We start from the raw sequence: 54,068 nt of genomic DNA, 5'->3' as shown, positions 1-54,068 counted from the left end.
GGATTGCGGCCGCCTCGGTGACGATTACTGCCAGACGACGATGGGCGCCTTTGTCGGCACGCGGTCGTAGAGATCGATGATATCCTGGTTCATCAGCCGCACGCAGCCCGACGAGACGGCCTTGCCGATCGAGCGCCAGTCGGGATTGCCGTGCAGGCGGTAGAGCGTGTCCTCTCCATTCGAGAAGATATAAAGCGCGCGGGCGCCGAGCGGGTTCTTCAGACCCGGCTCCATGCCGCCGTTCTCGATCGAGTATTTGACGAGTTCGGGCTGGCGGGCAACCATCTCGTTCGGCGGCTTCCAGCGCGGCCATCTCTGACGCCACTGGATGACGCCCGAACCCTGCCAGGCGAAACCCTCGCGGCCGATGCCGACGCCGTAGCGCATCGCCATGCCGTCACCCTGGACGAGATAGAGGAAGCGCGACGGCGTATCGACGACGATGGTGCCGGGAGGCTGACCGGTGGGATCGACGACGCGCTGGCGATAATAGCGCGGATCGATCTGTTCGTAGGGAACGGCTGGAATGAGAAAGCCGCCGTCTTCGATGGGACCATACATGACGGCAAGCTCAGCCCCACTCGGCACGCTCGACGCACCCGGGGACTGGAACAGGCGCATGGGCGAACGGTAGGTGATCGTCGTATCGCCTGATGTCACGGTGTTGGCTGAGGAGGCGCAGCCGGCGAGCGCGGAGGCTGCGGTCAACGCCGAAAAGGAAAGAAAGCTGCGGCGGGAAAGATGTCTATCGAAGCTCATGACGCGGGACTGATTTCCTCTGATGCGGGAAGCCGGACGAGACGTCCGGATAAACCGGTGATTCGTCCAATGCCGATAACAACATCAAAAGATCTATCGGCTTGCGCCAAATAAACCATAGCTTCACGCAGACGTGTCCAGCCCGGAGCGGACGATATGGGTAGCGCTGTTGCAGCGCTACATCACAACGATCTCGGCCTTGGCCGAAACGCGGTCGTAAAGATCGATAACGTCCTGGTTCAGCATGCGCACGCAGCCCGACGAGGTTGCCTTGCCGACCGACTGCCAGTCAGGTGTGCCGTGGATGCGATAGAGTGTATCCTGCCCGTCCTTGAAGATATACATGGCGCGGGCGCCGAGCGGGTTCATCAGCCCCGGATTCATGCCGCCATTCTCCGCCCCGAACGGGCGAACTTCAGGCTGGCGCGAGACCATTTCGACCGACGGCGTCCAGCGCGGCCACTTCTGCTTCCACTGGATGACGCCGCGCCCCGACCAGGCGTAACCGTCGCGACCGAGGCCGACGCCGTAGCGCATCGCCTTGCCGTTGCCCTCGACGAAATAAAGGAAATGCGCCTTGGTATCGATGACCACGGTGCCGGGACGCTCAGCCGTCTGATAATCGACCTCCTGGCGCAAGAACTGCGGCTGCACGCGGCTGACCGGGATCGCCGGCAGGGTGAAATCCTCGTCACGCTGCTGACCGTACATTGCCATGTGCACGGGATTGGTAACCGGCAGGCCATAGGTCTGGTGGAACTGGGTCTTGTAGAGGTCGCGCGTCTGCGGCACCGGCTGATCGGGGATCGGCCGCACCCGGCGCGGATCGACGCCGGGCGGCTGATAGAAGACCGGCGAGGTTTCCTGGACGAAGCGGGCGGGCGAATCGGCGGCGACATCGGGAATGAGGATGTTGCAGCCGCTCAGCGACGCAACTGCAATCACGAGCCCGGCAAGTGGGAAGACCCGGCGCAGAAAATTCATGGAACCACCCTTATCAACGATCGGCAAGACAGCGATATCTGCCGGGACGATGGCATCTGCGGCTGGCGCGAGGCTGGCGTTGGGGTGGGAAAGCTGCGGGCTAAGACGACCAGAGTCGCCGGGCTTCGCCGCGAAGCGCAGCGATCGCCTGTGCGGCAACGTCACCGTCCATCTGCAGAACGCTTGCGGCATGTCTCAATTCAGTCTCGTCCTCAAGTCTGGCGAGGACCCAGCCGATCTTGCGCTCAATGTCTTGCCCATAAGCTTCCGTCGCCTTGAGAACAGCGACAGCGGGAATTTCCACGTAGCGGGTGAGAAGCATGCCGAGATCGATAGCATCACGGTAGGCGACAGCCCTGTCCTGGCAGCGGTCAGCATTAGCGAGCAGTTTTTCAGCGAACATATCCGGCAGCGACAGCATGGGAATGTTCAGCTGTGGATCGAGGGTGCCTTCAAGAGCAATCCGGGCCTCACGCACGATTTCAAAGCGAATCGGCTGCCCTTCAAGGGTAAGAGCCGTGCGTATTCCATACTGATCTGTCCTGATATCCCGGAGCGCGGCTACCGGCTTTGCGAAAAACGCCCCTACTCCGCTTTCGACCGCCGCCATGCGCAAGACGCGATATCCCTCGCCATCCGCACAGAGAAAATCGACATCGAGCGACAGTCGGTATTCGTCGAGATGCATGACTATGGCGGTTCCGCCGGCAAACCAACACTTGTTGGCCAGAAGAAAATCAGCCTCCATCAACTGAAGAGCCGCGGCGATGGTGCGATGTTCCGGACGTCTGAATTCCATGGTGGCCACTCGATTTCCGCCCAAGCCTAAACGCGAAGGATAAAGAAACGGAAAATCAGGAAACGAGCAGGACGCCGTTGCCATGGGTGGCGGCCAGCTCGCGGATCAGTTGCGCCTCCCGCTCGGTCAGCCTGCCGGTATCGACGAAACGCCAGTTGCGTTCATAAAGCGCGAAGGCCTCGCTGGCAGGCATGGCGCGCGCGGGATCGCGATTCCAGGCGAGCGATTTCAGCTCGGGGAAGTCGTTCGGCACAATCATGCTTTCTGGCATGCTCTCTGCGTTCGTCGTCATTCCCACAATATAGGGCCAATAGCCCTCAATTTGAAGCGGCTGGAATTCAGGCCGCCACCCCGTGGAAGAAGCGGATGCTCTGTTCGATCTCGGCCGGCAGCGCCGAGGTGTGATTGCCGGCGATGGTTTCGGTCTCGATATGGACGCCGGCGGCGCGGGCGCGGCGGGCCAGCAGATCGGCGCGGTCGTTGAAATGCGGCTCCTCCGTGCCGTGGACGACGCGGATCGGACATTTGAAGCTATGAGCGTAACACAGGGCCGAACGCACCTCGAATTCATGCTTATTGCTGTCGTCGAAGCGAATATCCTGCGGATAGCGGTTGAAGAAGCGGAAGGCATCGGGGTTGCCTGAAATCGGTGCGGCGGCGCGGAATTTGTGAGTGGTCATCGCCGTCAGCATGGTCAGCGTGCCGCCGATGCTGTGGCCGGCGATGAACAGCCGTTCGGGATCGACACCCGGCAGATGCGCCAGGCGCTCGGTGGCGGCGAGCACGTCGTCGACCTCGTCGTAGAAGCCGGAGAAATTGCCCATCTGGCCGTTTTCGCCGCGCAACGACGGCATCATCACGACATAACCGGCATCCATATAGGGTTTCATCAGCTGCCAGTGGCCGATGCCCATGGCATTGCCGCCGTGCAGGAAGAGCACGGCAGGCTTGGCAGCGCGCTCGCGCTTGTATTTCGAGACCCAGGCCGCCAGTTCCAGTTCGCCGTAACCGGAGCGGTAGAAGATCTTGTCGGCATCGGCAGGCGCATTCAGCAGTTCGTATTTGTCGGGCGCCGGGCCCTTCTGCAGCAGCTTGGTGCGGAAATGGTGGCGGACCTTGGCGTAGTCGTGCTTGGCAAGGCGCGGCTCGTCCGGGACATCGAAAGCTGCCGCCATGCGCGGCAGGACAAGTGCACCGGCAAGACCCGCCAGTACGGCACGGCGTTGATGGAAAAAAGAATTTTGTTCAAGCGAGCTCATAACGCACCCATCATTTTCCCGGCATGCAGAATCTGCACCGGAAGATCGTTGCCGCCAATACACATGCTGTTGAAAATATTGCCCTGCGTCATTTTGCGCAGGGCTTGCAACTTCATGCCGGCTTGGCCTCGATCATGGCGATCAGCGTGCGCAGCCGGTCGGCCTCGTAGGAGGGCTTGTCGGGGCGAAGGCGGGCGATGCGGGGGAAGCGCATGGCGACCCCCGATTTGTGCCGGGTCGAGCGGTTGATGCCTTCGAAGGCCACTTCGACGACGAAGCCGAAATCCTTGTCGGCGCGCACGGCGCGCACCGGGCCGAAACGCTCGGTGGTATTGTTGCGCACGAATTTGTCGAGCACCTCGAGCTCGGCATCGGTGAAGCCAAAATAGGCCTTGCCGACGGGCACCAGCTGTTCGCCGTCCTCGTCATCGGCCCAGACGCCGAAGGTGAAATCGGAATAGTAGCTGGAGCGCTTGCCGTGGCCGCGCTGGGCATACATCAGCACCGCATCGACGTTGTAGGGGTTGCGCTTCCACTTGAACCAGGGGCCCTTCATGCGGCCGGCCTGGTAGATACTGTCGCGGCGCTTGATCATCACGCCTTCGATGACCGGATCGGGCGGCGCGGCGCGCAGAGTATCGAGCTCTTCCCACGACGAGAACGGCACGAGCGGCGAGAGATCGAAACGGTCATGAGGGGCGCGGTCGATGATCTCGGTCAGCCGATCGCGGCGATCGACATAGGTGCGGCCGCGGACATCGTCGTCGCCATCGAAGAGCAGGTCATAGGTGCGGATGAAAGCGGGGTAATCGCCAAGCATCTTTGCCGTCACCGTCTTGCGGTTCAGGCGCTGCTGCAGGTCGGAGAAGGTGCGGGTCGGGCTGTTGGAGCGCGCGGTGCCGCCGACCAGCAGCTCGCCGTCGACGACGCCGGAAAAATTGATCGCGTCGAGAATATCGGGAAAGGCGCCTGATATGTCGTCGCCGGAGCGGGAATAGATCTTGCGCCTGTCGCCGGAGCGGGAGAGCTGGACGCGGATACCGTCCCACTTCCATTCGGCGGCGTAGTTCACCGGATCGAGACTGGTCAGATCCCCCTCCTCCACCGCATTGGCGAGCATGACGGAGTGAAAGATCGCCGGTGTGGCCAGCACCGGTTTTTCGCCGCCATCCGCCAGCCATTCGAACAGCGTCTCATAGGGCGGCTGCAGGCCATGCCAGAGGGTTTCGATCTCGGCGACGTCCTTATCGCCGAGATCGGCCAGCGCCTGCTTGGCAAGGCGGGCGGAAACGCCGATGCGCATGGCGCCGGTGGCAAGCTTGATGAAAGCGAAACGGCCGGACGAATCCAGCCGGTCGAGAAGATCGCGAACGTAGCTGCGCACTTCAGTGCGGCCGAGCGCATTCATGCCGGTGACGACCTCGCCGAGACGCGGCTGAGCAAGGGCCGAGCGGTCGATATCCCTCTCATTGTCCCAGACGAGCGAGATGGTTTCGGCAAGATCGCCGACATAGTCGTAGGAATAGCGAAACAGCACCTCGTCCATGCGCTCCAGCACCAGCTCGCGCAGCATGGCGGGCTTGACGTTGCGCACCTCCAGCGTGCCGGCGATGGCGGCAAGGCCGTAGCCGCGGTCCGGATCCGGCGTGTCGCGGAAATAGTCGGTCAGCAGCTTCAGCTTGCCGTTGCGGCTGGGGGTCAGCACCAGGCGGTCGAGGAGGTCGGCGAAGGCTTTCATGGGCGCCTCCCACTGGCGTGAAGAGGCCCAACGGGTACTCCCTCATTCCCGTGCTTGTCACAGGAATCCAGCGCGTCCAAGTCCTTGGACGCGGGAGATCCTTTTACGTCGCATGAGTCTTTCACCGCGCCGACGCGCGGTGGCTGGATTCCTGTGACAAGCACAGGAATGAGGGTGTGAGAAATGCGGCGGGCGCGGCACGAAAGCCCCTCCCCCTTGTGGGGAGGGGTTGGGGCGGGGTTTTCAGCGACAAGCTCCACGCTCAATCCCCCTCATCCTCATAACCGACCAGATGCAGCGGCTTCGCCTTGATGCCCTGCAATTGGCACCAGCGCACCAGGGCTTCCTCGCGGCCATGCGTCACCCAGACCTCGGCCGGGTGCAGTTCCCGGATCGTTTCGGTCAGTTCCGGCCAGTCGCAATGATCGGAGATGACGAGCGGCAGTTCGACGCCGTGCTGTTTGGCGCGCTGGCGCACCATCATCCAGCCGGAGGCGAAGGCCGGCAGCGGCTCGTTGAAGCGCCTGGCCCAGCGGTCGGCGAAGGCCGAGGACGGGCCGATGACGACCGCCCCCTTGAAGGCGGACTTGTCGCGGCTTTCGATCGTCGCCGGCAGCAGCTCGCCGAGATCGATGCCCTGCTCGATGTAATAGTCGCAGAGTTTTTCCATGGCGCCATGGATATAGATCGGTTCGGCATAGCCGGCATCGCGCAGCAGCCGGATGACGCGCTGAGCCTTGCCGAGCGCATAGGCGCCGACCAGATGGGTGCGCTCGGGAAATTGCCGCAGCGATGCCAAGAGCTTGCCGATCTCCTCCATCGGATCGGGATGATGGAAGACCGGCAGGCCGAAGGTCGCCTCGGTGATGAAGACATCGCAGGGAACCGGCACATAGGCGGCGCAGGTCGGGTCGGGGCGGCGCTTGTAGTCGCCGGAAACGACGATCCGGGTGCCGTTCTTCTCGATGGCGATCTGGGCGGAGCCGAGCACATGGCCGGCCGGATGAAAGCTCACCTTGACGCCGTTGACCAGCAGCTCCTCGCCGAAGGCGGCAGCCTGTTCGCTGGCGCAGAAACCGTCGCCGTAACGCAAGCGCATGATGTCGAGCGTCTGGCGGGTGGCAAGCACGTTCACATGGCCCGGGCGGGCATGATCCGAATGGCCATGAGTGACGAGCGCCTGCTCGACGGGCCGCACCGGATCGACATAAAAGCCGCCTTCCGGGCAATAGAGCCCCTCCGGGGCGGGATAAAGCAGCGCATCAGGTCTCATGAAACGAGAGATAGCGGGAAATGGGCGCGAGGCCAGAGGGCGGGACGAAGGGACTGGCGAATGCACTGGAATCGACCACTGCGCAAGCTCGTCTTCGTCGTGACGTTGGTCGAAAACACTCGGACAGTAACGAGCATGGCCGCCTTTCCTCAAGACGGCCATGCTGACCTTCCGTGTCTGCGACAGAAGGCCGTTGCTCAGGCGATAGGCGTCATCAGCAGGCTCGTTCCGTCGTGGCCAACCAGCATGTCCAGTGAGGTACCTGCATGGACGTCGACCGGCTGTGGGAAAGTGTGAAGAACCTGGAGCCAACCTCCATCATGATAGCCGTCGGGGTGGTTATCGAAAACCACACCCTCGATCAGATCGACCTTCATCCACTGGACGACCCCGACGGCGGAGCCGTTTGCCTGCACCGGCACCGATATCTTACGCAGCGCTGCAGAATGTTTGCGGGCGGTGAGATCCACGGCAGCGATCTCGAAATCGTCCGAAAGCCTGGTCCACTCGGTCATCGTGCCGTGAACGGGTAGGCGCAAAGGGGCGAGCGCATTGAACTGCGACATGTCGAAGCCGGAGACCTCGCCCACATGGGCATAGTTGGAGAGCGTTTCGCTGGCAACCAGGCAGCCGATGGCGGAGGCGGCGCGTGGAATGACGATCGCGTCCTCGCGGACCAGGCGGGCGTGGGCGTCCTCGAAGGTTTTCAGCACGCCTTCGGCAAGGAGATCGCTCGAAAGAATCTCGGAAATCAGGATGTCCGCGCGGGCTTTCATCTCTCTGCCGACAGAAAGTTCGGTCGAGGACTTTTCGAAGATGTCGATCTGTTCGCGATAACCATTGGCGGCGATGATCCTCTCCGCCGTCTGCGCTATGGCCGGCACACTCTCACAGGTCGCGATATTGGTGGCGCCAGCGCGCGCCGCCATCATCGACAGCAGACCGCTGCCCGCGCCGATATCGAGGATCTGCGCATCCGCTCCGCGCAGCTCTATGGCACGGCGGATTGCCGCTTCAAAAGCATCGTTGCGTCGAGTGTCGTTCATCATGGCGATGTGCCAGAAGGGCACGATCAACGAGGAGATCCGTCTTATCTGATGCCAGGCATTGATATTGTCCGGCTGCAACCGCAGAACATGACGGAATTCGGCCAGCGCCTCCGGCTGCCGGCCGGAATCGGCCAATGCGACAGCGAGGTTGTTCCGCACGAGAGGATTTTCGGGTGACAGGCCACGTGCCATCTCATAGCAGCCGACCGCTTCCGCCGACCGGCCGAGCTGACGCAGCAGCGCACCTTTTTCCATCAGGGCGACGAGATGGCCGGGATTGAGACCGAGCAGCTTGTTCCAGTAGTAGAGAGCGGTTTCTGCATCACCTCTCTTTGCGACGACACTCGCCAGCAGCGGTAGGATATCTATCGTGCGATAGTCCTTGTGGAGGACTCGGACATAGGCTTTCTCGGCGCTTTCGAAATCGCCCGAGGCCTGAAAACTCATAGCGTCGCTCAGCGATTTTTGCGCGATCGAAACTCGCTCTTCAATATCGATACTGATCATTCCTGCTCCCTGGGCCTTCTCAAGACATGCGGGGGAGCCGCGGATCGAGCACACGCCATCGGCCGCGCAACCTACCCATGCATAGGAAATCACATGAGCGGGCGGCGGCTCGAAGGTTTCCGTGAGCGAACGACAAAACGAATCCTTCCCACAGGACCCTACGTTTGCCGTTCCGAAAAAGTTACCGAATTCTTAGGAAATTGCCCTGCCGCGGCTCAACGCCGCAAGTCTTCATTTTTTCGTGTGCCGATGTCATCCAGGAAGTTGACCACAGCGACATTAAACTCACCCGGTCGCTGCAGCGGCGCGAAATGGCTGACGCCTGTCAGATAGATCATCTCAGCGTTCGGAATGCTGCGGGCAAGATATTCGGCATGGTCGAGCTTGATGAATTCGTCGTGCTCGCCAAGCACGATTGCGACAGGCACGCGGATCAGGCCCAAGTCGGAAGCCTGATAATTCGGCTCCGTTCGCATCATCAGGCTGACCGCCTCGACGAATGGGTTGAAATCATCCGGCGTGGTGGACAATGCGCCATAGTCCTTGGCGTGCCGGCCGAAGCATCGGTCGATGACCGGGGTCGGGACGAATTCCCGCGTGCCGCTCGGATCCATGTTGCAGGCGAAGAAGAAGACGCCCTCGACCCGCGACGGCGCCGTCATGGCGAGGATCAAAGCGATGCAGGCGCCGTCGCTCCAGCCGATAATGGCCGCCTTGTCGAGATGCAGTTCGTCCATGACGGCAAGCACATCGGCAGCCATCAACTCATAGCTATAGGGACGGGAATCTCGGGTGCTTCTTCCATGGCCGCGGCTGTCGACAAGCACGACGCGGCGGCCACGGCGTAACAGTGCCGGGACCTGATAGCCCCAGTTGCCGCTGTGGCCGAGGCCGCCATGCAGCAGAATGACGGGCGGGCCGGCGCCATAGCTCGCATACCAGATACGGGCGCCGTCATGCGCGACATGACCGTCGACTGCCGCCGGCGGCAACGGCGCGGCGCCATGCGCTTCGAAATGGATGAGTTCGTCGTCGTCAACTTCCATAGTGATCAGACTCATTGTTGCCGCAGCATAGAAAAGCCGGAAAACAGCCCAAGAACAACCAGAATCGTTTTCTAGCCCTTGCGATGCAACCAGGGGGATCGGCATTGGGCAGGAAGTTTTTCTTTTGTGCGGCGGCAATCGCGATCGCCGCGGCGGGCGTCTACCTCAACAATACCAGCCTGCTCGCCGAACATCGGCCGGGAAAGCCGGTGCTGCTCGCCCATCGCGGCATCGCCCAACGGTTCGACGAAACCGATCTCAAGAACGACACCTGTACGGCGAGCCGCATGCTGCCGCCGAATCACGATTATCTGGAAAACACCATTCCGTCGATGCAGGCAGGCTTTGCGGCGGGCGCCGATATCGTCGAGATCGACATACATCCGACGACGGACGGGCAGTTTGCGGTTTTTCACGACTGGACGCTCGACTGCCGCACCGACGGGCATGGCGTCACCCGCGAGCATTCGATGGCTGACATGAAGAGGCTCGACATCGGCTATGGCTATACCGCCGATGGCGGCAAGACCTTTCCCTTTCGCGGCCGGGGCATCGGGATGATGCCGACGCTTGCCGAGGTGCTGTCGACCTTTCCGGATCGGCGCTTCCTCATCAACGTCAAGAGCCGCGATCCTTCCGAGGGCGAAAAGCTCGCCGCCGTGCTCAACGGGCTTTCCCCCGCACGACGGGCGGAGATCATCGTCTATGGCGGCGACGAGCCGATCGACGTCGTGCGCCGGATGGCACCCGATATCAAGACTGCCTCGCGCAAGAGCCTGAAGAGCTGCCTCACCGGCTATATCGGCTATGGCTGGACCGGCCTGCTGCCGGACGAATGCAAACATGCGATGATGCTGGTGCCGATCAATATCGCGCCGTGGCTCTGGGGCTGGCCGGATCGTTTTCTCAACCGGATGCAGGATGCCGGGACCGACGTCTTCGTGCTCGGCCCCTATCGCGGCAATGATTTTTCCACCGGCATCGACGACCCCGCGCAACTGGCGCGGCTGCCGCCGAACTATGCGGCGGGCATATGGACGAACGAGATCGAAGCGATTGGCAAACTTATGAAATAAGGTTTGAAAGACCTCACATCGCCCTGATCGATGCGACGTCTTTCAATGTTTCCTTTTGTGCATGTCGTTCTCCCAAAACCGCTGCACACTTTTGGCCGACATGCACTAAAGACTACGCGCCCGCAGCAATGCCGGGATCTCCTCCGGTGAGACCGGTTTGGAGAAGCGGAAGCCTTGCGCCTCCTCGCAGTGGGCCTGGCGCAGGAAATCCATCTGGGCGTCGGTTTCGACGCCTTCGGCGAGAACCGAGAGCTTCAGCGTCTGCGCCAGCGAAATGACCGCCGAGGCGATGGCGACTGCGGTCTTGTCGCCCGGCAGGGCCTCGACCAGCGAGCGGTCCATCTTCAGGCGGTCGAAAGGGAAGGTCTTCAGCGCCGCCAGGCTGGAATAGCCGGAGCCGAAATCGTCGATCGACAGGCGCACGCCCAGCCCCCGCAGCGTTTCCATCATGGCAAGCGCGCGTTCGGCATTCTGCATCACCACGCTTTCGGTGACTTCAAGCTCCAGCCAGCGGGACTGCAGGCGGTGGCGCTCGAGCGCCTCGGCGACATGGGTTGCGAAGTCCGGATCGGCGAACTGTTTGGCCGAGACATTGACGGCGATTGTCAGCGGCGCCAGGCCCATGTCCTGCCATTGGCGCGCCTGGCGGCAGGCCTCGTTCAGTACCCAGAGACCGAGGGGAACGATCAGGCCGGTCTCTTCGGCGAGCGGAATGAAATTGACCGGCGGCACCCTGCCCTTTGCCGGATGGTTCCAGCGCACCAGCGCCTCGAGGCCGGTGATGCGGCCGGTGGCGACATCAACCTGCGGCTGGTATTGGAGGAACAGCTGGTCGCCGGTGATCGCCTGATGCAATTCTTCGTGCTCGCCGAGCGGCATTCCGACCGGCGTGCTGCCGCCTTCGTGATGTTGCAATGTGTTGCGGCCGAGTTCCTTGGCGCGGTACATGGCGCGGTCGGCATTGGCGAGGAGCTCTTCCGAGGTTGCGCCATCGAAGGGGAAGGCGGCAACGCCGATGCTCGAGGTGATGGTGATTTCGCCGTCCGCCCCGCGAATCGGCCGGTTGATCGCCTTCTGCAGCTCGCGAAGGCGGCGCGTGATGCCGGCATCGTGACTTGACTGGTGGACGAGCACGACGAGGAATTCGTCGCCGCCGAGTCGTACCACCATATCAGACGCCCTGACGCTATTGGCCATGCGGGTGGCGATCTCCTTCAGCACCTCGTCGCCGGCAGCGTGGCCGCGGCCGTCATTGATGTCCTTGAAATTGTCGAGATCGATATAGGCGACGGTCACCTTGCGGTTGTTGCGCCGGGCCTGGTCGAGGATGCTCGCCAGCCGTTCCTTGAGGAAGGCGCGGTTCGGCAGGCCCGTCAGATCGTCATGATGGGCCATGAAATGAATGCGGTCGTCGACACGCTTGCGCTCGATGGCGATGCCGGCGATATGGGTGGCGAGCGCCACCAGCGTCATCTCGTGGTCGGTGGGACGGCGGACTTCCCTGGAATAGAGCGCGAAAGTGCCGAGCACGTTGTTCTGTGAGGTGGCGATCGGCGTCGACCAGCAGGAGCGGAAGCCGAACGGGGCGATCAGGGCGCGAAAATCCTCCCAGAGCGGATCACTCATCACGTCGTCGACGATCACGGTCTGACCGCGCCAGGCGGCGGTGCCGCAGGAGCCGACCTTGGGACCGATCGTGACACCATCGATGAGGCGGCTGTAGCCGCCGGGCAGATTGGGAGAGGCGCCGTGATAGAGCCTGGTGCCCTCGCTGTCGAGCAGCAGCACCGATCCGTCGATCCCGGTCAGTTGCGCCTCGATCATCAGCACGAGCGCCTCGAGGATCATCGGCAGCGGCTCGTTGCGGGCGATCATTTCGAGCAGGCTCGCCTGGCCGCGATGCAGATCCTCCTGGCGCTTGCGTTCGGTGATATCACGGGAAACACCGATCAGACCGACGATTTCGCCGCGATCGTTGCGCAGGGGTATCTTCGAGGTCAGCCGGCATATCGGTCTTCTGCTGCCGGGAAAGACGTAGGATTCCTCCATGTCGATGCGGGCTTCGCCGGTCGTCATGATCTGCTGCTCAATATCGAAATGGTGGAGCGCCGTCTCGAAATCGAACAGGTCGAAATCGCGCTTGCCGGTGATCAGCGCAGCGCTCTCCAGGCCAAGGCTGCTGGCGGTGACTGTATTGGCGAAGACGAAGCGGCTGTCACGATCCTTGACGTAGAGAAAATCCGGAAGTTCGTGGACGATTTCCTTGAGGCGCAGGTTCTCGATGCCCTCGGAAAGGTGGTGGGCGGTCGATGCCATCATTGCCTCCGTCGCGGCGACGATACGCCGCGTTTCGGCCGTCAGGGCATCGGTTGATTCCCATCGCCTGGCACCCAATTCGCGCATGACGCCATTCCCCCTGCGGCCGAAGGCCGTATCCCGTACCGTCATCATAGAAATTCCCTTAAAAGTAGTCCTCATTTCCTTCGGCTTGCTTAAATGAAAGGGTGAACAAGACGACAATATAAGCGGCGATATCCTGCCGTCGCGCTCGGTCACAACTGCAATTTCGCCGGCCTTTGCCAAGCTTGTGCCAAAAGAATACATGCGCGCCTGGCACGTTTCCTGCTACGGGCGCGCTATGACAAGTGATCCCCGGATGCCTTCACGCCGCGACATGCTTTTATTCCTCGCTGCCTCGGCCGTTGCGGGAGGGGCATCGCGCGCCCTCGCCTCGCCGCGGACGGCAGCCGGTCAGCCCGATCTGCGCGGGGCGATCGACGCGGTGGAATATCGCGCCATTCCCCAAAGCGGCGACCGCAAGACCGGCAACCTTGAGCAGATGATCGAACGGGCGGCGCGCGAGAACGTGCCGGTGTTCCTGCCGCCCGGCACCTACCGGGTCTCCAACCTCACTTTGCCGGACAATACGCGTATCACTGGCGTGCCCGGCGCCTCGCGGATCGTCTATACCGGCGACGGCCATCTCTTTTCGGCCGAGAACGTGCGGCGCATCGAGCTTTCCAATCTCGTCATCGACGGCGGCAACCGCTGGCTTGGCGATTATGCCGGCGGGCTTTTGCAATTCACCGGCGTCGACGAGGTGCTGATCGACAATTGCGAGATCGGCGGCAGCCGCAAACACGGCCTGCAACTGGAGCGCTGCGGCGGGCGGATCGAGCGCAGCCGGATCTCGGGGGCTGCCCAATCCGGGCTTTACGCAGTGGATTCCAGCGCCCTGTCGGTCACCGGCAACACGGTCTCGGATTGCGGCAATGGCGGCATCCTGGTGCACCGCTGGAAAAAGGCGGAGGACGGCACTATCGTCTCCGGCAACCGCATCTTCAACATCCGCGCCAATGACGGCGGCACCGGGCAAAACGGCAACGGCATCAACATCTTCCGTGCCGACGGGGTGATGGTTGTGAATAACCAGATCTCCGATTGCGCGTTTACGGCGATCCGCGCCAATTCGGCCTCGGACATCCAGATCAGCAGCAACCAGTGCCGGCGATCCGGCGAGACGGCGATCTATGTCGAATTCGCCTTCGAGGGCGCCGTCGTCTCCGCCAACATGATCGACGGGGCGGCAAACGGCATTTCGATCGCCAATTTCGACGAGGGCGGCCGGCTGGCAAGCGTCACCGGCAATGTCGTGCGCAACCTGACGCTGCGCGGCCCATACCAACACGAGGTCGGCTTCGGCATCGGCATTGCGGCCGAGGCCGACACGCTGATTTCAGGCAATGTGATCGAGGGCGCGCCGCGCTGGGGGCTGCAGATCGGCTGGGGTCCGTATCTGCGCAACGTCGTTGTGACAGGCAATGTGGTGCGCAGGGCCCCGGTCGGTTGCGCCGTCTCGGTCGCCGATGGCGCCGGGACCGCCGTCATCACCGACAACATCTTCCAGGAGATCACCGAAGGCGCGGTGTTAGGCTTCCAATGGGAGAAGAAAGTCTCCGGCGAGATGGCGGGCGGCGGCTCGCCCTATGCGCAGCTGACCGTCGAGCGGAACCGTATCTCCTGAAGGCCATCAAAAGCTTTCATCATCCCATCAGCCACAAGGACTTTTCCCACGCCGATCCGGCATTTACGGTCTCCCGGACACATCGAGGGGATATGGACATGCTGACAATCTACGGAGTCTATCGGTCGCGCGCCTCGCGCGTCTATTGGATGGCGGAGGAGCTTGGGGTCGAATTCCGCTCGGTGCCGGTGCTGCAGGCAAGGCGGCTGGCAGATCCGCTATCTGAGGATGCGCCGCTCAACACGCATTCGCCGGAATTCATTGCCGTCAACCCGATGGCGCAGATCCCCAGCATTCGGGATGGCGACCTCGTGATGCACGAGTCGCTGGCGATCAATCTTTACCTCGCGCGTAGACATGGCGGACCGCTTTCCGGCCAAACCGTCGAGGAAGACGGATTGCTGACGATGTGGACGGTCTGGGCGGCTGCGGAGGTCGAGCCACATACGGTGAAGATCGTACTCACCTATGATAACGAGCTCGAAAACAGCGAAGGCGGCCAACAGACGATCGCGGTTGCCTGCCGCTCGCTACGCAGGCCACTGGCGGTTCTCGAAGGCCACCTCGCCGACCGGCAATGGATCGTCGGAGACCGCTTTACCGTCGCCGATCTCAACCTTGCCGAGGTGTTGCGCTACGCCCAGACCGAGGAGGCGCTGTTCGATGCGCATCCGAATATCAAAGCCTGGATCGAGCGCTGCCAGACCCGCCCGGCCTACAAGGCGATGCAGGCGACCCGCGGCAAGGAGCCGATCGAAGTTTGAGGACTACGGGAAAAGGGCGAGCGTGCCGGCCATTTCCTCACGGATCCAGGCCTTGAAATCCTTCACCTTCTTCGGCTCGCGCGTGCCTTCAGCGGTGACGAAGTAATGGCCGAAACCGGTCGGCGCGCGAATGCCGAAAGGGGCGGCGAGCCGGCCTTCGGCGAGCGCAAAGGCGGCAAGGGTCTGCCAGGCGAGCATAACGCCCTGGCCTGCAATCGCCGCATCGAGGCAGAGCGAGGCATCGTTGAAGACGTGGCGAGTCGAAAGCGTGGCACCTGATAGTCCGACCTCGCGCATCCAGACCTCCCAGGTGAACATGGCATGGCCATCGATGATGGCAGGCAGTTGGAGGATATCGGCGGGCTCTTTCAATGTCGCGGCCATATCAGGGGAACAGACGGGAAAGACCTCCTGTGCCAGCAGCAGTTCAGCCTTCACATCCGGCCATTTGCCGTTGCCGACGCGGATGCCGATATCGACATCACAAAGCGCCGGATTGACGAGATTGGTCGTCGCATCCAGCCGCAGCTTGATGTCGGGATGGCGCTCGGCGAATCGATCCAGCCGGTAGACGAGCCAGCGGGCGGCGAAAACCGGCGCCACCGAGATCGTCAGGATCGTATCGTCCTTGCGGCTCGCGATCGACACCGCTGCCGAAAGACGAGCAAAACCCTCGTCGAGCGCCAGGAGCACCGGCCGGCCGGCTTCGGTGGCGATCATGCCCCTGGCGGTGCGCTCGAAGATCACCTGACCAAGCTGGGCTTCGGCCTTGATGACCTGCTGGCTGACGGCGCCAACCGAGACGCCGAGTTCGTCGGCGGCGGCCTGGAGCGAGCCGAGACGACCGACGGCCTCCAGCGCGCGCAGGCCGTTGAGATGGACCATATTCAAGTTCTTCATATAGTTTTTCTATACCGGCTCAGCGTTATTCTCAATTGAAAATCTGCCTGCTGGGGCCGACATTGCAAGCATAGGCAATCCATTCCAACGCAGAGCGTCGGCCAGTTAGGATTACTCGGAGGCGTGAGCCGCTGGGGTGATCACATCCACGCCACGGAAGAAAGCGAGGCATGCCATGTCGTTGCTGAAGTTTTTCTTGAGGCCCGTCCTTCATCTGGGCAGTGCGGAAATTGCAGATTCTCCTGCCTGGAAGGACGATCCGTTGCGGCATCCTGAGGTCGAGCGCATGTCGATGCGCGAAATCGCCGATCTGCCGCTCGGGATGCCGGCCGGCTTTCCCAAAGAGGCCAAGCCGCCGCTGGCGAAATGCGCCTGAAGATATGGTAGGTTCGCCCTGGCAGAAAGGGCGGAACCATGGCCGGCAATGTCGATGCAATCTTCGAACGCCTGAAGCGGCTGGCGGCGGAAGCCGGGCTGCCTGATGTCGAGGAGAGCACCTCCTACGGCAATCCGGCGCTGAAGGTCGGCGGCAAGAGTTTCGTTGCGGTGAAGAATGCCGAGACGATCGTGATCTCGATTTCGCTCGACGACAAGGATCACCTGCTGGAGATGGCGCCTGACGTCTATTTTCAAACCGATCATTATGTCGGCTGGCCGCATCTGCCGGTGCGCGCCGCCGTGATCAGCGACGAGGAATTGCGGTTGCGGCTGATCGGCGCCTGGCTGTTCCGGGCGCCGAAGAAGCTTGCCGACGGTTTTAACGATCAGGCCCGATCGTAGGCCAGCGCCCGCTGGACGGCGGGGCGCTGCAGCATGCGGGCGTGGTGGTCGCTCGCCTTTTCGAAGCGGGCGGGATCGACGCCGTCCGACGGCAGCCAGTCGGTCATGACGAAGAGATAGGGATCGGCGAGCGAATAGGCTTCGCCCATCACCCATGGGCCTTCGAACATCGTCTGCTCGATCAACGTGAAACAATCGACCATATTCTGCGGCACCTTGGCCTTCATCGCCTCGATGGCCGCCGGCTCGTCCGCCCAGCGCGAGCCGCGCGGGCGATGCGCATGGTTCACATGCACGGTCGAGCAGATATAGCTGTTGAAGGACTGCAGCCTGGCAAACTCGAAAGGATCGTCAAGCGGCGCCAGCTTGGCGGCCGGCGCGCTCTGGGCGATATAGGCCAAGATCGCCGGCGTTTCCGTCAGCACGCCATAATCGGTGACCAGTGCCGGCACCCGGCCCTTCGGGTTGATCTTCAGATAATCCGGCGAGCGCTGCTCGCCATCGCGGAGGCTGATCTTCTTGACTTCGAAGGCCAGGCCGGATTCTTCCAGGGCAATAAGGCTTGCGAGCGCGCAGGTTCCCGGAGCGTAGTATAGTGTCAGCATGGTTCTCGACTCCCTTTCGGCAAGGGTTATAGCGTAGGGGTGCGCGGGTCGGAACTGGTGGGATTGGGTTTTGCTTCTCCATCGGGACAAGGGTGGGTGCGTGCGAGTGTGAGAGCATGATCGGTGTGCCGCGCCGCGCCCCTCATCCGGCTGCCGCCACCTTCTCCCCGCTTGCGGGGAGAAGGGACATGCCGCACCGGCTTTCCCCGACCTCGACGCTGCGTTTGCCACGTCCCCTCGCCCCGTTTTTACGGGGAGAGGGTTAGGGTGAGGGGCAGATCTTGCACTAACTCGCCTTGTCAGCCAACGCAGCCGGATACGATAGGTGCCCCTTCTCCCTCCGGAGAGAAAACACGCACCCTCAGCCGCAGCCCGGCACATCCTCCAGCCGGTGCCAGACCGGGATGCCGCGTTCCCGGGCGATGCGGACGTCGTTATCAGCTCCCTTGGAATCGCCCGGCAGGCGCAGCACGCCCTCGCAGAGCTGCAGCAGCCGGCCGGCGACCGGGTGGAAGATCTCTTCGTAGAGTGCATCGCCGACCGACCGGCCGCCGGCGGCGTGCCAGATCGGCAGGGCCACCCATTCGCCGATCATCGGCACATGGCCGGCCTGAAACAGCGCGTGCGAGGGCGCTTCCAGCCGCTTCAGGTTGGCGGCCATCTTTTCCGGGTCGTCGCCCGTTCCGGACCGATAGGGCCCGGCAATCAAAATCAACATGATCCACTCCTTCGCTCCGCTTTATGCGTGAGCATTTTCCCGGCCTCATGCACGGGATTTCGTGAAAATGCACGATATTTCTTGAATGTCGAGTCAATTCGTGCAATATCGGGCTATTATGTTTAATTTCGTGCAGAGAGACGATGCTGACAACCCAACGCAAGGCCCTCATTCTCGACATCCTGCGCCGTGACGGCCAGGTGATCGCTAAACGCGTCGCCGAGGATTTCGCGCTTTCGGAGGACACTATCCGGCGTGACCTCCGGGAAATGGCGGCGGAGGGGCTGTTGAAACGAGTGCATGGCGGGGCGATGCCGCTGGCGCCTGATCTGCCGGATTTTACCGCCCGGCGCAGCGTCTCGTCGCAGATCAAGGCACGGCTGGGGGCGGCGGCGGCGGCGATGGTGAAGCCCGGTCAGATGATCTTCCTCGACGGCGGCACGACGACGGCGGAGATCGCCAGGCACTTGCCGCGCGACATGCCGCTGACGGTTGCGACCCACAGCCCGACGATTGCCGCCGAACTGGAACACCACCCGACAGCCGAGGTGATCCTCGCCGGCGGACGGCTCTACAAACATTCGATGGTGGCGACGGGGGCAGCGGCGATGGCGGCGATCTCGCAGCTTCGCCCCGACCTCTTCTTCCTCGGGGTGACGGCCGCCCATCCGGTGCACGGGCTTTCCACCGGCGATTTCGAGGAAGCGGCGATCAAGCGGCACATCGCCCGCTGCGCGGCTGAAACGCATGTGCTGCTGACCGAGGAGAAGTTCGACCTCGTCTCGCCCTGCCCCGTGCTTGGCATTTCCGAGGTGGCGGGGCTGATCGTGCCGGCGGAGATGACGGCTGAACAGCTGAAACCCTATCGCGATCTCAACGGCGCAATCGCCGCAGCATGATGGCGCTGCGGGAGGGCTGCGGTGCTTCAGCATGCGGCAAGAGGCTTGCGGCAAGGGCCGCGATGAAGGCCGCCAACACGGCATAGGCCGGCGCCATGCTGCCGGTTCCAAAGGTCAGCACCATCTGCAGATATGGCTGCGCCAGCGCGATGACGACGGAAAGTGCCGGCATGTCGAGCAGTGTCCCGGCGATCCGCGACAGTTCCGGCATGAAGGCTGCGCCAGCAAGCGCGCCGTAGAGCGCCGTCAGGCGGAGTGTGAGGCGCAACGGCACCGAGGCTGCAAGCGGCGGCATGTCACCGTCCTCGAGGGCAAACATGAGATAGGCGATGAAGGCCGCCAGAAACAGCAAGGCGACGGGCAGCGCCGCCAGGGTGGCGGGCTGCGTCAGCGCCGCTGCGTCCGCCGCCAGGAAGAGCAGGATCGGCGTGGAGGCGACGAACCAGACAGCGACGATCGGTCCCCAGAACCAGATGAGCGAGAGAGTGTGAAGACGGAGCAGCGTCGCCATGAAGAGCACGCCGATCGCGGTCCAGATGCAGGCGGGTTTGAGCATGCCCGATATCAGCCGGAGGACCGGCTCGCAGGCGCCGGCCATATCGCCGCAGCCGGACAGCTGGATCGTGAGCCAGGTGATATAATCGAGGCTCAGCGCGGCGAACATGAAGATGCCGATCCCCATCAGCATCCACCAGAGATAGCGGCCTGCAAACATGCCCTGCCCTCACGGCTTCCAGGACTGTGCTCACGTCGCCGCGAAAGGGTGCATCCGCGATCGCAGGACGTATCCCTCTTTATATTAGTCAATTCTTATTTTTCTAATAACTTATATATGTAAGCTCGCAGTCATCCGGCCAAGGCGGAGGTGACCCTGATATCGCCGACATGGATGCCGTTCCAATTGCGCATCGGCGTTGCGGCATGAGCCATCAATGCCGCATGCACCTCGCTCTCCGCCTCGAAGAAGCGGGCGAGGGTCGCCGCCACCATGGCTTCGGCAGCGCGGGTCATGCCATCCTCGCATTTGAGCGCGATGGCGATGCCCTTTTCCGGGATCGCCGCGCAGAAGACGCCTTCGGCACCTGTCTTGCAGAAGATGCGGCCGGGGGCGATCTGCATCAGCGCCGTGCAGGCGCGGCCGGAGCCGGCGACATAGAAGGGCTCGGCCATGCAGGCCTCGATCAGCCGGCGGGATGCCTTGGCGCGCAGGGGTTCGAGGCCGGTGCCGGTCGCCATTTTGGCAAAACCGTGGGCAAGGCTGCGCAGCGGCACGGCATAGGTCGGGATCGAGCAGCCGTCGGTGCCGCAGCTGTCCGCGCCAAGCACAGCGCCGGTCAGGCTTTCTATCGCCGCGCGGATCTCGACCTGCAGCGGGTGCTGATAGCCGACATAACCCTTCGGATCGAGGTCCTGATGGCAGCAAGCGCAGATGAAGCCGGCATGTTTTCCCGAGCAATTGTTGTGCAGCGCGTTCGGTGCCTCGAGCGTGCGGGCCTGATGGATCAGGGTTTTCTGATGGAACGACCAATGGGCGCCGCATTCCAGCGTCTCGGCATCGCGACAGGCGCGCGACAGCATGGAAGCGGCCAGCGCCACATGCTCGTCCTCGCCATTATGCGAGGCGCAGGCCAGCGCCAATTCCTTATCGCCGAAGCCATAGGCATCGGCAGCACCACTCTCGATCAGCGGCAGCGCCTGCATCGCCTTGCAGGACGAGCGCGGGAAGACCGCGGCCTCGATATCGCCCAACGAGAAGACAAGCGTGCCATCGCCATCGACCACAGCCACCGCGCCACGATGGCGACTTTCGACGAGCAGGCCGCGGGTGACTTCGACGGTGACGGGATTTGTCATGAGCTCTCATCCGGATGCTGGCGGGGTTGCGCAGTCCATAACGCGTCACGCGGCGAAAGCCAACGGGGTTTAGGCTGCCCCTCACCCTAACCCTCTCCCCGTTCTGACGGGGAGAGGGGACGTGCCATGCGCGAGGTGATCGAGGGACGGAGAGGGTGCGGCATATCCCCTTCGCCCCGCAAGAGGGGGTCCGAAGGACCGGGGCGAGACACGTGGCTCGACCCAGGCAGAGGTGGCGGCAGCCGGATGAGGGGCTTTTGTGGTCTCAGCCCCATCGATATCGCGAACGCCTACCCTCCGGTCTGCGCTTTTCTATTCTCTTTCAACAACGATTTTCCGGAGGACACCGCCACTGTCAGGAACCTGGACTTCGATGGCTTTGCTCTTATTTCCGGGTTTCGCCTTGCCGCAAATTGCAATCGCAGCCCTCATGAGGCCTCTGTCAGTCATGCGCTCTCTGTCAGTCGGTATAACTGGCTTAAAAGTATCTGTGGCTTCTCTCGCCGATTCCCATGTCATCTGGAAACCACATCCCCTCATCACAAGATCCCGAAAGAAGTGTTGAACGAGCGGCCGACCATCAGGGGCAATGCTACTGCAACCTGCAACGGCGAAAGAAAGCACAACAGCGCCAATAAAGCGAAATTTCATTGTCCCCATCCAATTGATCAACCCCGGCGAGCACTAAGGGCAGAAGATTGATAGAGTCAATCGGCTGCGCGCACGGCGAGCATTTACCGGGCGAGCTAGGCGCTCGGCCTCGTTGCGGGCTCGGAGCGCGATCACATCGTCCAAATATTCATCACATAAATTGACCGAGGCGATCGAAAACTATCGTTTCTCTGGTCCGATGCGACTAAGAGTGGTGCATCAGGAACCGTTCCCATGTCATCCACCTTTTCCTTGATCCTTCGCGACAACAGGATCCGCATCCCAACCGTGACCCTCGTCGCGCTCGCCTTCACCTATGCGTCGACCGCGCCCTATCAGTCGATCATCGGGATCAACGAACTCGGCATGAGCAACGGCGCCTATTCGGCACTGGTGTTCTTGTCTTCGATCGTCAACGTCACGACGAGCCTGACGCTCGGCATCTGGTCGGACAGGCTGAAGGAGCGCCGGCCGCTGGTGCTGGGGCTTTGCGTCGCCGGCATGCTCGGCTTCGGGTCGATCGCGCTCATTCATAGCCCCGCGGTCTTCATCTTCTCCACGCTGTTGCTGGTGCCGATGAGCAATTCCACCTATTCGCTGCTGTTTGCCAGCCTGCGCGCCAGGACCAACCAGATGGACCGTGGCCAGGGGGCGGCGATCACCGCAACGGTGCGGGCGCTCTTTTCCGGCTCATGGGCGCTGGCGCCGGGGTTGATCGGCCTCTATCTCGTCAGTTCGCCGTCGATGACGCCGGCCTATGGGATCGCGGCACTGGCAAGCTGCACCTGCTTCTGCCTGTATTTTTTCTTCGCACCCGGAAATGGCTCAGGCGGCACTGCCCCCGATCCAGTCGGCTTTTTTGCTTCGCTGCAACGGATTTTCGTGCCGCATGTGCTGTCGCGCGTCATCGTCATGGCGATGCTGTTCGGGCTGCAGCGGCTGAACGCCATGCTCCTGCCGCTGATCATCACCCGTGCGGCCGGCGGCACCGTGGTCGATGTCGGCTTCATTGCAGGCTTGACGGCGTTGCTCGAGATGCCGTTCATGATGATGTGGGGCTTTGCGCAGCGCCGCTTCCGAAGCGCGCATGTGCTTGCCTTCGGCGCGCTGATCTATTGCGTCTATCTGCTGCTGCTCGGCTTTGCTTCCGCACCCTGGCACGTCTACGCACTCCTCCTCTTCAATGCCTGTGGGGCGGCAGCGATCCTCAGCGTGCCGATCACCTATCTGCAGGACCTGATCGCGGACCGGCCGGGGCTTGGAACCTCGCTGATCTCGCTGAACACGTTCATTGGGGTTGGCATCAGCGCCGGTCTCTTCGCCTTCGGCACCGCGATCACCGATTATTCCGGCACCGCCTTCGTCGGCGCGGCAGCGGGTCTCGCATCGATCGGAGTGCTGCTCTATCTCGAAAGCAGCAGGCGGCAGGCGCGGCAACCGGCGTGAAATGCGGCGCTCCGATCGACAGGCGTCAATGCGGCGTGATGCGATAGGCGCAGCGGCGGGCGCCGGCGAGGATGTGTTCGCTGCGTTCGACCTCGGCGCTGAGGACGGCGCGGAAGGTTTCGAGTTCGGAGCGGCAGAAGCCGGCGCAGGCGGTGGCGGCCGCACAGATCGGGCAGTGGTTTTCGACCAGCATGAAGGAGCCGTCCGCTTGCCTCCAACAATCGGCCATATAGCCCTCGCGGGTGCGGATGCCGGCAAGGGCCTCGACGCGCGCGGCAAGGTCATGCGCCTTGCTGAGTTCCTGCCGATAACGCTGCAGCGTCTCGGCCTCGCGGGCGGCAATGACCGTATCGAGGGCTGCGGGGCCGAGCTGTTCGACGAGCGTACCAAGGAGGTTTGCCGTCAGCTCGGCATGGCCATCCGGGAACTGGCGGTTGCCGCTCGCCGTCAGGTGCCAGAGCTGGCGCGGCCGGCCCCTGCCCGCGGCGGCAACGGTGACCGGTTCCACCAGCCCCTCCTCCGCCATCTTCGACAGCTGCTGGCGGGCGGCCTCGCCCGATATGCCGAGCGCATCGCCGATCGCGGCGGCGAGCTGCGGGCCGTCGGTCTTTATCAGGATCAGGATCCGGTTGGCTGGGGACTGGCGCATATTTTCCAAGTCAAGTCTTGTTTAATTTGAGGCGGCGTGTAATTTTCCAATTTATAACTTGGAAAATAATCCTCCGCCAGCAAAAATCTCGGGGCCATCCCATGTCGAATATCGACCAGACTGCAACCATCCCCAACGCTAGCTCCCTCTTCCGCCTCTTTGCGCCCGAGCACCTGCCGGCAACCTTGATGCTGGCAGGCGGCGTGACGCTTTATGCGGTGGAGACTTACATCATGGCGACGATCGCGCCCTCGATCGTGCGCGATATCGGCGGCCTCGCGTTGTTTTCCTGGGTCACCAGCCTGTTCGTCGCCGCGGCCGTACTCGGCTCGATCTTTGTCGCCATGCGGCCGCGCGGCATCGGGCTTCGATCCGTCTATATGGTCGCGGCGCTGGTCTTCGGCGTCGGCAGCCTGGTTGCCGCAGCCGCACCGTCGATGCCAGTGGTGCTGATCGGACGTGCGGTGCAGGGTCTCGGAACAGGCGCACTTGCCGCGATCGGCTATGCCTTTATCCGCTTCGTTTATCCCGAGCCGCTATGGCCAAAAGCCTCGACGCTCTATGCGGCGATCTGGGGTGTGGCGACAGTCATCGGGCCGACGTTCGGCGGCTTCTTTTCATCCGGCCAAGCCTGGCGCTACGCATTCATCGTGCTCGTGCCGCTCGGCCTGCTGATGGCCTTCCTGGCGCCGCGGCTGTTGCCAGAGGTCGAGGACGACCGCGAGCAGGTAAAGACGCCGATTGCCCAGATCGGGCTGCTGCTTGCCGCCGTCCTGATGGTCAGCACGGCCGGCGCGATCGAGACGACAGCCACGAAGGTCGCGCTGATCGCCGCTTCGGTCATCGCGGTCGCCGGCATGATCTTCATCGAGAGCCGAAGCCCGAACCGCCTGCTGCCCTCTGGCGCCGTCAGCCTTTCCCAGCCGATTTCCCGGGTCTACCTGGCGATGCTCGCCATGACCGTCGTTCTCGTCAGCGACGTCTTCATTCCCTATTTCCTGCAGACCCTGCATGGCGTGGCTCCACTCGCATCGGGTTATCTGGTGGCGCTGGTTGCCCTCGGATGGACGTTTGCGGCCTTCCTCAGCGGCTCGCTGACCGGCAGGCGGGCGTACGCGGCAATCGTCATTGGCGCCCTCATCGAGGCGGCGGCGACCGCTTGCCTCGCCGTCTTCCTCGCCAAGGACAATCCCGAGGGGCATATGCTCCTCATCGTGCCGGCGGCGATCGGCATGTTCATGATGGGCTTCGGCATCGGTCTCGGCTGGGCGCATCTCGTCGCCATGGTTTTGAGGCTCGTCGCCGACAACGAGAAAGACAAGGCTTCTGCCGCGATCCCAACAATGAGTTCGCTCGGTGGGGCGTTCGGGGCCGCCTTTGCCGGCGTCATCGCCAATGGCGCCGGCCTCGTTCATCCCGGCGGCATATCAGGCGCGCTTTCGGCAGCGCACTGGCTCTATCTGCTGATGGCGGTGCCAGGTGTTCTCGCCGTCGCGGTGTCGCTGACATTACCGCGCCGCGCGTCCGATAGGACGCACTAAGAGCGCCCTATCTCTTTGTTTTGGCGCAATTCCCGGCAAAAGCGCTTCGCACTTTGCCTGGCAAAACCGCTGCACACTTTTGCTGGAATTGCTCTTTGGTCTGGCGCAATTCCGGACGCAAAACCGCTGCACACTTTTGCTGGAATTGCTCTTTGGTCTGGCGCAATTCCGGACGCAAAACCGCTGCACACTTTTGCTGGAATTGCTCTAGCCAACGCGCAGCATGACCTTGCCGACATGGCTGCCGTCTTCCAGCAGCCGGTGGGCTTCGACGACCTCGTCGAAGGCAAAGACCTTGTGGATGACGGGCGCGACGGTGCCAGCGGCAAGCAGCGGCCAGACCTCGGAGAGAAGATCATCGCGGATGGCGCGTTTTTCTTCCGCCGTGCGCGGGCGCATGGTGGAGCCGGTGACCGTCAGGCGCTTGACCATGATCGGCGAGAGATTGACCTTTTCGACGATCGCGCCGCCGAGGAAGGCGATGATCGACAGGCAGCCGTCCTTGGCCAGCGAGGCAATGTTGCGCTCGAAATAGGACGCGCCGATCATGTCGAGGATGATATCAACGCCGTGGCCGGTCTCGGCCTTGATCACCTCGGCGAAATCCTCGGTCCGGTAGTTGATCGCGCGTTTGGCGCCAAGCTTTTCGCAGGCCTCGCATTTCTCCTTCGAGCCCGCCGTCGCGTAGACCTCGGCGCCGAAGGCGCGGGCGAGCTGGATTGCCGTCGTGCCGATGCCGCTGGAACCGCCATGGATCAGCACCGTCTCGCCTTCCGTCAGCCCGGCCATCTGGAAGAGATTGGCCCAGACGGTGAAGAAGGTCTCAGGCAAGGCTGCCGCCTTCACCGCGTCATAGCCCTTGGGGAACGGCAGGATCTGGCCTGCTGGCAGCAGGCAATATTCGGCGTAGGCGCCGCCATTGGCAAGGCCGCAGACCTTGTCGCCGACGGCATGGCCGCTGACGCCCGGGCCGACGGCAACGATTTCGCCCGACAATTCCAGGCCGAGGATCGGGCTCGCACCCTTCGGCGCGGGATAGTTGCCCTGGCGCTGGGCAATATCGGGGCGGTTGACGCCGATCGCCTCGGCGCGCACCAGGACCTCTCCGTCTTGAGGCACGGGCAACGGGCGCCTGTCGATCGTCATCACCTCCGGCCCGCCAAAGGACGGCAGATCGACGAAATGCATTTCCTGAGGCAATGGCATGACCCGGCTCCTCCTAGAGCGGTTCAGAACCGCTCTAACCTTAGGTTTTACGCAATCCCGGACGAAAAACCGCTTCGCAGTTTTCCTGGGAATTGCTCTATTCGCTGGCATAGGAAGTAAATCAGCCCCGGAGGCTTGGGAAGGCTGGAAGTGGCAAGGGCGTCAATTCGCCTCGCCCAACCGATGGAAGGCGAGGCCTTCCGGCAGTTCGATGACCCGATCGAAAGCGGATCAGCGGGAACAGGGCTTCCGTGCCGCACGGTCGTAGCCGAGGATGCAGCCGGCGGCGCAGCCCTCGTTCGGAACATGCCGTGGCAGGATCAAGTAAACGAAAGTTTTATGAAACGCGCGGCCCATCGCGACGCGTTCAGCGCCTATTGACTTCCCCAATAGAATCAAACGCTTGTTCAGGCGGAGCGACGGCGCTCCGCCTCGTGATCGGCGAACATGTCGGCGACGCATCTGCCGCCGGATGGAGCGTCGTCGTCAAGAATATCGTCCCGGAACTCGTTGAGCTTGCGGGCGGTATCCCAGAGACGCAGCGCCTCGCGGACGACCTCGCTGCTCGAGGCATAACCGCCATTGTCAACGGCGGCGCGGATGCCCGCTGCCTGTTGCGGAGAGATGGAAACGGTGACCATCGGCATGAACTTCCTCCCTTTTCTGATCAGGCAGAACCCTGCCTCTGGGGGACGCATGACCATTTTCAGCATTCTCGGCGATCTCGCCGGTGCCTTGGTGCATTCGCACATAGGACCGTCCGCGTGCTGGGAGCGGCCCGTAACCCCTTCAGTCTAATCCCCTGTCCTAGTCTTGTCAAAAAAGAACGGGTCTTGTCAAAAAAGAACGGCCGCTCTCCACAATCTCAACTGCGGATGCCGAGGCCGAAGGCGATCATGGTCGAGCCCTGAACGATGAGATCGGCGGCCAGGAACAGGCCGAGGATCCACAGGCTGTTCACCGGCCAGCCGAGCGCGATGACGAAACCCGCAAGGGCGGTGATGACGCCGCTTGCGACGATCCAGCGCCAGCCCTTGACCGGCTTCATGCGCATGCCGACCCAGGTACGGAAGACGCCAGCGACGACGAGCGAGAGCGAGAGAAACAGCGTCAGCGCCGCCGAGGTCAGGATCGGATTGATGAAGGCGCAGATGCCGGCAAGCACATAGAGCAGGCCGCTCAGTATCCAGAACAGCACGTGATCCCAGCCGCGCACCTGGAAGGCATGGACGAGATAGATAACGCCGCCGAACAGCATCAGCATGCCGACATAATAGACCGAGACGACGGTGGCGAGCATCAGATTGCCGAGCGCGATCAGACCGCAGACGAGCAGCAGCACGCCGAGACCGGCAAACCAGATCCATTTCGACTGCAGCGAAGATGTCGGCGCTCCCTCGAAGACATCGGCCATGACTCACCTCCTGACAGATTCGAATATGCTGCAGCAATTCGGCAGGGAAAGATCTGCGTCTGAGCAAATCGCTAAAGATTTTTATTGATTGATCAGTCAATCAAAAATAACCTGTCGCTGATTTCAAGGAGTGGTCTGTTGCCAAAGGTCGGAATGGAGCCGGTGCGCCGCAAGGCGCTTGTCGATGCGGCGCTGCGGGTGATCGGCGATCACGGCTCGCTTGCCGTCACCATGTCCGACATCGCCCGGCAGGCCGGCGTGTCGCCTGCCCTGGCGCATCATTATTTCGGCAGCAAGGAGCAATTGCTGATCGAAACGATCCGCTCGCTTCTCCGACAGTTGCGCAACGATACGGTGGCGGCACTCAGGGCCGCCAGGACGCCGCGCGCCCGGCTTTCGGCCGTCATCCGTGTCAGCTTCCACGCCGATCAGTTCGCGCCGGAGACGATTGCCGCCTGGCTTGCCTTTTACGCCGAAGCACAGCGCTCGGAAGAGACGCGGCGCTTCCTGGTGATCTATGCGCGGCGGCTGCGCTCCAATCTGCTGGCCGATCTGAAAGTGCTGTTGCCAGCTGACGCCGCAGAACGCATCGCCGAAGGCGCTGCGGCGATGATCGACGGGCTCTATATCAGGCAAAGTCTGAAATCCGCGCCGATCGGCATTGAAGCCTCGATTGCGCTGACCGAGGATTATCTGAATGCGCTTTTGGCCACCGCCTCCCCCTCTCCCCGGAGCGAGAAGGGACGACCACATCGAACCACCCAAGGACAAATGACATGAAAGCCCAGCCGAAAGCCTCGCACTTCATCGATGGCGAATATGTCGAGGATACCGACGGCACCGTCATCGAGAGCCTCTATCCCGCCACCGGCGAGGTGATCGCCCGGCTGCATGCCGCAACGCCTGCGATTGTCGAACGGGCGATCGCCGCCGCCAAGCGCGCCCAGCCGGAATGGGCGGCGATGAGCCCGATGGCGCGCGGGCGCATCCTGAAGCGGGCAGCCGACATCATGCGCGAGAGAAACCGGGCGCTCTCCGAACTCGAGACGCTCGATACCGGCAAGCCGATCCAGGAGACTGTTGTCGCCGACCCGACCTCGGGCGCCGATGCCTTCGAATTCTTCGGCGGCATCGCGCCGGCCGGTCTCAACGGCTCGCAGATCCCGCTCGGCCAGGACTTTGCCTATACCAAGCGCGTGGCGCTTGGCGTCTGCGTCGGCATCGGCGCCTGGAACTATCCGCAGCAGATCGCCTGCTGGAAAGCTGCGCCGGCGCTTGTCTGCGGCAATGCCATGGTGTTCAAGCCATCCGAGAACACCCCGCTCGGCGCGCTGAAGATCGCCGAGATCCTGCTTGAGGCGGGACTGCCGAAGGGGCTCTTCAACGTGATCCAGGGCGACCGCGACACCGGACCGCTGCTCGTCAACCATCCCGATGTCGCCAAGGTGTCGCTGACCGGCTCGGTGCCGACGGGGCGCAGGGTCGCGGCGGCTGCCGCCGGCAACCTCAAGCACGTGACGATGGAACTCGGCGGCAAGTCGCCGCTCATCGTCTTCGACGATGCCGATCTCGATTCGGCGGTCGGGGGCGCGATGCTCGGCAATTTCTATTCGACCGGCCAGGTCTGCTCGAACGGCACGCGCGTCTTCGTGCAGAAGACTGTTAAGGCCGAATTCCTGAAGCGGCTGAAGATCCGCACCGAGGCGATGCTGATCGGCGATCCGATGGACGAGGCGACGCAGGTCGGGCCGATGGTCTCCTGGGCGCAGCGCGAGAAGGTGATCTCCTATATCGAGAAGGGCAAGGCCGAGGGCGCAACACTCATTGCCGGCGGCGGCATTCCGAACAACGTCTCCGGCGAAGGCTATTATGTGCAGCCGACGGTGTTTGCCGATGTCACTGACGACATGACAATCGCCCGCGAGGAAATCTTTGGCCCCGTCATGTCAGTGCTCGATTTCGACGCCGAGGACGAGGTGATCGCCCGCGCCAATGCCAGCGAATTCGGCCTTTCCGGCGGCGTCTTCACCGCCGACCTCACCCGCGCCCACCGCGTCGTCGACCGGCTGGAAGCGGGCACGCTGTGGATTAACACCTATAATCTCTGCCCGGTGGAAATCCCCTTCGGCGGCTCGAAACAATCCGGCTACGGCCGCGAGAATTCGCTTGCGGCGTTGGAGCATTATTCCGAACTGAAGACGGTTTATGTGGGCATGGGGCCGGTGGCGGCGCCTTATTGAATTGAAAAACATCTGCCCTTGCTTTTGCCCCTCACCCTAACGGGGTCGAGCCACTCGTCTCGACCCGTCCTCCGGACCCCCGCGCGCGGGGAGAGGGGACGTGCCCCAAAGCAGCGTCGAGGTTAAGGAACGCGGTGCGGCATATCTCCTTCTCCCCGCGAGCGGGGAGAAGGTGCCGGCAGGCGGATGAGGGGCAGGCTCTGGGAAAACAAGAAGCAGCCGGATGATGGCAGCTCGAGGGAACAAGACTATGCAAGCAGATTTCGTCATCATCGGCTCGGGCTCCGCCGGCTCCGCCCTCGCCTACCGCTTGTCGGAAGACGGCAAGAACAGTGTCATCGTCATCGAGGCCGGTGGCAGCGATTTCGGGCCGTTCATCCAGATGCCGGCAGCCCTTGCCTGGCCGATGAGCATGAAGAGATATAATTGGGGTTATCTGTCCGAGCCCGAGGCGAACCTCAACAACCGGCGCATCACCGCGCCGCGCGGCAAGGTGATCGGCGGCTCCTCGTCGATCAACGGCATGGTCTATGTGCGCGGCCATGCCGAGGACTTCAACCGCTGGGAGGAGCTCGGCGCCAGCGGCTGGGCCTATGCCGATGTACTTCCCTATTTCAAGCGGATGGAACATTCGCATGGCGGCGAAGAGGGCTGGCGCGGCACCGATGGGCCGCTGCATGTCCAGCGCGGCGGCTTCACCAATCCGCTCTTCCGCGCCTTCGTCGAGGCCGGCAAACAGGCGGGCTTCGAGACGACGGAGGATTACAACGGCAGCAAGCAGGAAGGCTTCGGTCTGATGGAGCAGACCATCTTCGGCGGCCGCCGCTGGTCTGCCGCCAACGCCTATCTGAGACCGGCGCTGAAGCGTGACAATGTCAGGATCGTCTATGGCTTTGCGCAGAAGATCGTGATCGAGGACGGGCGGGCGACCGGCGTCGAGATTGAACGCAACGGCAGGATCGAGGTGCTGAAGGCGAACCGCGAGGTGATCGTCTCGGCCTCCTCTTTCAATTCGCCGAAGCTCTTGATGCTGTCGGGCATCGGTCCCGGCCAACATCTGCAGGACATGGGCATTACGGTGAAGGCCGACCGGCCGGGCGTCGGCGCCAACTTGCAGGACCATATGGAATTCTACTTCCAGCAGGTGAGCACCAAGCCGGTGTCGCTCTATTCCTGGCTGCCGTGGTTCTGGCAGGGGGTGGCGGGCGCCCAATGGCTGCTCTCGCGCGGCGGGCTCGGCGCCTCCAACCAGTTCGAGGCCTGCGCCTTCCTGCGCTCGGCGCCGGGGCTGAAGCAGCCCGACATCCAGTATCATTTCCTGCCGGTGGCGATCAGCTATGACGGCAAGGCGGCCGCGAAAAGCCACGGCTTCCAGGTTCATGTCGGCTATAACCTGTCGAAATCGCGCGGCAGCGTGAGCTTGCGCTCCGCCGATCCCAAGGCCGACCCGGTGCTGCGCTTCAACTATATGAGCCATGCCGAGGATTGGGAGAAATTCCGCCACTGCGTGCGCCTCACCCGCGAAATCTTCGGGCAGACGGCCTTCAACGACTATCGCGGCCCGGAGATCCAGCCGGGCGAAAGCGTGCAAAGCGACGAAGAGATCGACGCCTTCCTGCGCGAACATCTGGAAAGCGCCTATCACCCCTGCGGCACCTGCCGGATGGGCGCCAAGGACGATCCGATGGCGGTGGTCGATCCGCAAACGCGGGTGATCGGCATCGATGGCCTGCGCGTCGCCGACAGCTCGATCTTCCCGCACGTCACTTATGGCAATTTGAACGGCCCCTCGATCATGACCGGAGAGAAGGCCGCCGACCATATCCTCGGCAAACAACCGCTGGCGCGTTCGAACCAGGAACCCTGGGTCAACCCGCGCGCGGCCGTCAGCGATCGATAAGAAGCGAGCCGTCCGACGTTACTTTGTCCGTCTATGCAGGTACCGAAAGCCTTCACAAACGCCCGTCACGGCCCAACCGTCTGACGCCCATGAATCAGCGGGCCTTGGTTCGTTTTTTAAAGCGAAGAGACAAGGGCCCTCAACGATGTTCGAGAGCCCCGATCGCTCAGGCAGCGCGGTAGGATGCGAGCCAATGTGCGTAGGGGGCAGGCAATGTCCAGGACGGACGCTCGACACCGAGCTTGCGCGCGGCTTGGTAGGGCCAATGCGGATTGGCGAGCATCGCTTTGCCGATCATAACCAGGTCAAGCTGCCCGCTTCGGATGAGTTCGTCCGCTTGCTCCGGCTGAGTGATGTTCCAACTTGCGGCACCGGGGAGGCCAGTGGCCTTGCGGACCTGATCGGCGTAAGGCGCGATGAACCCCGGGCCCCAGGGAATATTGGCGGCTGGGGTTGAGAAGCCGAGGCTGACGTCGATGAAGTCGAGGCCGGCCTTCTTGAATTTTCCGACGAGATCGATCGCGTCCTGCAGGGTTTCCTGGTCGCGACCGTCAAACTCGATGACGCCGAAGCGAGCCGTCAGCGGACGATCCTCGGGCCAGACCTCACGAACGGCCGCCAGCGTCTCGAGGAGGAAGCGTCCACGGTTATCGGCGCTGCCGCCATATTCGTCGTCTCGCTGGTTCGAATGCGGCGAGAAGAAGCTCTGGCCGAGATAGCCGTGAGCAAAATGCAACACGAGCCAGCGGAATCCGATGTCGCGCGCGTGGATCGCTGCAGCGACAAAATCGCCACGAACGCGATCTATGTCGGCCTTCGTCATGGCGCGCGGTACCTTGGCCAAGCCGCCGCCGAACGCGATGGCGGACGGTGCGATGGTTTCCCAGCCGCGCGGATCGCTATCGGCGATATGATCGTCGCCTTCCCAAGGGCGGTTTGCACTGGCCTTGCGGCCGGCGTGACCGATCTGGATCCCTGCGACCGCGCCCGCCTTTTCGATACCGGCGACAATCGGCCCAAAGGCCTCGGCCTGGACATCATTCCAAAGACCGGTGCAGCCCGGCGTGATACGCCCCTCCGGAGAGACAGCCGTGGCTTCGACATTGACAAGGCCAGCGCCACCGCGCGCCAAGCTTGTGAGATGGGCGGCGTGCCAGTCGTTCGGAACGCCATCAGTCGCGGAGTATTGACACATGGGGGATACCGCGATGCGGTTTCGGAGGATGACGCCTTTCAGCGTGAATTGGTCGAACAGGCTGGGCAATAGAATCTCCTTGAAATGAATATCAATCAACCGCACGGATCTGCCGACGCCGCTGGCGTAGGGGTTAATCCGCGCGCTCGATCCTTCGGGGTGTCTAGACGGCGCGGTAACGCGGTGCAGGTTCACCGGTCTGCGTCGCGGCGAACAGTGTGGATCGGGCCTGGTCGAACTTGTCCCAGAGACTGGCGTCGGCAACGGATGGCAGCGTGATATCTTCGCCCTTGTCGAAACCGGCCAGGGCGGCGTCGACCAGGTTTTCGGACGTCATGACGGTCGCCTGGTTGAGCGACGCCAGCGGCACGCCCGACAAATCCCAGAGTTCCGTCGCCGTGGCCGCCGGCATCACGAGCTGCAGGCGGACATTGGTCTCAGCCAGCTCCTGCTGCAGACCCCGGCTGAAGTTCATCACATAGCCCTTGGTGCCGCTGTAGATCGCGCTGATCGGCAGGGCATGAAAGGACAAGACCGAAGCGACGTTGATGATCGCGCCGTGGTTGCGGCTGAGGAATGCAGGCAGAACGGCGTGTGTCAGCCGCGTGAGCGCAGTGACGTTGAGCGCGATCATCGCGGCCGCGTCTTCCTCAGTAGTCTTGGCGACCGGAGCCAAGGTCGAGTTGCCGGCGTTGTTGACGAGGAGCGTGATCGCTGAATTTTCCTTCAGCACCTTTTCGACGCGGTTGACGTCGGCGTCTTTCGTTAGGTCGGCTTCCACGACCTCGACTTTCGTGCCGTGGGCAGCGCCGAGCTTGTCCGAGAGCGCCTTCAGACGATCGGCCCGCCGGGCGACGAGGATGAGGTCATACCCCTTTTCGGCGAGACGCGCGGCGTAGATGGCGCCGATGCCAGCGGAGGCGCCAGTGACGAGGGCGACGGGCTTGAGCGATGATGCAGACATGTCAAAATCCTATTTGGTTGAGTGCTCAAGTTTACGTATGGTCGCGATGTCCTCTTGTCAATGGATGAGCCCTCAACTATTTTAGTGAGATGGGTAAGAAACTTTCGATTGGCAATCTCGGAGAGGAACTGCGTGGGGGCAGGCTGAGTTCGCCCGAACTCCTGTCCGAACTTTTGTGCACCAACACCGCTCTTCGACGCGCGTCACGGCGACTAGGCCAACTCTATGACGATGCGGTAGCGCCAACCGGCCTGAAGGCCACCCAGGTCGGGCTTCTGACCCAGATAGCTGCGTTGCGCGAAGGCGGCCATCAATGGCCCACCCTGCAATCCCTGGCCGAGCGCCTTGCCGTCAGCATCTCTGCTTTGACCCACGCACTTCGCCCGCTGGTCCGGGACGGACTGGTCGGGCTCATGCCGGACGAACACGATGGCCGCACGAAGCATGCGACGCTGACGACGCATGGTGAACACCGTCTGCACGAGGCATTGGCCCTGTGGGCTGATGCCAATCAGCGCGTCGAGGTGGTGCTGGGTCCTTCCGCTTCTGCGCTTCGCGCGCTGGCCGATGACGTCGCCTCTCCGGAATTCCTGGAAGCTTATGAAGCTCGTCGCATGCTGCGAGGCTGACCGTGGGATGGGCGCGGCAGAGGATTCGGGCGATGAATTCGAACAAGCATGTTGAACCCGCAGTGCCTCGGACGGGCGCGCGCCGACAGCTCGCTAATTCCCTAAAGAAACCCGATCCATCGTCCGGCGATCACGGCGGCAATCCAGATGGCGGCAGACAGGGCGGCGGAGAAGCGCAGGCCAGGCCGGACCATGCCTAGGGAAAGCACCATTTTCCACCCTCGCCCGAGATGCACAATCGACAGGTTGAGAATGCCGAGGGCGATCAGCCCGAGCTTGGCAAGGAAGGCGGAATTGCCGGCATATTCGACCGCCCGGACGCTGAAGAGGCAGAAGCCGGTGACAATAGCCGCGGCAAGGCCGACGCCGGCGGCGCGTGACAGAAACGGCGCGACGATCTCAACCGGCACCTTGCGGAAGAAGCCGGCGAGCCTCAGATCGAGCGGCAGGATGGCGCCGAGCAAGAGGCCGATCGCCAGGATATGGGCTGCGTTGACGAACATGTAGAGTGTTCCGGAGCGCCGGAGCGCGACCGCAGGTGTCGTTGCCGACAGCCATTCGAGAATGTCGATCACAGCTCAGTTCGCCCAGAGGTCAGTTCGTCTTGATGCGGTCGGGATAGATATCGTAGCGCTTCTCGCCGATGGTGAGGCGCACCGCCTTCAGCCGCTTTTCTTTTGGATCCTGCGAACGGTTTCCAAGGGCCACCACCTGGTCGCCGGGCTTGGCCACACCTTCGACGAAACCGGAGCGTTCCGTCTGGCGCGGATTGCCGAGTTCGACGAGCCAGACGCCGTCATCGGCGGTGGCGATATCGAGCGTTGGATGCGGTCCGCCCATGGAGATCTTCTCGATGGTGCCGCGCAGTTCGATCTGATCCGCCTCGGCCCAGGACCAGCCGTGATGAGCAATTGCGCCGGTGGCGAAAGCCATCGAAAGCATGGCCGCAGCCACTAGAGTATTTCCGTTTTTCTTCGAACCACGGAAATGCTCTATCTTTTTGTTTTCACGCGATTCCGGACGCAAAACCGCTATGCACTTTTGCTGGAATTGCTCTAGCCGCCGTGCTGAAATTATAGACATGATATCCTCCCTACCACATGGGCAGGCAGGTGGAGCACCAAGTCTGGAAGAAAAGGGATTTCACCAAATCTTGAAGAAAGATGCGGGCGTCAGTTCACCCTGATGCTCAGGCGAGCAGCCGGGTGACTTCGGCGCTGTGCTTTGGGGCGATGGCATCGGCGATGGTGGTGGAGAACAGCACCTTGCGGGTGGCGTCCGCCACTTTGGCGAAGACGTGGCGGATCTGGCAGTTCTGTTCACCATCGCAATCGTCGCACCTTCTGTAGGCGGTGATCGACAGGCATGGAAGCGGAGCGAGCGGGCCGTCGATGATGCGCAGGATCTCGCCGAAGGTGATCGTATGGGCGGGCTTCAGCAGGAGATACCCACCCTGCTTACCGCGGCGGCTGGCGACGACGCCGTGATGTTTCAGGTCGAGCAGGATCTGTTCGAGGAACTTTTTCGGGATCTTTTGCTGCGCCGCGATATCGGAAATCATCACCGGTTCGTCGGCATCGGCATCAGCCAAGACCGTGAGCGCCCGTAGCGCATATTTCGCCTTTTGCGTAATCATTTTTGACCATCGACACACACAGGCAGTGCGAATCTCCGCACTGCTACGGAAGTACTTTCACCTCTATGGCACAACCAGCATGAACGGAATTTGAACGCGCCGGAGAAAGCCTTGAGAGACAAGCGTTTTGGCCTTGTTTTTTGTTCTCGGCCAAGCGCACTTAATCTATGCCAAAACCGCGCCTTCTGCACCATTTTCGGCATCACTTCAGATTTCGGATTGACAGGCTGCGTGTAACTCTACTATTTCTATAGACATTCGAGCTGCCGATGTGGATTTTCATCCGCAGGCGGCTGCTTTTCTGCATCGCGGCAGCTTCGGAGAGATATTTGCTCCTTCGGCCGCAGCTTTCGAAATCCCTTTTTCTGTCCGATCCATGCGTGAACTGCGATACTCCCGTTCAACAAAGGACAGGAATCTCATGACTGCTATCAATCCGATTGTAGAAGGCGGGCCGATTGCGGAAGAAGGGCCGATTGCGGAAGCCGAGGCGCTGAACGACAGACTGGCAGGCCTCGACCTAGCCGGACGTCTGTCGCTGGTCTCCGGCCTTGGCGGCCGCGTGGTGTTCACAACGTCACTCGGCATCGAGGATCAGGTGATCACCGCCGAGATCGGCACGCACCGCCTGCCGATCGATATCGCGACGCTGCAGACCGGCCGGCTGTTTGCCGAGACGCTGTCGCTGATCGAAGAGACCGAAAGCCAGTACGACATCCATATCCATCGCTTCGAGCCCGAGAAGGCCGATATCGACGCCTATGCGGCGCAATACGGCCTCAACGGTTTCTACGAGAGCGTCGAGGCCCGGCATGCCTGTTGCGGCGTGCGCAAGCTGAAGCCGCTTGCGCGTGCCCTCGAAGGTGCCGCTATCTGGATCACCGGCCTGCGCCGCGGCCAATCGGCCAACCGCGCCGAAACGCCCTTTGCCGAGTATGACGCCGAACGCCACCTGCTGAAGGTCAATCCGCTCGCCGACTGGGACCTGGAGGCGATCAAGGCCTTCGTTTCCGCAAACGGCGTGCCGGTCAATCCGCTGCATCAGCGCGGCTATCCCTCGATCGGCTGCGAGCCCTGCACGCGGGCGATCAAGCCTGGCGAGCCGGAACGCGCGGGCCGCTGGTGGTGGGAGCAGGACGAAACGCGCGAATGCGGCCTGCATGTCGCCGAAGAGGCCGCAGCGATCGCCGCACAGTAAATCACCCCACGGCTTTCCCAATCAGGGCGCGGCAACCGCCGCAGCCTTGGGAAAGTCAACATTCCCTGGGAAAGCCAACATTCCCGGGGAAAGCCAACATCAAGGAATTGCTTTGCGGGCACCCGCAAACGACCGATAGCCTGGAGTAAGACATGCCCGATAGCCGTCCGGATACGGAACTCAGCAATCCGCAGAGCGCCAAGGCGCCGCTCGACCCGCATCTGAAAGCGCTGGAAAACGAATCCATCCACATCTTCCGCGAGGTTGCGGCCGAATTCGAGCGTCCCGTCATGCTCTATTCGATCGGCAAGGATTCCTCGGTGCTGCTGCATCTGGCGCGCAAGGCCTTCTATCCCGGCCGCGTGCCTTTCCCGCTTTTGCATGTGAACACCGGCTGGAAATTTTCCGAGATGATCGCCTTCCGCGACGCGACCGCGAAGAAGTACGATCTCGATCTGATCGAGCACATCAATCCACGCGGCAAAGCCGAAAACATCACGCCGTTCACGCATGGATCGGCCGCCTTCACCGACATCATGAAGACCGAAGGGCTCCGCCAGGCGCTCGATGCCGGCCAGTTCGACGCCGCTTTCGGCGGTGCGCGGCGCGACGAGGAAGCCAGCCGCGCCAAGGAGCGCATCTATTCCTTCCGCACGCCCGACCATCGCTGGGATCCGCGCAACCAGCGCCCGGAACTCTGGAACATCTATAACGGCATGATCCGCAAGGGTGAGAGCGTGCGCGCCTTCCCGCTGTCGAACTGGACCGAGGTCGATATCTGGCGCTACATCCAGGCCGAGGACATTCCGCTGGTGCCGCTCTATTACGCCAAGAAGCGGCCGTTCGTGGAACGCGACGGCATGATGATCCTGGCCGAGGATCCGCGCCTGGAACTGCTGCCCGGCGAAGTCCGCCAGGAAGGCATGATCCGCTTCCGCACCCTCGGCGACTTCCCGCTGACCGGCGCCATCCGCTCACAGGCCACCACCCTCGAAGAGGTGATTGCCGAACTCGAAATCGCAACGGTGTCCGAACGCCAGGGCCGCGCCATCGATCGCGACCAGTCCGGCTCTATGGAAAAAAAGAAGCGTGAAGGATATTTCTGAGATGACCGCAGCCCAAACCGCCGTCTCGGCCGCAACCGTCGTCAACCTGCCCGCCGCCGAGCCGCTCAAGGCCGTGCGCGATACCAGGCCGCTGCGCCTGATTACCTGCGGCAGCGTCGATGACGGCAAGTCGACCCTGATCGGCCGCCTGCTCTGGGACACCAAGGCGGTCAAGGAAGACCAGGCCGCCACGTTGCAGCGCGATTCCACCGGCAAGCAGAACGACCTCGGCCTGCCCGACTTCGCCCTGCTGCTCGACGGCCTGCAGGCCGAGCGCGAACAGGGCATCACCATCGATGTCGCCTATCGCTATTTCTCGACCGACAAGCGCTCCTTCATCGTCGCCGACACGCCCGGCCATGAGCAATATACCCGCAACATGGCGACCGGCGCCTCGACCGCCGATCTTGCCATTCTGCTGATCGATGCGCGCTTCGGCATTCTGGAGCAGACCCGCCGTCACGCGACGATCGCCTCGCTGCTCGGCATCAAGCAGTTTGTGCTTGCCATCAACAAGATCGACCTGACGGGCTACGACCGCGCCGGCTTCGACAAGATCAGCCATGACTTCCGGGAATTTGCACTGTCGCTCGGCGTCAAGCAGATCACCGCCATTCCGATGTCGGCGCTGAAGGGCGAAAACGTCGTCTATTCCGGCCAGGCCGCCATGCCCTGGTATAGCGGCCCGACGCTGGTGGAAACGCTGGAGCTTGCCACCGTGCGCTCGTCGCAGACGGTCGGCTTCCGCCTGTCCGTCCAGCGCGTCTCGCGTCCCGGCGAAAGTTTCCGCGGCTATCAGGGCACGGTTGCCGGCGGTTCGGTCAAACCCGGCGACAGCGTCATGATCCTGCCGTCCGGCATGGTCGCCAACGTCTCGAAGATCGTCACCTTCGATCTCGTCCGTAATGCCGCCGTGGCCGGCGATGCGATCACGCTGGTGCTCGACCGCCAGGTGGATGTGGCGCGCGGCGACATGATCGTCTCGATCGACGCACAGCCGCAGGTCGGCCTTGCCTTCGACGCGCAGATCGTCGCGCTGCAGCCTGAGGGCATCGAGCCCGGCAAGCGTTACTGGCTGAAGAGCGGCAGCCGCCGCCAGCGTGTCCAGGTGCAGCCGCTCAGCCAGCTGGAACTGAAGACCGGTGCCTGGAACGCCGCCCAGCGGCTCTACATGAACGCCATCGGCAAAGTCCGGCTCGTCTTCGACGAAGCGGCGATCTTCGACCCCTATGAGCAGAACCGGCTTTCCGGCTCCTTCATCCTGATCGATCCGGAGACCAACAACACGGTCGCCGGCGGCATGGTGACCGGCAAGCGCACGGAACTCGGCGGCCTGCACAATGGCGAAGCCCGCGTCATCCTCTCGCTTCCGGCCGACCTTGCCGAACAGATCATGGCGAGTGAACTCTTCGCCAGCCGCAGCCATGAGGCCGAGGTGCGGCGCATGACGGCAGCAGAAGCCGCCGACCTCTGGTCGAGCGCTGCAAGCGATATCTGATAAGGATAAGGGGCCAGCAAGACTGGCCCCCTCACCGCAGCCGAATCCGCGGGCTGCAGAGCTGCTCAGAACCTGAGACTTTGCGATCAGGGCTCCGCATCCGCTTCCGGCCGATAGTATTGAAAAAGTCGAAAATCCGGGCTTAACGAAAAGTCGGTCAATTGGTGATTTGAGCGAATGTTGCCGCTCGATGCTGTTTCGCTTCCGCTATGCGGCCTCACGCTGCTTGAACGAAATTGGCTGGTCCCCCAGCTCATTTTTTTGAGTCGGCCTCTACGGCCGCCGAAAAAACAGAGTTTGCAGAAAACGGGCTTTTTCAGTTCGCGATTCGCTGTTTTCCGCTTGCCCGCGGGCCAAAGTGGGGCCATTCTTAGATCGGATCCTGGCGGTGCGGTAAAACGAGAGCTCAGGCCTTGCAGCGCTCAATTTCGACCTAGAAGCACTTAACGTGGCGCCTTTTCTCGACTGATCCCCGAGCGAGGAGGTTGTCCATGTCCACGCTCTATGTCGACTCCGCTACAACCGGGCGACCGGGTCCCGAACGTTGTGTTTGATGCGATCTCACGCGAGGGAAAGATCGCACTTGATGATTTTCGTGGCCGCAGCCCATTGTTGATCGGTTTGTTTCGAGGCCTGCATTGTCCGTTCTGCCGGCGCCATGTCGCGGCCATGGCATATCTCAACCCGGTGCTGCGTGAGAAAGGCGTCCAATCTCTGGCGGTGGTAAACACCCCGGTCGAACGCGCGCGGCTCTATTTCCGTTACCATCCGATGCCCGATCTTCTTGCTGCTTCCGACCCGGTACGGGCTTCGCACCAAGCCTTCGGCTTACGCGAGGTCGGGATCGACACGGCCATGGCGATACGGATCGATCTTCCGGGCGAGTTGCCCGAGCCTATGGGCGTGATGGCAATGGACGAATTTCTCAACAGGAAGGAAGGATATCAAATTACGGAAGCCGATCAGCAGATGATGACTGCCGACCATGGGCAGCTTGTCGGTCAGTTCCTAATCGACCGGGAGGGCATTGTACGCTGGAGCTTCACCGAAGTTCTGGAGGCTGGGCTCCAGACATTCCAGGCACCGAATTCCCAGGAATTGATGTCGGTCGCTTCCCAAGTCGTACATTAACAACGAAAAACTCGCTCGACGACCTACCGGGTGGTGCTCACGAGGGTATCCGATAAAGTCCTGAAAGGCGTCGCCGACGATGCGACGGGGCCGATGAGGGCTCCGCATCCGCTTCCGGCCCGAAGCGGTCAGATGGCTTTCCTCTAGACTTCAGCATTTCCGCGATCTACATTTGAGCCTCTGTAAGCCTGAAATTGTATCAGGTCTCAGCCCCTTCGCATCGCCCACCCTCACCATGTGCGGTTCGGGCCTGCGCTTCCCCCCATTCAACGTAATTTCACCGTGCAAGCGGGAGGAGTTTCCATGGCCAATGCCCAATGCGCCTGCGGCGCTCTGAGACTGATGCTCAGCGAGCCACCACAACTGACAGCTCTCTGCCACTGTTTGGCCTGCCAGCGCAGAACGGGTGCGCCGTTCAGCGCAAATGCTTTCTACTCGATCGGCTGCGTCGAAATATCTGGAACGTCTACAGAATTCATTCGTACTGCCGAGAGCGGTCGCAAGGTCCGAATGCATTTTTGCCCAACATGCGGCTCGACCGTCTATTGGAAGGCCGATGCTGCACCGTCCTGGATCGGGGTGGCGGTCGGTTCCCTTGCCGATCCGGCCTTCGTGTCACCTGCCCTATCAGTCTTCGAACAATCGAAACATAATTGGGTGCAGCTCGACGACGAGGTAGAGCACTTTCAAGGTTCGGTGTCCGGGTGACCGGCCAGACAAGTTCTCATGGCGCATTCCGGCCTCTCTCGGCCATAAGCGGTGCCCGGCGCAGAGGGCGATGTCCAGTGCTATAGGCTTTGGCTTGGCTTAGTCCGCCTTTTCCGAAGCGATCTCATTTCCTTCGTGAAGCGCAGCTCCGACGACCGGTGCGAGCCAAGGTTCACGTCGAATGTTCCACACTTCGACCATCGGGCTGATAGCGTAAGGCGCTTCATCAAGCGTCCCCAGAAACACTTCCACGCCGTCATCGAAGAGAAAGAAGAGCCGAGAACCACAGACAGGGCAGAAGGACCGTTTATCGAAAGTGCTGATTTCGCCGGACATCTGGAATTGCCGACGATGCCAATTTGCCGTTGCGGAGAAAGCGGAGCCCGTGATCTTTCTACACGTCTTGCAGTGGCACAACCCTGACTGATAGGGCTCGCCCCAGACCTCATAACGCACTGCATCGCACAGGCATCCACCCGTTCGTATTGCTTCGACTGGCATGTTCTCCTCCCGCCTGAAGTTGTGACGACCCACTAAAGACAACAGCGGCTGAGATATCAATGACGGCAATGGGCGCAAACCTGAACTCCGCCGGGCTGCGACCAGTTCAATGGCTGCCTTTGCCCCCTGCGGCCCCGGCCAACTGAGCGGACTACTTCACGAGAGCATTCTTCAGCGCATCGACGACGACGCGGATGGAGGGGACGTCTTTGATATCCGAATGGACAACCAGCCAGACCTCTCTTGTCAAAATATGTTCGGTCTCAATGCGCTGGAGACCGCTGGTGTCAAGGACGGCGAAATCGGGGAGCATGACGACGCCGGCGCCCAGCCTTGCGGTTGCAGCCTGAAACTCCAGAACGGATGACCGCACAGCGATCGGCCGGCCGGCGGCGAGTTCGATTAGCCGCAGCTGTTGCGGTGAGGCGTTCATGGTTTCGTCGTAACCGATGAAGGTCCAGTCCGACGGGGAAACCGTTTCGAGATAGCTCTTCGATGCGTAGAGATGGAAGCTGGTCTCGCCGAGCTTGACGATGGCGTAATCGCCGTCCTCGGGACGCGACATGCGCACGGCAATATCCGCCTCCCGCCTGTTCAGGGAGGCGAGGCGCTTTTCTCCGACAAGCGTGATCTCAACACCCGGATGGTCTCGCCTGACGGCCGCGATCGGCTTTGCCAGCAGCACGCTTGAGAGCGCGGGAGGCGCGCTGATCCTGACATGGCCACGCAATTCCGTGGCGCTGCTGCGGCCAAGCTGCTCGATTGCCGCAGTCTGCGCCGCGACAAGAGCGGCGTGCCTGGCAACCTGCTCTCCGTCCGAGGTTAAAATGATGCGCCTTCCGCGGCGGTCGACCAGCTTGCGTCCCAGACTGGCTTCAAGCGATGAAACGCGCCGGCTGATCGTCGCGTGTTCGACGCCGAGCTGCTTTGCTGCGCCAAGCAAGGTTCCGGACTGCGCCAGCGCCAGGAAATGCCGAAGGTCGTCCCAGTCGAGTTTTGTGAATTCTTTCCCAATCATTGTGAAACAATAGGGAATTTTCACACACCACGCCATCGCCTAATTTGTGCCCATGAAGGAGCACGAGAGATGACCGACCAAATCATATGGCTGAACGCCCCCGGTGATACCGCCCAGTTCCATGTTGAGGAGCATCACCAGTGTGAACCTCCCGGTCATGGCGAGATACAAATCCGTCACGAGGCGATCGGAACCAACTTTCTCGACGTCTATCACCGCAAGGGCCTCTATCCCATGCCTTCCTATCCCTCGGTGATCGGCGCCGAGGCGGCGGGCATCGTCGACGATGTCGGTCCCGGCGTCTCCATCTTCGAAAAGGGTGACCGCGTCGCCTATGGAGGGCCTCCGGTTGGCGCCTATCGCTCCACCAGGAATATTGCCGCCGAAAGGGCGATCAAGCTTCCGGATGCCGTTTCAGCGAAAACGGCAGCGAGTTCGCTGCTCAAAGGCATGACCGCCTACATGCTGCTGAAAAAGACCTATGATGTGCGTGCAGGAACCCAGGTTCTGATCCATGCGGCTGCGGGCGGGCTCGGGAGCATCCTCGTTCGCTGGGCCAGATCGCTCGATGCCACGGTGATCGGGACGGTCGGCTCTTCCGAAAAGGCCGCACTCGCCGCATCGTATGGAGCCGATCACCTTATTGTCGGACGAGACGCCGATATCGTCGCGGACGTGAAGCGGCTGACGAACGGGCTTGGTGTCGACGTCGCCTATGACGGGATCGGCGGTGACACGCTTCTCAAAAGCATACGCTCTGTCCGCCCATTCGGCATGGCTGTCACCATCGGCCAGGCCGCCGGTGCCATTCCACCGGTGCCTGTCGAGGAACTTCGCCCGGGCAAGGCGCTCTGCCATCCGAGCATCATGGCCTGGTGCGCTGACATCGGACAGTATCGCGAGGCTGCTCTGGCTGCCGTCGGGGCGATGGAAACCGGGATCGTTTCGCAGATCGGTGCCGAATATCGTTTGGCCGATGTTGCCAAGGCGCATGAAGAGATGGAAACCGGACGCTCGGCGGGCAGTATCCTGCTGATCCCTTGAAGAGCCAGAGAAACAGCGCCGGCAGAGTCCATGGATCGCTGTCGGCGCCTTTCAGTCCTCGGTGCGGGTTTCGACGCGCTTGGCCGGCACCATTTATCCATAAAATGGCATTATGTTATGTATTTCAGATATCTACAGCCATAGAACCTGTTGAGATAGGGTCCGCCATTGCGGTGGGCACTCGGCACAGGCCGACCGCTCTCCCGCAAAATGACGCCCGGCACCGCAGTCGGCGTCAATGACAGGGAAAGGTTCAAAGCTCTATGTCTGCCCATGAAAAACCACTGATCGCGATTGTCGGCGCAACGAGCAAACAGGGGCGCAGCGTTGCCACGACGCTCCTTGACAGCCAACGTTTCCGGGTGCGCGCTTTCACCCGGAAAAAGGATTCCCCTGAAGCTTTACGTCTGGAGAAACGCGGCGCTGAAATCGTCACCGTCCCTCTCGAACTTGGCCGTCAAAAGGACCTCGTTGCCGCCTTCAAAGGCGCGGATGGCGCATTTCTGATGACGCCGCCGATCGCCCCGCCGGAGACCATCGAGACCCCTCTCGGCCGACAACTGGCGGATGCCGCCGCTGAGGCCGGCGTCGGGCATATAGTTTTCAGCACGCTGGAGAATGTCGACAAGATCACCAGTGGCACGAAGTATGCGCCGCATTTTACCGACAAGGCACGCGTAGCAGACCACATTCGCGGCTTGCCGATCTCTCATTCCTTCGTCATGCTGGCATTCTTTTATACGAATCTGCTCGAATATTATGTGCCGCGCATGGAGGGCGATACGCTGCTCCTGCCGGTTTATCTTCCCGAAGATTTCCGAGCGCCTTTTGTCGATCCGCTGACCGCGACCGGGCCTGCCGTCCTCGAGATTTTCTCAAATCCCGAGCGTTACAACGGCAAAACCCTGCCGATCGTTGGCGACATCATTTCTCCGAGCGAGATGATCGAAACCTTTCAGCGCGTGACCGGCCTCAAGGCCGCGTATCGAAACGCTTTCACCCGGGATGGCCTGCTGCACTATTTTCCAGAATTTGCTGCCAACGAACTTCTCGTTCGAGAGCTTCTGGGGATGGTCGAATACGCTGTCGACTATGGCTATTTCGGCAAGGAGCACGACCTTGAATGGAGCCGTCGCCTGAACCCCGACACGCTCAACTGGGAACAATATCTCAAGACGACGGGGTGGCGTGGCGATAAGCGGTCTTTCGGACGTTGAAGCATGTCGCGCAAATGTGTGCAGCGGTTTTGCAATAACGATATGCTTGAAAACAAAGACTTACGATGGCCGGATTCCCGGCAATTTGGAAACCTCGGCGACAAGAAAGTCGACGAGAAGCCGAACGCGGGCAATGGCTGCACGCTCTGGAACGATCAGCAAGCTCACCGGAACCGGTAAGGGACGATAATCGCCAAGCACGACCTCGAGTTGACCGTCGTCCAGAAGATCGTGGACCAACCAGAGGTGTGCAGGACCAATGCCGCGACCGGCGGCAAAGGCTTCGCGCGCCGCAAGCCCGTGATCGACGCGCAGCTTGCCGCTGACGGGGATCATCAGGCTTCCGCCATCGGGAGAGGAAAGAACGAGCTGGTCGCTGCCGGCCACATTCGACATCACGACGGTTTCGTAGCGTGACAGATCGGCTGGGTGCTGCGGCCGTCCATGGACGGACAAATAGGTCGGAGCGCCCACCAGCAGCCGATGGCTTTCTCCGAGCGCATGAAGTTTCATCGCGCTGTCGGCGAGAGGCCCAAGACGGAGTGCGACATCGACGCCTTCGCGAACCAGGTCGATCCGCTCGTCCGTCAGGTTGAGGTCGACCCGAATGTCCGGATGCCTGTCCTGGAAATCGAAGATCAGGCGCGTGATGTGCATCACGCCGAGCGCTGCCGTACACGAAAGCCGAACAGCACCGGCAGGGGCCCGACGGGCATCTCGCGCTTCTTCGGCAGCCTGTTCGACCAGGCGCAATATCTGCAGGCAGTTGCTATAATAGCGGCTACCCTCGTCCGTGAGAGTCACGCGACGCGTGGTTCGGCTGAGAAGCGGTACGCCGACAGCCTCCTCAAGTTCATTGAGGTGCCGCGTCACGGTGGATTGACCGACACCCAGCTCTCTTGCGACCATCGACAGATTGCCGCGTTCGGCGACGCGAACGAAGGTGCGCATTCTGTCGAGAGACAGTCCCGTATTATCCATTCTTCAGCACATTGACTGTCATTCAGCCAATATAGGGAATAATCTGGACTGCGCCTAGTTCAGTGGCATTTCATTCGGCAGATCGTCTCGGCTTACCGCGTCGAGCCGCGCTAGCGCGTCGAGCCGCGCGGGATGATGGAGAAGCCGCAATCGACCTTGTCTTGGCCGGGCGGCTCGTCGCGGATGGCGCGTAGCAGCATGTCGGCGACGCGGTAGCCGATATCGTAGCGTGCAATTTGCACCGTCGTCAGCGTCGGCTGGGTGAAGGCCGAAAATTCCAGATCGTTGAAGCCGCAGATGCCGACATCCTCCGGCACGCGGATGCCGCGCACGGCGCATTCGATGAGCACGCCGAGCGCCAGATCGTCGCTTTGGGCAAAGACGGCATCGATATCCGGCACGCGCTGCAACAGGCGGGCAAACAATTCCCTGCCGAGGCCGGTGCTGCTTCCCTCATCTCCGCCAATGGCGAGATCGGGATCGAAACGGCTGGCTTCCCGCATCGCGGCCTCATAGCCTTCCTTCCGGCGACGCGAGCGAATATCCGTGCCGCGGCCGATGAAGCCGATCCTCTCATAGCCCCGCGACAGCAGGAAGCGGGTGGGTTCGGCGCCTGCCGCATGATGATCAAGGCCGACGACCAGCCGTGCCGGCTCCTGGCTGAGATCGGTGATATGGGCGATCGGACAGGTGGCGTTCTCGATCAGCGGCAGGAGATCACGATAGGATTCGGCGCCGGCAATGATGACGCCGGCCGGCTTCTGCGTCAGGAAGGATCTGAGCTCGCCGGCCTCGCCGTCGGCATGGTGGAGCGTATTGGAATATTGCACGCGGAATTCGGTGGCGCGCAAGCAATCCTCGATGCCGATCATCAGGCCGGCGAAGCCGTGCTGGTGCAAAGCGGGGGTGATGACGCCGATGATGCCGTTATGGCGACCGGCCAGCGCCCGGGCGGCAAGATTGGGGGTGTACCCCATCTCGTCTACCGTGCGCAGGATGGTCTGGCGCAGATCCTCCGAGACGATTTCAGGATTGCGAAGCGCACGCGAAATCGTGATGGGGCTGACCCCCACCTTCTTTGCCACATCGCTCAACTTCACATGCGCGCCGCGCCTGGCTTTCCGCCCCCGCTCCACTGATGCCCTCATCGCCCCTTATACGTCGCCCGCGAGACTCGCTTGCCCTCGAATCGCGGCCTTTACTTTCTGAAGAAGAAATAATTTAGAGTCTACTAACATTTTATATTCGCAACAGGATCCGGGAATATAACGTCCGGAAAGAGCAACAAGTTCGTCTGTCGGCAAATTACGGACGAATGCGGCGAACGGATCACCGCCTCCGGGAACACGTCCATTTATTTTCGAATGAAAACATCGCGGGGGACGCCAAGCGAGGCAAAATCAGGCCGGAATTTTTGAGACGCTCAAACGCTGGGTGAGCGAAGATTAGATTCCGGTCATATCTTACAAATCGGCAATATAAACATGATCAAACTTTAATTTGTAAATCCGCTTGCCGGGATCATATGAATCCCGAGCGCCAATTCTTCTCTTCCCCCCGGTCGTCGCCCCCCGCCGACTGCGCGTTCCCAAGAGGAATTGGCGCCAAACGCCACCCGACGCCAGGTCCCAGGACATGGAACCACGACGCCATCTAAGCCAACGCTCTCGCAATGGACCACCGTCCAAGGGATCACCACCCATGTCACACATCCTCCGCAACCATCGCACCGCAGCCCTTGTCGGGGCCGCCATCATCGCCGGCGCAGCCTGCCTGCCCCTCGCCCTCAACGCCTCCAATGCCGTTGCTGCGCCTTCGGATAACGGCGGCATTCTCGCCCCCAACGGCTCCTTCGCTTCCATCGTCGAAGCCGACAAGCCTGCGGTCGTCACCATCACCACGACGATGAAGGCGACCGATGTCAGCGCCGACCAGGAATCGCCGATGGACGAGCAGTTCCGCCAGTTCTTCGAGGATCAGGGCATCCCGCTGCCGCGCCAGGCACCGCAAAAGCGGCCTTCGCAGCAGGCGATGGCGCTCGGTTCCGGCTTCATCATCAGCCGCGACGGGGTGATCGTCACCAACAACCATGTCATCGACAATGCCGTCGATATCAAGGTGACGCTGGATGACGGCACGGAACTGCCGGCCAAGCTGATCGGCACCGATCCGAAATCCGATGTCGCCGTGCTGAAGATAGAGGCGGGCAAGCCGCTGCAGACTATCGCCTGGGGCGATTCCGACAGGCTGAAGCTCGGCGACCAGATTCTGGCGATCGGCAACCCCTTCGGCATCGGCACCACGGTGACGGCAGGCATCGTCTCGGCGCGCGGCCGCGACCTGCACAGCGGGCCTTATGACGATTTCATCCAGATCGACGCGCCGATCAACCATGGCAATTCCGGAGGACCGCTGGTCGACCGCAGCGGCAATGTCGTCGGCATCAACACCGCCATCTATTCGCCGAACGGCGGCAGCGTCGGCGTCGGTTTCGCCATTCCCTCCGACGAGGCCAAGGCGATCGTCGCCAAGCTGCAGAAGGACGGCTCGATCGATCACGGCTATCTCGGCGTGCAGATCCAGCCGGTCACCAAGGATGTCGCCGATGCCGTCGGCCTCGATAAGACCGGCGGCGCGCTGGTTGCCGCCGTCACCGCCGATACGCCGGCCGCCCATGCCGGCCTGAAGCCCGGCGATATCGTTACGTCAGTCGGCGGCGAGAGCGTCAAGACGCCGAAAGACCTGTCGCGCCTGGTCGCCGACCTTTCGCCGGGCGCGAAAAAATCCCTCAGCGTCTGGCGCGACGGCAAGACGATCGATCTCAACGTCACCGTCGGCACCAATGAGGAAGGCCAGAAACAGGCGGCGGCCGAAAGCCCCGACGCTCAAGATCAGAGCTCCGGCCAGCCGAGCCTCGGCATCGGCCTCGCCGATCTGACGCCCGATGTGCGCCAGCAGCTCAACCTGCCGCGCTCGATCAACGGTGCGGTGGTCGCCAAGGTCGCCCCGGACAAGTCAGCGGCTGCCGCCGGCATCCAGTCCGGCGATGTCATCGTCTCGGTGAATGACAGACCTGTTCATAACGCCCGCGACGTCAAGACCGCAATTGCCGATGCCGGCAAGGCCGGCCGCAAGTCGGTGCTGCTGCTCGTCGAACGCGATGGCAACAAGACCTTTGTCGCCGTGCCGTTTGGGGCGGCGTGACGGTCGCCCGAGCTTTGCTGCAAACAGGAAAGCCTGCCTGACGCGGGCTTTTCGACCGATCTGGCGGAAAGGCCTTGAAGGCAAGCACCGCCACTCGGCAAAATCAATAGGGCGCTGTCCGTCCCTCTATTTCCTGCTCAGGGAGATTTCAGCTTCGTTGTCTTTGCGCGCAGGCGGGATTTGCCTTTTTGGTGGTTTGCCTCTTGCTGCTCTACCGCATGGGAGTGGTTGCGTTGCGCGGCCTCCAATTGCTGCCGCGTCGGGAGATCATGGTCGTAGGTGGAAGCGCTGAATGCCGTCGCATTATCGAATGGACCTTTGTGTGGACGCGCCAGACCATAGGCTTGGTTATCGGCGCTATCGATCCCCTCCTCCGCTGACGATGACCGCGCTTGACGAGCCTGCGTTATCAGATCGTCCGCAGTTGGGCTTAAGGTTGCGATTTTCCGCAAGAAGGCGATGATTTTGCTCTTCCCGGCCCTGTCCTTTCGATTGGCATGGATCGCGGACATGTCTTCTTCCTTGTTCGTCATGTTATCGGGACGATCGATCCGGGGGCGCTGGCGACATCGCAGCAGGCCTGTTCACGGGATCTCGAGCAATCGTTCAGGCAGCCTGGTTTTGGGAAAGCGGTAAGCTGGCGGCCGCAGCGATGCGTCCGCACGCCCGGACGCCGTATACCGCGCGATCCGATAGGCTTTCACCGGGGCGCCGCCGTCATCCTGCCATCGGGCAAAGGAGCCGTCCTCCGTCGCCTGCGGAAGCGGGCCGGAACTCAACTGAGTCGCGAGATACATTTTCAGCGCCGATTTTAACGCGGCCTCATCGACGATCCCCATTTGGAAACAATGAATGAGGAAACTTGTGGCGGTGATCTCACCCTCATCGGCCGCATGGGTTTCGCCGCCGCGAAATCCGACCTTTCGCAGAATACGATCCAGCATTCTCAAATTGTCGATATCGAAAAACTGATCTGATGTGGAAGACATGGCGTCCTCCTTCGTTGGGGCTAGGGTTCACTGGCGCCAGATTACTGTCGCGCCCCAAGCAGCGGTGCCCGTATCGTGCCCGCCGATAAATTAGCTTGCGCTTATTGCCAGCTGACCGCAACCTCATTCGGCGGTAGCCATTGATAATGGCGGGGCGGAACCCATTTTAGAGAGAGGAGGATACGCATCATGCAGTTCAACGGTGAAGCGACCCTCACAAAGCCGTCGGCACTGGCGGTTTCGGAACGGCGTGCGCTCATAGATCACCTCAGAGAGGTGATCGCAGGCCTGGCTCACGGGCTGGCCGCCGACGGATTGCTGGACCTTGTGCCGCCTCTGCTTGAGATAAACAAAGTCCTCCGCGATATGACGGACGAAATTTCGCGTGCGGATCCGGTCTATTCCGACGGGATCATCACTGGTACGGTGCGCTTGATCAAGACGTCGCAGGCTTTGCTTGATGACCGGGTCATCGTGCAGACGATCCATTAAGACCTGCCGACAGTCGGGTATGGCGGCAGGCTGAATGCCAACCATTGGCATCAAGATGCCCGTTCCGGCCAGCCGTGCATCGACAATCATCGCCGGGTCCGAAGTCCGCACAGCGGCTCCCGCCCACTTCCAAGGATCAACCGCAATGGCACTTATCTTTCCCAACAGAAGCCGCAGCTTCGATGAAGCGCGAAAAGGTGTCCGCTTCACCGGCTATGACGGCATGTTCGAAGTCAGGTTTCTGGTCGAAGAGGCAGCGCTTGGCAGCGCGATCACCCAGAACTCCTCCGAGGCCGCCTATCTCAATGCCTTTGATGCGGCGCGCTCTGCCATTCAGGAGGCCGCATCGAGAGCCTATCAGCATCGACGCGGAAACAACTTCACGCTCACGGCCGCAGATTTTCGCTGATCGCGAGAAGGAGCGTGCGGCCGGTGAACTGAAACGGCCACCATCCTGCTACTGCCGGATGAGACAGGGGAAGCAAAGCATATGGTTTCCACACGATACCGCCCGAAAGACCTGAAGTTGGCGCGTCGCCATATCGTGAAGGCGGCGCATCGCGTTGCCGATCAGGAAATGCTGATCAAGAAACTATTGCGCAAAGGTAGACCCTCCGGATCGGCCTATGCGCTGCTCAGCAGGCTCTACGACGATCAACGGCGGAAGCTCGATCGGCTGAAACTGATCGAAGCGATGGTTGAGGTAGAAGGGCAATTGTGTGTGGACGTGCCCAGCAATCCTGGCCCCTCCGCGCCCCCCTTTGCGATCGTGCACAGCAGCGGGATCTCTCTACCGGACCGGCAACCCGCCACGCCTTGTAGCGCAGATGTTTGGCGCCCATATGTGGTGTAGTGGCAGCTTGTGAACGGGCGCTGCTTCCCGGGGTTATTACCCGGCCCCAACCAAAGGAGGGCATGATGTCTTCCACGGTAAACATCCATTCGTGGAAACGCCTGGCTCAGCATATCGGCAGGCTCCGGTACATCGACTTTCTCGTGAAATCGACACCAGCAATCTGTCTGGTCTTTATCGTCTATATCATCTTCAAGGATGTCTTCTGGTAGGCGCTGCAAGACTGTTGCGGCGAGCCAAGACGCTATGCTGCCGATCAAATGAAGGGCTGAAACGCTGACGGAATTGGATAACGCGATGCAACTGCGAGAAATGGGTCAACAAGACTGCCTCGCCTTTCTGGCAGGCCACACCCGTGGCCACCTGGCATGCCTGGGCGAAAAATATCCCTATATCGTTCCCATTCAGTATGCCTATGAAAAAGACCGACTTTTCATATTTTCCATGCCGGGCCTGAAGATTGATCTATTGCGGGCCCATTCACCGGCCTGCGTTCAGGTTGAAGAATTCGGCGAAAACCGAACGTGGAAGAGCGTGCTTGTTCAGGGCACCTATGATGAGCTGACCGATACGCCGGCCCGGCATGACGAACGCCTCCACGCCTGGTCTCTCCTGCAGAAGCAACCATTCTGGTGGGAACCCGGATCGCTTGCCTTAAACTCGGAAAGCGAAGACGGCCCTGCTCCATCCATATTCTTCGGTATTTCGATTGAGATGGTATCGGGGAGGCAAGTAGTTTAACATGCGGGCGTTCAGACTCGCCGCGCCTTAATCCTTGATTGGCAAGGGTGCGCTGCTGCATGATATATGGAACTCCAGACAGACACCTCCAGCTAAACGCTGTCCGATACCAGCCTTTCCCATAGGGGCGCGGATTGCTTGATGCATCCTACCAAACGTGGCGAGCTGAAACGCAGCACTGCGTTCAATGCCACGCGACCACTCATAGGGAAAACGATGACAGACGCACCTGAGAATGAAGCGCTTTTCAATATCACCGGACACTATGTGCAGGAATTGAAGGCCGTTCTTCAAAGCGAGAGCATTGTCGAAGGCACCGACTACGAAAACAGCGCCTTTAACGAAAAACGACGGAACGAAGGACTGCACCTGCTGCGATTCCACAAGACCGGCACGGCAGCGCAGGCAACGCAGATCTGGGAAAAACATATGACGGCCCGAGCGCATCGATAAAACGGCACGAAGCCAATTCTTCGACCGATGCCGGCTTGGCTCGTTCCGGAGCCGATAGAGTATGATGCCGAAAAGTGTGAGCGGCTTTCGGACGACACCATGCTCTCGCTCTTTAATTGAGACCAGGATTCAGATTTTAGGCCGACCCGGCCTAAATTATCCTGTTCCAGTGCTGACGCGCGGCGACATGAACTGATGTCCGGCGCAACATTGCCTTGAAAGGAAAAATCATGACCAACGACACAACCAAAAAGGCCCAGCCCGCCAAAGCGGCCGTGGCTGACGGCCCCTACGACGTCATCTATTTCGCGAAGAAACACCGCATTTCCAACGAGGATGCCAAGGACATCATCGAAAAGCACGGCGCCAATCGCAAAGAGGCGGACAAGGCGGGCCGGCGTATCAGCGTCTAATGCGTGTCGCGCAAAA

General features: G+C 61.5%; 58 protein-coding genes. 27 read left to right on the top strand and 31 right to left on the bottom strand.

The annotated features are described in order from the left end of the window. Positions 1-24 precede the first annotated feature (24 nt). The 9 genes from AC2444_RS04550 to AC2444_RS04510 form a co-directional block, all read right to left on the bottom strand. Positions 25-759: a L,D-transpeptidase gene (locus AC2444_RS04550; protein WP_003557650.1), complete on the bottom strand. Its 735-nt coding sequence runs from the start codon at positions 757-759 to the stop codon at positions 25-27. Positions 760-936: 177 nt separating this feature from the next. After that, the gene (locus AC2444_RS04545; RefSeq protein ID WP_012756577.1) at positions 937-1,743 is read right to left on the bottom strand and encodes a L,D-transpeptidase; all 807 of its coding nucleotides are present in this window, start codon (positions 1,741-1,743) and stop codon (positions 937-939) included. A gap of 100 nt (positions 1,744-1,843) precedes the next feature. Further along, complete coding sequence (locus tag AC2444_RS04540) at positions 1,844-2,542, bottom strand: nucleotidyl transferase AbiEii/AbiGii toxin family protein (RefSeq protein WP_012756576.1); 699 nt, start codon at positions 2,540-2,542, stop codon at positions 1,844-1,846. 55 nt (positions 2,543-2,597) lie between these two features. Then, positions 2,598-2,834: a hypothetical protein gene (locus AC2444_RS04535; protein ID WP_026157286.1), complete on the bottom strand. Its 237-nt coding sequence runs from the start codon at positions 2,832-2,834 to the stop codon at positions 2,598-2,600. A 46-nt stretch (positions 2,835-2,880) separates the two neighbouring features. Next, positions 2,881-3,801 carry an alpha/beta hydrolase family protein gene (locus AC2444_RS04530; protein WP_012756574.1) on the bottom strand — a complete coding sequence of 307 codons (921 nt, stop codon included), beginning with the start codon at positions 3,799-3,801 and terminating at the stop codon, positions 2,881-2,883. A gap of 112 nt (positions 3,802-3,913) precedes the next feature. Next, on the bottom strand, positions 3,914-5,539 hold the full coding sequence (locus AC2444_RS04525; protein ID WP_012756572.1) for a cisplatin damage response ATP-dependent DNA ligase: 1,626 nt from the start codon (positions 5,537-5,539) through the stop codon (positions 3,914-3,916). A 262-nt stretch (positions 5,540-5,801) separates the two neighbouring features. Next, positions 5,802-6,812 (bottom strand): ligase-associated DNA damage response exonuclease, encoded by a 1,011-nt coding sequence (locus AC2444_RS04520; RefSeq protein WP_012756571.1) that lies wholly within the window; start codon positions 6,810-6,812, stop codon positions 5,802-5,804. Between the two features lie 197 nt (positions 6,813-7,009). Next, positions 7,010-8,368, bottom strand: coding sequence for a tetratricopeptide repeat protein (locus AC2444_RS04515; protein WP_012756570.1), 1,359 nt, complete (start codon positions 8,366-8,368; stop codon positions 7,010-7,012). A gap of 215 nt (positions 8,369-8,583) precedes the next feature. Next, positions 8,584-9,414: an alpha/beta fold hydrolase gene (locus AC2444_RS04510; RefSeq protein ID WP_012756569.1), complete on the bottom strand. Its 831-nt coding sequence runs from the start codon at positions 9,412-9,414 to the stop codon at positions 8,584-8,586. A gap of 104 nt (positions 9,415-9,518) precedes the next feature. Between AC2444_RS04510 and AC2444_RS04505 the strand changes: the two genes are divergently transcribed. After that, on the top strand, positions 9,519-10,490 hold the full coding sequence (locus tag AC2444_RS04505; protein WP_012756568.1) for a glycerophosphodiester phosphodiesterase family protein: 972 nt from the start codon (positions 9,519-9,521) through the stop codon (positions 10,488-10,490). A 105-nt stretch (positions 10,491-10,595) separates the two neighbouring features. Here AC2444_RS04505 and AC2444_RS04500 read toward each other — a convergent pair whose 3' ends face one another. Further along, positions 10,596-12,893, bottom strand: a complete 2,298-nt coding sequence (locus AC2444_RS04500; protein WP_041935638.1) for a sensor domain-containing protein — start codon at positions 12,891-12,893, stop codon at positions 10,596-10,598. A 253-nt stretch (positions 12,894-13,146) separates the two neighbouring features. On the opposite strand from AC2444_RS04500, the gene AC2444_RS04495 reads away from it, so the two are divergent. After that, on the top strand, positions 13,147-14,514 hold the full coding sequence (locus tag AC2444_RS04495) for a TIGR03808 family TAT-translocated repetitive protein (protein WP_041935482.1): 1,368 nt from the start codon (positions 13,147-13,149) through the stop codon (positions 14,512-14,514). A gap of 98 nt (positions 14,515-14,612) precedes the next feature. Next, positions 14,613-15,278 carry a glutathione S-transferase family protein gene (locus AC2444_RS04490; RefSeq protein ID WP_012756565.1) on the top strand — a complete coding sequence of 222 codons (666 nt, stop codon included), beginning with the start codon at positions 14,613-14,615 and terminating at the stop codon, positions 15,276-15,278. A gap of 3 nt (positions 15,279-15,281) precedes the next feature. Here AC2444_RS04490 and AC2444_RS04485 read toward each other — a convergent pair whose 3' ends face one another. Continuing rightward, positions 15,282-16,178, bottom strand: coding sequence for a LysR substrate-binding domain-containing protein (locus AC2444_RS04485; RefSeq protein ID WP_012756564.1), 897 nt, complete (start codon positions 16,176-16,178; stop codon positions 15,282-15,284). Between the two features lie 175 nt (positions 16,179-16,353). On the opposite strand from AC2444_RS04485, the gene AC2444_RS04480 reads away from it, so the two are divergent. Both AC2444_RS04480 and AC2444_RS04475 read left to right on the top strand, forming a co-directional pair. After that, a complete protein-coding gene (locus AC2444_RS04480; RefSeq protein WP_012756563.1) occupies positions 16,354-16,554 on the top strand; it encodes a hypothetical protein in 201 nt (66 codons plus the stop codon). 38 nt (positions 16,555-16,592) lie between these two features. Further along, on the top strand, positions 16,593-16,958 hold the full coding sequence (locus tag AC2444_RS04475; RefSeq protein WP_012756562.1) for an MmcQ/YjbR family DNA-binding protein: 366 nt from the start codon (positions 16,593-16,595) through the stop codon (positions 16,956-16,958). On the opposite strand, the gene AC2444_RS04470 is transcribed toward AC2444_RS04475, so the two are convergent. Then, positions 16,943-17,563 carry a glutathione S-transferase family protein gene (locus AC2444_RS04470; protein WP_012756561.1) on the bottom strand — a complete coding sequence of 207 codons (621 nt, stop codon included), beginning with the start codon at positions 17,561-17,563 and terminating at the stop codon, positions 16,943-16,945. The genes AC2444_RS04475 and AC2444_RS04470 overlap by 16 nt on opposite strands. Before the next feature lie 361 nt (positions 17,564-17,924). Next, complete coding sequence (locus AC2444_RS04465; protein ID WP_012756560.1) at positions 17,925-18,281, bottom strand: hypothetical protein; 357 nt, start codon at positions 18,279-18,281, stop codon at positions 17,925-17,927. A gap of 143 nt (positions 18,282-18,424) precedes the next feature. Here AC2444_RS04465 and AC2444_RS04460 point away from each other — a divergent pair, with 143 nt between their 5' ends. After that, positions 18,425-19,180, top strand: a complete 756-nt coding sequence (locus AC2444_RS04460) for a DeoR/GlpR family DNA-binding transcription regulator (RefSeq protein ID WP_012756559.1) — start codon at positions 18,425-18,427, stop codon at positions 19,178-19,180. Here the strand turns inward: AC2444_RS04460 and AC2444_RS04455 are convergent. The 3 genes from AC2444_RS04455 to AC2444_RS04445 form a co-directional block, all read right to left on the bottom strand. Next, positions 19,155-19,895, bottom strand: coding sequence for a hypothetical protein (locus AC2444_RS04455; RefSeq protein WP_012756558.1), 741 nt, complete (start codon positions 19,893-19,895; stop codon positions 19,155-19,157). The genes AC2444_RS04460 and AC2444_RS04455 overlap by 26 nt on opposite strands. Positions 19,896-20,026: 131 nt before the next feature. Beyond that, positions 20,027-21,034: an asparaginase gene (locus AC2444_RS04450; RefSeq protein ID WP_012756557.1), complete on the bottom strand. Its 1,008-nt coding sequence runs from the start codon at positions 21,032-21,034 to the stop codon at positions 20,027-20,029. 312 nt (positions 21,035-21,346) lie between these two features. Further along, positions 21,347-21,685, bottom strand: coding sequence for a hypothetical protein (locus tag AC2444_RS04445; protein ID WP_017993352.1), 339 nt, complete (start codon positions 21,683-21,685; stop codon positions 21,347-21,349). Positions 21,686-21,919: 234 nt separating this feature from the next. On the opposite strand from AC2444_RS04445, the gene AC2444_RS04440 reads away from it, so the two are divergent. Then, positions 21,920-23,131: an MFS transporter gene (locus tag AC2444_RS04440; protein ID WP_012756555.1), complete on the top strand. Its 1,212-nt coding sequence runs from the start codon at positions 21,920-21,922 to the stop codon at positions 23,129-23,131. 25 nt (positions 23,132-23,156) lie between these two features. Here AC2444_RS04440 and AC2444_RS04435 read toward each other — a convergent pair whose 3' ends face one another. Then, positions 23,157-23,780, bottom strand: coding sequence for a helix-turn-helix transcriptional regulator (locus tag AC2444_RS04435; RefSeq protein ID WP_012756554.1), 624 nt, complete (start codon positions 23,778-23,780; stop codon positions 23,157-23,159). 101 nt (positions 23,781-23,881) lie between these two features. On the opposite strand from AC2444_RS04435, the gene AC2444_RS04430 reads away from it, so the two are divergent. Further along, positions 23,882-25,321, top strand: coding sequence for an MFS transporter (locus tag AC2444_RS04430; RefSeq protein ID WP_012756553.1), 1,440 nt, complete (start codon positions 23,882-23,884; stop codon positions 25,319-25,321). Positions 25,322-25,528: 207 nt separating this feature from the next. Here the strand turns inward: AC2444_RS04430 and AC2444_RS04425 are convergent, their stop codons facing one another. The 3 genes from AC2444_RS04425 to AC2444_RS04415 form a co-directional block, all read right to left on the bottom strand. Then, a complete protein-coding gene (locus AC2444_RS04425) occupies positions 25,529-26,527 on the bottom strand; it encodes an NAD(P)H-quinone oxidoreductase (RefSeq protein ID WP_012756552.1) in 999 nt (332 codons plus the stop codon). A gap of 407 nt (positions 26,528-26,934) precedes the next feature. After that, positions 26,935-27,174 (bottom strand): ribbon-helix-helix domain-containing protein, encoded by a 240-nt coding sequence (locus AC2444_RS04420; protein WP_012756551.1) that lies wholly within the window; start codon positions 27,172-27,174, stop codon positions 26,935-26,937. 218 nt (positions 27,175-27,392) lie between these two features. Continuing rightward, positions 27,393-27,941, bottom strand: coding sequence for an HdeD family acid-resistance protein (locus tag AC2444_RS04415; RefSeq protein WP_012756550.1), 549 nt, complete (start codon positions 27,939-27,941; stop codon positions 27,393-27,395). 153 nt (positions 27,942-28,094) lie between these two features. Between AC2444_RS04415 and betI the strand changes: the two genes are divergently transcribed. The 3 genes from betI (at position 28,095) to betA (ending at position 32,081) form a co-directional block, all read left to right on the top strand. Beyond that, the gene (betI, locus tag AC2444_RS04410) at positions 28,095-28,721 is read left to right on the top strand and encodes a transcriptional regulator BetI (protein ID WP_012756549.1); all 627 of its coding nucleotides are present in this window, start codon (positions 28,095-28,097) and stop codon (positions 28,719-28,721) included. Continuing rightward, a complete protein-coding gene (gene betB, locus AC2444_RS04405; protein ID WP_012756548.1) occupies positions 28,718-30,181 on the top strand; it encodes a betaine-aldehyde dehydrogenase in 1,464 nt (487 codons plus the stop codon). The genes betI and betB overlap by 4 nt, the downstream gene beginning before the upstream one ends. 250 nt (positions 30,182-30,431) lie before the next feature. Further along, positions 30,432-32,081: a choline dehydrogenase gene (betA, locus tag AC2444_RS04400; protein ID WP_012756547.1), complete on the top strand. Its 1,650-nt coding sequence runs from the start codon at positions 30,432-30,434 to the stop codon at positions 32,079-32,081. Between the two features lie 166 nt (positions 32,082-32,247). Here betA and AC2444_RS04395 read toward each other — a convergent pair whose 3' ends face one another. After that, on the bottom strand, positions 32,248-33,345 hold the full coding sequence (locus AC2444_RS04395) for an NADH:flavin oxidoreductase/NADH oxidase (RefSeq protein ID WP_012756546.1): 1,098 nt from the start codon (positions 33,343-33,345) through the stop codon (positions 32,248-32,250). 94 nt (positions 33,346-33,439) lie between these two features. Next, complete coding sequence (locus AC2444_RS04390) at positions 33,440-34,240, bottom strand: SDR family NAD(P)-dependent oxidoreductase (RefSeq protein WP_012756545.1); 801 nt, start codon at positions 34,238-34,240, stop codon at positions 33,440-33,442. A gap of 89 nt (positions 34,241-34,329) precedes the next feature. Here AC2444_RS04390 and AC2444_RS04385 point away from each other — a divergent pair, with 89 nt between their 5' ends. Continuing rightward, on the top strand, positions 34,330-34,869 hold the full coding sequence (locus tag AC2444_RS04385; RefSeq protein ID WP_012756544.1) for a MarR family winged helix-turn-helix transcriptional regulator: 540 nt from the start codon (positions 34,330-34,332) through the stop codon (positions 34,867-34,869). Between the two features lie 101 nt (positions 34,870-34,970). Here AC2444_RS04385 and AC2444_RS04380 read toward each other — a convergent pair whose 3' ends face one another. From AC2444_RS04380 to AC2444_RS04370, 3 genes are all read right to left on the bottom strand, one after another. Continuing rightward, the gene (locus AC2444_RS04380; protein WP_012756543.1) at positions 34,971-35,444 is read right to left on the bottom strand and encodes a DUF6644 family protein; all 474 of its coding nucleotides are present in this window, start codon (positions 35,442-35,444) and stop codon (positions 34,971-34,973) included. A 19-nt stretch (positions 35,445-35,463) separates the two neighbouring features. Next, complete coding sequence (locus AC2444_RS04375; RefSeq protein ID WP_050563535.1) at positions 35,464-35,811, bottom strand: DUF6152 family protein; 348 nt, start codon at positions 35,809-35,811, stop codon at positions 35,464-35,466. Positions 35,812-36,058: 247 nt separating this feature from the next. Then, a complete protein-coding gene (locus tag AC2444_RS04370) occupies positions 36,059-36,505 on the bottom strand; it encodes an RrF2 family transcriptional regulator (protein WP_012756541.1) in 447 nt (148 codons plus the stop codon). A gap of 421 nt (positions 36,506-36,926) precedes the next feature. Here AC2444_RS04370 and AC2444_RS04365 point away from each other — a divergent pair, with 421 nt between their 5' ends. From AC2444_RS04365 to AC2444_RS04345, 5 genes are all read left to right on the top strand, one after another. Then, a complete protein-coding gene (locus AC2444_RS04365) occupies positions 36,927-37,703 on the top strand; it encodes a phosphoadenylyl-sulfate reductase (protein ID WP_012756540.1) in 777 nt (258 codons plus the stop codon). A gap of 152 nt (positions 37,704-37,855) precedes the next feature. Next, the gene (gene cysD / locus AC2444_RS04360; RefSeq protein ID WP_012756539.1) at positions 37,856-38,809 is read left to right on the top strand and encodes a sulfate adenylyltransferase subunit CysD; all 954 of its coding nucleotides are present in this window, start codon (positions 37,856-37,858) and stop codon (positions 38,807-38,809) included. A 1-nt stretch (position 38,810) separates the two neighbouring features. Next, positions 38,811-40,307, top strand: coding sequence for a sulfate adenylyltransferase subunit CysN (gene cysN, locus AC2444_RS04355; RefSeq protein ID WP_012756538.1), 1,497 nt, complete (start codon positions 38,811-38,813; stop codon positions 40,305-40,307). 504 nt (positions 40,308-40,811) lie between these two features. Beyond that, complete coding sequence (locus AC2444_RS04350) at positions 40,812-41,438, top strand: peroxiredoxin-like family protein (RefSeq protein WP_128449125.1); 627 nt, start codon at positions 40,812-40,814, stop codon at positions 41,436-41,438. 303 nt (positions 41,439-41,741) lie between these two features. Then, positions 41,742-42,146 (top strand): GFA family protein, encoded by a 405-nt coding sequence (locus AC2444_RS04345; protein WP_012756536.1) that lies wholly within the window; start codon positions 41,742-41,744, stop codon positions 42,144-42,146. A gap of 99 nt (positions 42,147-42,245) precedes the next feature. On the opposite strand, the gene AC2444_RS04340 is transcribed toward AC2444_RS04345, so the two are convergent. Then, complete coding sequence (locus tag AC2444_RS04340) at positions 42,246-42,647, bottom strand: GFA family protein (protein ID WP_012756535.1); 402 nt, start codon at positions 42,645-42,647, stop codon at positions 42,246-42,248. Positions 42,648-42,798: 151 nt separating this feature from the next. Further along, on the bottom strand, positions 42,799-43,665 hold the full coding sequence (locus AC2444_RS04335) for a LysR family transcriptional regulator (RefSeq protein WP_041935479.1): 867 nt from the start codon (positions 43,663-43,665) through the stop codon (positions 42,799-42,801). A 69-nt stretch (positions 43,666-43,734) separates the two neighbouring features. Here AC2444_RS04335 and AC2444_RS04330 point away from each other — a divergent pair, with 69 nt between their 5' ends. Next, positions 43,735-44,709, top strand: a complete 975-nt coding sequence (locus tag AC2444_RS04330) for a quinone oxidoreductase family protein (protein WP_012756533.1) — start codon at positions 43,735-43,737, stop codon at positions 44,707-44,709. Positions 44,710-44,972: 263 nt separating this feature from the next. Further along, a complete protein-coding gene (locus AC2444_RS04325; protein ID WP_012756532.1) occupies positions 44,973-45,926 on the top strand; it encodes an NmrA/HSCARG family protein in 954 nt (317 codons plus the stop codon). A gap of 60 nt (positions 45,927-45,986) precedes the next feature. Here AC2444_RS04325 and AC2444_RS04320 read toward each other — a convergent pair whose 3' ends face one another. Both AC2444_RS04320 and AC2444_RS04315 read right to left on the bottom strand, forming a co-directional pair. Beyond that, positions 45,987-46,907 carry a LysR family transcriptional regulator gene (locus AC2444_RS04320; RefSeq protein ID WP_012756531.1) on the bottom strand — a complete coding sequence of 307 codons (921 nt, stop codon included), beginning with the start codon at positions 46,905-46,907 and terminating at the stop codon, positions 45,987-45,989. 110 nt (positions 46,908-47,017) lie between these two features. Continuing rightward, positions 47,018-48,055 carry a LacI family DNA-binding transcriptional regulator gene (locus tag AC2444_RS04315; RefSeq protein WP_041935478.1) on the bottom strand — a complete coding sequence of 346 codons (1,038 nt, stop codon included), beginning with the start codon at positions 48,053-48,055 and terminating at the stop codon, positions 47,018-47,020. Positions 48,056-48,608: 553 nt separating this feature from the next. Between AC2444_RS04315 and AC2444_RS04310 the strand changes: the two genes are divergently transcribed. Continuing rightward, a complete protein-coding gene (locus tag AC2444_RS04310) occupies positions 48,609-50,111 on the top strand; it encodes a DegQ family serine endoprotease (protein ID WP_012756529.1) in 1,503 nt (500 codons plus the stop codon). Positions 50,112-50,248: 137 nt separating this feature from the next. Here AC2444_RS04310 and AC2444_RS04305 read toward each other — a convergent pair whose 3' ends face one another. Both AC2444_RS04305 and AC2444_RS04300 read right to left on the bottom strand, forming a co-directional pair. Continuing rightward, on the bottom strand, positions 50,249-50,623 hold the full coding sequence (locus AC2444_RS04305) for a hypothetical protein (RefSeq protein ID WP_012756528.1): 375 nt from the start codon (positions 50,621-50,623) through the stop codon (positions 50,249-50,251). A gap of 72 nt (positions 50,624-50,695) precedes the next feature. Next, the gene (locus tag AC2444_RS04300; protein ID WP_012756527.1) at positions 50,696-51,100 is read right to left on the bottom strand and encodes a hypothetical protein; all 405 of its coding nucleotides are present in this window, start codon (positions 51,098-51,100) and stop codon (positions 50,696-50,698) included. Between the two features lie 189 nt (positions 51,101-51,289). On the opposite strand from AC2444_RS04300, the gene AC2444_RS04295 reads away from it, so the two are divergent. The 7 genes from AC2444_RS04295 to AC2444_RS04265 all read left to right on the top strand — a co-directional run bounded on the left by AC2444_RS04295 (position 51,290) and on the right by AC2444_RS04265 (position 54,052). Next, positions 51,290-51,592 (top strand): hypothetical protein, encoded by a 303-nt coding sequence (locus AC2444_RS04295; RefSeq protein WP_012756526.1) that lies wholly within the window; start codon positions 51,290-51,292, stop codon positions 51,590-51,592. A 145-nt stretch (positions 51,593-51,737) separates the two neighbouring features. Further along, positions 51,738-52,001 carry a DUF1488 family protein gene (locus tag AC2444_RS04290; protein ID WP_012756525.1) on the top strand — a complete coding sequence of 88 codons (264 nt, stop codon included), beginning with the start codon at positions 51,738-51,740 and terminating at the stop codon, positions 51,999-52,001. Between the two features lie 81 nt (positions 52,002-52,082). Further along, positions 52,083-52,445 carry a hypothetical protein gene (locus AC2444_RS04285; protein ID WP_012756524.1) on the top strand — a complete coding sequence of 121 codons (363 nt, stop codon included), beginning with the start codon at positions 52,083-52,085 and terminating at the stop codon, positions 52,443-52,445. Positions 52,446-52,507: 62 nt separating this feature from the next. Beyond that, positions 52,508-52,657, top strand: coding sequence for a hypothetical protein (locus AC2444_RS04280; protein WP_222077609.1), 150 nt, complete (start codon positions 52,508-52,510; stop codon positions 52,655-52,657). Between the two features lie 85 nt (positions 52,658-52,742). Then, positions 52,743-53,186, top strand: coding sequence for a pyridoxamine 5'-phosphate oxidase family protein (locus tag AC2444_RS04275; protein ID WP_012756522.1), 444 nt, complete (start codon positions 52,743-52,745; stop codon positions 53,184-53,186). Between the two features lie 216 nt (positions 53,187-53,402). Beyond that, positions 53,403-53,639, top strand: coding sequence for a hypothetical protein (locus AC2444_RS04270; RefSeq protein ID WP_017959490.1), 237 nt, complete (start codon positions 53,403-53,405; stop codon positions 53,637-53,639). Between the two features lie 230 nt (positions 53,640-53,869). Beyond that, positions 53,870-54,052: a DUF3606 domain-containing protein gene (locus AC2444_RS04265; protein WP_012756520.1), complete on the top strand. Its 183-nt coding sequence runs from the start codon at positions 53,870-53,872 to the stop codon at positions 54,050-54,052. Positions 54,053-54,068: the final 16 nt, after the last annotated feature.

The sequence above is a fragment of the Rhizobium sp. WSM1328 genome, assembly GCF_057653715.1.
This window is presented reverse-complemented; position numbering and strand designations above follow the sequence as displayed.

What these genes read in the sequence shown, in the direction of transcription:
- AC2444_RS04550 (WP_003557650.1), bottom strand. Translation starts at nt 759, where the DNA reads ATGAGCTTCGATAGACATCTTTCCCGCCGCAGCTTTCTTTCCTTTTCG.
- AC2444_RS04545 (WP_012756577.1), bottom strand. Translation starts at nt 1,743, where the DNA reads ATGAATTTTCTGCGCCGGGTCTTCCCACTTGCCGGGCTCGTGATTGCA.
- AC2444_RS04540 (WP_012756576.1), bottom strand. Translation starts at nt 2,542, where the DNA reads ATGGAATTCAGACGTCCGGAACATCGCACCATCGCCGCGGCTCTTCAG.
- AC2444_RS04535 (WP_026157286.1), bottom strand. Translation starts at nt 2,834, where the DNA reads ATGACGACGAACGCAGAGAGCATGCCAGAAAGCATGATTGTGCCGAAC.
- AC2444_RS04530 (WP_012756574.1), bottom strand. Translation starts at nt 3,801, where the DNA reads ATGAGCTCGCTTGAACAAAATTCTTTTTTCCATCAACGCCGTGCCGTA.
- AC2444_RS04525 (WP_012756572.1), bottom strand. Translation starts at nt 5,539, where the DNA reads ATGAAAGCCTTCGCCGACCTCCTCGACCGCCTGGTGCTGACCCCCAGC.
- AC2444_RS04520 (WP_012756571.1), bottom strand. Translation starts at nt 6,812, where the DNA reads ATGAGACCTGATGCGCTGCTTTATCCCGCCCCGGAGGGGCTCTATTGC.
- AC2444_RS04515 (WP_012756570.1), bottom strand. Translation starts at nt 8,368, where the DNA reads ATGATCAGTATCGATATTGAAGAGCGAGTTTCGATCGCGCAAAAATCG.
- AC2444_RS04510 (WP_012756569.1), bottom strand. Translation starts at nt 9,414, where the DNA reads ATGGAAGTTGACGACGACGAACTCATCCATTTCGAAGCGCATGGCGCC.
- AC2444_RS04500 (WP_041935638.1), bottom strand. Translation starts at nt 12,893, where the DNA reads ATGCGCGAATTGGGTGCCAGGCGATGGGAATCAACCGATGCCCTGACG.
- AC2444_RS04495 (WP_041935482.1), top strand. Translation starts at nt 13,147, where the DNA reads ATGCCTTCACGCCGCGACATGCTTTTATTCCTCGCTGCCTCGGCCGTT.
- AC2444_RS04490 (WP_012756565.1), top strand. Translation starts at nt 14,613, where the DNA reads ATGCTGACAATCTACGGAGTCTATCGGTCGCGCGCCTCGCGCGTCTAT.
- AC2444_RS04485 (WP_012756564.1), bottom strand. Translation starts at nt 16,178, where the DNA reads ATGAAGAACTTGAATATGGTCCATCTCAACGGCCTGCGCGCGCTGGAG.
- AC2444_RS04480 (WP_012756563.1), top strand. Translation starts at nt 16,354, where the DNA reads ATGTCGTTGCTGAAGTTTTTCTTGAGGCCCGTCCTTCATCTGGGCAGT.
- AC2444_RS04475 (WP_012756562.1), top strand. Translation starts at nt 16,593, where the DNA reads ATGGCCGGCAATGTCGATGCAATCTTCGAACGCCTGAAGCGGCTGGCG.
- AC2444_RS04470 (WP_012756561.1), bottom strand. Translation starts at nt 17,563, where the DNA reads ATGCTGACACTATACTACGCTCCGGGAACCTGCGCGCTCGCAAGCCTT.
- AC2444_RS04465 (WP_012756560.1), bottom strand. Translation starts at nt 18,281, where the DNA reads ATGTTGATTTTGATTGCCGGGCCCTATCGGTCCGGAACGGGCGACGAC.
- AC2444_RS04460 (WP_012756559.1), top strand. Translation starts at nt 18,425, where the DNA reads ATGCTGACAACCCAACGCAAGGCCCTCATTCTCGACATCCTGCGCCGT.
- AC2444_RS04455 (WP_012756558.1), bottom strand. Translation starts at nt 19,895, where the DNA reads ATGTTTGCAGGCCGCTATCTCTGGTGGATGCTGATGGGGATCGGCATC.
- AC2444_RS04450 (WP_012756557.1), bottom strand. Translation starts at nt 21,034, where the DNA reads ATGACAAATCCCGTCACCGTCGAAGTCACCCGCGGCCTGCTCGTCGAA.
- AC2444_RS04445 (WP_017993352.1), bottom strand. Translation starts at nt 21,685, where the DNA reads ATGAAATTTCGCTTTATTGGCGCTGTTGTGCTTTCTTTCGCCGTTGCA.
- AC2444_RS04440 (WP_012756555.1), top strand. Translation starts at nt 21,920, where the DNA reads ATGTCATCCACCTTTTCCTTGATCCTTCGCGACAACAGGATCCGCATC.
- AC2444_RS04435 (WP_012756554.1), bottom strand. Translation starts at nt 23,780, where the DNA reads ATGCGCCAGTCCCCAGCCAACCGGATCCTGATCCTGATAAAGACCGAC.
- AC2444_RS04430 (WP_012756553.1), top strand. Translation starts at nt 23,882, where the DNA reads ATGTCGAATATCGACCAGACTGCAACCATCCCCAACGCTAGCTCCCTC.
- AC2444_RS04425 (WP_012756552.1), bottom strand. Translation starts at nt 26,527, where the DNA reads ATGCCATTGCCTCAGGAAATGCATTTCGTCGATCTGCCGTCCTTTGGC.
- AC2444_RS04420 (WP_012756551.1), bottom strand. Translation starts at nt 27,174, where the DNA reads ATGCCGATGGTCACCGTTTCCATCTCTCCGCAACAGGCAGCGGGCATC.
- AC2444_RS04415 (WP_012756550.1), bottom strand. Translation starts at nt 27,941, where the DNA reads ATGGCCGATGTCTTCGAGGGAGCGCCGACATCTTCGCTGCAGTCGAAA.
- betI (WP_012756549.1), top strand. Translation starts at nt 28,095, where the DNA reads ATGGAGCCGGTGCGCCGCAAGGCGCTTGTCGATGCGGCGCTGCGGGTG.
- betB (WP_012756548.1), top strand. Translation starts at nt 28,718, where the DNA reads ATGAAAGCCCAGCCGAAAGCCTCGCACTTCATCGATGGCGAATATGTC.
- betA (WP_012756547.1), top strand. Translation starts at nt 30,432, where the DNA reads ATGCAAGCAGATTTCGTCATCATCGGCTCGGGCTCCGCCGGCTCCGCC.
- AC2444_RS04390 (WP_012756545.1), bottom strand. Translation starts at nt 34,240, where the DNA reads ATGTCTGCATCATCGCTCAAGCCCGTCGCCCTCGTCACTGGCGCCTCC.
- AC2444_RS04385 (WP_012756544.1), top strand. Translation starts at nt 34,330, where the DNA reads ATGGGTAAGAAACTTTCGATTGGCAATCTCGGAGAGGAACTGCGTGGG.
- AC2444_RS04375 (WP_050563535.1), bottom strand. Translation starts at nt 35,811, where the DNA reads ATGCTTTCGATGGCTTTCGCCACCGGCGCAATTGCTCATCACGGCTGG.
- AC2444_RS04370 (WP_012756541.1), bottom strand. Translation starts at nt 36,505, where the DNA reads ATGATTACGCAAAAGGCGAAATATGCGCTACGGGCGCTCACGGTCTTG.
- AC2444_RS04365 (WP_012756540.1), top strand. Translation starts at nt 36,927, where the DNA reads ATGACTGCTATCAATCCGATTGTAGAAGGCGGGCCGATTGCGGAAGAA.
- cysD (WP_012756539.1), top strand. Translation starts at nt 37,856, where the DNA reads ATGCCCGATAGCCGTCCGGATACGGAACTCAGCAATCCGCAGAGCGCC.
- cysN (WP_012756538.1), top strand. Translation starts at nt 38,811, where the DNA reads ATGACCGCAGCCCAAACCGCCGTCTCGGCCGCAACCGTCGTCAACCTG.
- AC2444_RS04350 (WP_128449125.1), top strand. Translation starts at nt 40,812, where the DNA reads ATGTCGACTCCGCTACAACCGGGCGACCGGGTCCCGAACGTTGTGTTT.
- AC2444_RS04345 (WP_012756536.1), top strand. Translation starts at nt 41,742, where the DNA reads ATGGCCAATGCCCAATGCGCCTGCGGCGCTCTGAGACTGATGCTCAGC.
- AC2444_RS04340 (WP_012756535.1), bottom strand. Translation starts at nt 42,647, where the DNA reads ATGCCAGTCGAAGCAATACGAACGGGTGGATGCCTGTGCGATGCAGTG.
- AC2444_RS04335 (WP_041935479.1), bottom strand. Translation starts at nt 43,665, where the DNA reads ATGATTGGGAAAGAATTCACAAAACTCGACTGGGACGACCTTCGGCAT.
- AC2444_RS04330 (WP_012756533.1), top strand. Translation starts at nt 43,735, where the DNA reads ATGACCGACCAAATCATATGGCTGAACGCCCCCGGTGATACCGCCCAG.
- AC2444_RS04325 (WP_012756532.1), top strand. Translation starts at nt 44,973, where the DNA reads ATGTCTGCCCATGAAAAACCACTGATCGCGATTGTCGGCGCAACGAGC.
- AC2444_RS04320 (WP_012756531.1), bottom strand. Translation starts at nt 46,907, where the DNA reads ATGGATAATACGGGACTGTCTCTCGACAGAATGCGCACCTTCGTTCGC.
- AC2444_RS04315 (WP_041935478.1), bottom strand. Translation starts at nt 48,055, where the DNA reads ATGAGGGCATCAGTGGAGCGGGGGCGGAAAGCCAGGCGCGGCGCGCAT.
- AC2444_RS04310 (WP_012756529.1), top strand. Translation starts at nt 48,609, where the DNA reads ATGTCACACATCCTCCGCAACCATCGCACCGCAGCCCTTGTCGGGGCC.
- AC2444_RS04305 (WP_012756528.1), bottom strand. Translation starts at nt 50,623, where the DNA reads ATGTCCGCGATCCATGCCAATCGAAAGGACAGGGCCGGGAAGAGCAAA.
- AC2444_RS04300 (WP_012756527.1), bottom strand. Translation starts at nt 51,100, where the DNA reads ATGTCTTCCACATCAGATCAGTTTTTCGATATCGACAATTTGAGAATG.
- AC2444_RS04295 (WP_012756526.1), top strand. Translation starts at nt 51,290, where the DNA reads ATGCAGTTCAACGGTGAAGCGACCCTCACAAAGCCGTCGGCACTGGCG.
- AC2444_RS04290 (WP_012756525.1), top strand. Translation starts at nt 51,738, where the DNA reads ATGGCACTTATCTTTCCCAACAGAAGCCGCAGCTTCGATGAAGCGCGA.
- AC2444_RS04285 (WP_012756524.1), top strand. Translation starts at nt 52,083, where the DNA reads ATGGTTTCCACACGATACCGCCCGAAAGACCTGAAGTTGGCGCGTCGC.
- AC2444_RS04280 (WP_222077609.1), top strand. Translation starts at nt 52,508, where the DNA reads ATGATGTCTTCCACGGTAAACATCCATTCGTGGAAACGCCTGGCTCAG.
- AC2444_RS04275 (WP_012756522.1), top strand. Translation starts at nt 52,743, where the DNA reads ATGCAACTGCGAGAAATGGGTCAACAAGACTGCCTCGCCTTTCTGGCA.
- AC2444_RS04270 (WP_017959490.1), top strand. Translation starts at nt 53,403, where the DNA reads ATGACAGACGCACCTGAGAATGAAGCGCTTTTCAATATCACCGGACAC.
- AC2444_RS04265 (WP_012756520.1), top strand. Translation starts at nt 53,870, where the DNA reads ATGACCAACGACACAACCAAAAAGGCCCAGCCCGCCAAAGCGGCCGTG.